The organism is Legionella qingyii, assembly GCF_003990155.1.
Classification (GTDB): domain Bacteria; phylum Pseudomonadota; class Gammaproteobacteria; order Legionellales; family Legionellaceae; genus Legionella; species Legionella qingyii.
In genome coordinates this window covers 115,344-161,986 of record NZ_RZGX01000009.1, presented here as the reverse complement: position 1 = coordinate 161,986, position 46,643 = coordinate 115,344, and the positions used below count along the sequence as shown (strand labels likewise).

Below are 46,643 nucleotides of genomic sequence, written 5' to 3'. Positions count from 1 at the left end.
CACGAGCTAACGTTTGGTGGCTGGGAATTCCTTGACTTAAATCAATAAATTGACTTAACCAGCGTCTTCGAGTTTTGGCAAAAAGTGCCATCGCTTTCCAACCATCACAACCGCATATTAACCCACATAGTACAATGACTAAAATCGTTAATAGCGAGTAAGTGCAGCGGCCACCAACACGTCGATCATCAATTGATAGAAAACAATGAAACAAATATTGATTTTTTCCAAATTTACGCGTACTTTCTAACACAATCAGGCTCCTTCTTAAGATTTTTATAATCTACGTCGGGAAACGTAGGTGCCTGATTTTTATCACTTCTTATTTAAAGTGTCTATTTAAAATTCAATAAACATCTGGGAATTCTCATATCAATCTGTTCTATTCTTAAACTTTGATGAAATCGCCCTGCCTAAATACTCACTCATGCCCGTGCCAATGAATTAAATTGCATCTCCTCGATGTCACTCTGATGTGAACAGGAGTTAATTTCGGTTTGCTTTACTAATCATCGCGACCATCCCATCTTGAACCAACCACATTCCAGCACAACGCACCCTACGTCCATTAAAAAGTGACGAGTGATGGTACATTCCAGCCTTATGAAGATGGACATGGAATAAATTGTCATTATATTTATCCCATACAAAAGCCGCACCCTCAAACGCCATGCCTCGTTTATAAGATAGGTTTTTTAAGCGGATTGTATTTAGGGGTAGAAGTTCCGCTAAAGAGTCTTTGGGAATAATTTTTAATTTCTCATCATCGATCTTAAAAAAACTCTAGTTTTGTTTTTGGAATTGAATGATATTTTTGCAATGCATGGGTAATAGCAACAAGAAAGGTATTAATCTCAGTTGTAGTTAACCCACTTTTTCCACATAATTTTTCCCAATCTTTGAGACTCGGCACATCGCGCCACATAAGAAAAACCAGAGAAAGTCTTATTATTACGATGACAGTTCATTTTTTGACCATTTAACAAATTTTTTATTGTCTCCTGATCAAACAGAATTAATACTCTAATCGATACATATCGAAGGAATTTGACCATTTTGAGGTAATATAAGATTGATCATGATGAATGAATTCTTCAATAACTGATGTTTCCGCACAGGCATCTCAATCTTTAATGTTGGGACAATGAACAAAAAAGTGTATAATTCCTCTTTTTGTTATGCAAATATTGATCAGTCATGAATCTTGAAAAAATATATGATGTTATTGTTGTAGGTGGTGGACATGCCGGTACAGAAGCCGCTCTAGCAGCAGCACGTATGGGGGCGCAGACCTTATTACTTACTCATAACATGGATTTGCTCGGTCAAATGTCATGTAATCCTGCCATTGGTGGGATAGGAAAAGGCCATTTGGTGAAAGAAATTGATGCCCTAGATGGCGCTATGGCTAAAGCTGCAGATAAGGCGGGGATTCAATTTCGTACTCTTAATGCATCGAAAGGGCCTGCGGTCCGTGCTACACGTGCGCAAGCAGATCGGGTCCTCTATCGCCAAGCAATTAGAGAGCAATTGCAAACGCAAAAAAACCTGACCCTGTTTCAGCAAGCTGTTGATGATTTATTAATTGAAGGAGACCGAGTAACTGCTGTTGTTACTCAAATGGGCCTGGTCTTACGAGCGCGCGCAGTAGTACTGACTGTTGGTACCTTTTTGGGAGGAAAAATTCATGTAGGGATGAATCAATATGCAGGAGGTCGCGCAGGAGATCCACCTTCGGTAGCCCTGGCAAAAAGCTTACGAGATCTTGATTTGCCCGTTGGCCGTTTAAAGACGGGTACACCGCCACGGATCGATCGTCGATCCTTAGATTACAGCCAAATGACCGTACAGCCGGGTGATACACCGATACCGGTGTTTTCTTATTTAGGTCATGCCAGCGATCATCCGCAACAAGTACCTTGTCATATTACTCATACAACTGAAGCAACGCACGAAATTATTCGTAATAATCTGCATCAATCACCGATGTACGCGGGTGTTATTGAAGGCGTGGGACCGCGTTATTGTCCCTCTATAGAAGATAAAATTGTTCGTTTTGCTGATAAATTATCCCATCAAATCTTTGTTGAACCCGAAGGATTAACTACAGAAGAAATCTATCCTAATGGCATTTCGACAAGCCTTCCTTTTGAGGTACAAGTGCAGTTCGTACGTACGATTAAAGGTTTTGAGAATGCCCATATTACCCGACCAGGCTACGCCATTGAATATGATTACTTTGACCCACGTGGCTTAACTTCATTTTTGCAAACCAAGCCAATCCCCAACTTGTTTTTTGCAGGCCAAATCAATGGCACAACAGGTTATGAAGAAGCGGCTGCTCAAGGAATCATCGCCGGAATGAATGCGGCTTTACAAGTACAAGATAAAGAACTTTGGTGTCCACGACGTGATGAAGCTTATATTGGTGTATTGATTGATGATCTGATTACTTGCGGCACTCAAGAACCTTATAGAATGTTCACTTCTCGTGCTGAGTATCGCCTGCTTCTGCGAGAAGATAACGCAGATTTACGCTTAACTGCTAAAGGTAGAGAATTAGGCTTGGTAGGCGATGAGCGTTGGCAACACTTCGCTACAAAAAGTGAAGCAATAGAATCCACGCAAGCACTGCTGCACCAGACTTGGGTTCGTGTAGGACATAATGAGATCTTAAAAGATATTCTGCTCAATCCGATGCAGCATGATAATAGAGCATCAGAGTTCCTGAAACGTCCAGAGATTAATTATCAGCATTTATTAATGCTCGAGGATTTAAATTTACCTGAACTGTTACCAGAAGTTAGCGAACAAATAGAAATTCAGAATAAATATGCAGGCTATATCGATAGACAACAACAAGACATAGAAAAAATGCGTAAACAAGAAAACACTGTGCTTCCCGAATCACTCGATTATAGCGAGGTCACAGGATTATCTAATGAAGTGATTCAAAAGTTGACGAAGATAAGACCGTCTACTTTAGCACAAGCTGGCCGTATTTCAGGTGTCACTCCTGCTGCCTTGTCCCTGCTTTTGGTGCATTTAAAAAAACAGCGAATTGAGGTATGAAGCAACAAATAACGCGAATACAATCGCAGCTTAAAGAAGGTTTGCAACAATTTGATCTGGATGCACTTAGTGCATCTTTGATGGATTATTTATTCTTACTGAACAAGTGGAATTTAGCATATAATCTCACTGCAATCCGAGATCTTGAGTCTATGGTTGGTAAACATATATTAGATAGCCTGGCAATTTTACCTTGGCTTAAAGGCAAGCACATTATAGATGTAGGAACGGGCGCCGGCTTGCCGGGTATCCCTCTTGCTATAGCCAGGCCTGATTTTAACTTTATTTTATTGGACTCTAATGGTAAAAAAACTCGTTTCTTAAACGAAGTGAAGCGGCAACTCAACTTAAAAAATGTGGAGATTGTACAATTTAGGGTCGAAAACTACCACCCAACTCAAGGTTTTGATACAGTAGTAAGTCGCGCTTTTAGTAGCCTGGAACAAATGATCCAATGGACACAACATCTTATTGCCGATGATGGAATTTGGTTGGCAATGAAGGGACGTTATCCTGATTCTGAATTGAATGAGATAAAACAAAACTGCTCGGTAGAGCGTTATACTGTTGCAGGTATTGAAGGCGAGCGTTGTTGCGTCATTATTAAAAATCAACCGAGAAAAAGTAGTTAACACCCTAAGAGCTGTTAACATTTCGCTTGCTTGAGCCAAAATCAGAATAGTGTGGCCAGGATGGTTAAAATGTGAACAGATACTGAATGCTCGCTACTTATTCGAGTTTAACCAAGGAATAAATCATGGCAAAAGTTATAGCCATTGCCAATCAAAAAGGTGGAGTAGGCAAAACCACTACAGCGATTAATTTAGCTGCGTCTTTGGCAGCAAATCGACAACAGGTTTTACTGATTGACTTGGATCCTCAAGGCAATGCCACTATGGGTAGTGGTGTCGATAAAAGCCAATTGGTTCATACAACCAATGATGTATTACTGCATGATTGTCTTGCAGAACAAGCATGCCTTGCCACAACCAGTGGTTATGATTTAATTCCGGGCAATGATGATTTAACGGTAGCTGAAGTTAGCCTAATGGAACGCAATCACCGTGAAACCTTTTTATATAAAGCACTACAGCCCATTCAAAATAACTATGATTTTATCCTGATTGATTGCCCACCCGCTTTGAATACACTGACTATTAATGCTTTTGTTGCTGCTGATTCTGTGCTTATTCCTATGCAATGTGAATACTATGCACTGGAAGGGTTAGCTGCTCTGCTTTCAACTATTGAGCAAGTTAAAGCATCAGTAAATCCTCGTTTACATCTTGAGGGACTGTTACGAACCATGTACGATGCTCGTAACCGATTGTGTTCAGAGGTATCAAAACAACTCATAGAACACTTTCCAAGTAAGGTCTACAGAACCGTAATACCGCGTAATGTCAGACTTGCTGAAGCACCAAGCCATGGACTGCCAGCTTTACACTATGATAAAACGTCACCAGGTGCAGCAGCCTATATGGTACTCGCTTCCGAGTTGATTAATAAACAGACTGTAGCAGGATAAATGGGGTAATTTATGACAGTAAAGCGTAGTAGTTTAGGGCGTAACTTATCCGCGTTATTAAGCCAATCGAGTAGCTCTATTTTAAATGAGAAACCGCAAGCTGAAAGTCTCAAACTCGCAGTAGACTCTCTGCAACCTGGAAAATATCAACCCCGTGGTGAAATGGAAGAGGCTCCTTTAATGGAGCTTGCCCAATCAATCAAAAAACAGGGGCTGCTACAACCGCTATTGGTTCGCGAACTAAGTGATGGTCGTTATGAAATTATTGCAGGTGAGCGTCGTTGGCGAGCTAGCCAATTAGCAGGCCTGACAGAAGTCCCCGTTATTTTGAAGCAAGTTGATGATGAAACTGCAATGGCTATGGCCTTAGTTGAAAATTTACAGCGTGAAGACCTGAATGCTATGGACCAAGCACGTGCCATGCATAGACTCACTCATGAGTTTTCCTTAACACATCAACAAGTGGCTGATCTTTTATGTAAATCAAGAGCGGCTGTAAGCAATTTCTTGCGATTATTGGCTCTATCAGCCGGAGTCAAAAAACTTTTAGAACATGGTGATCTGGATATGGGACATGCCCGTGCATTGCTCATGTTAGAAGAAGAACAACAAAATCAGGTGGCTCAACTTATCATTGCCAAAAACTTATCTGTACGTGAAACAGAAAAATTGGTTGAGCGAATTAAATTAGGTAAAACAAATGAGCAACAACCGCAGAGCGATCTTTCTCATGTATACCACGATCAATTAAAAAATCTCTCTCAACATTTACAAGCTTCAATTAAACTTAAACCTGGAAAAGCAGGTAAAGGTTCATTAGTTATTCATTATAACGATGAACACAGTCTGCAGAGTATTATTGATCAGTTAACCAGTGCCTGTTAGTAAGCTCCTGTCTGTTATTCACGAGTTGAAATCTTGAAGAAAAGTCAAATTTGAGTACTCAACCTGGGTTTAGCTAGTGAAACCCAGGTTGAACCGGATAGGTTCATCAACTTAGTATCAACCTAGAAAGCTAGAGGAATAAAAGCATTAAGTACGGTCTTTTTTTAGCGTACCATACATCAAGAAACTTACTTGAAAATTAAAGATGCATTTGCATTTGCTTCAGTATCTTCCATCTTCAAACTTTTATCCGACTGTTGGAGCTCTATTAAAATAAGACCATCAGTGTCTAAGCCTTTTAATACCATCGAACTAAATTGAACTTTCCCTTTTTGAATGTCAGCTAATCTATTCAAAAGCTCTTTGTACTTCGCTGGTCCCAAATTATAGAGCATATTAGTTTGAGAATTTTTTTCTAGCAATTTAATAAACACTTCTTCTACTGCCCATAAAGGTTTCTTTTGTTCTAAGGCTTTATTTGCTGCATGCAGACACCACGAGAGGTAATCGAGTCTATCCCCATCTTGATCGGGTTGAGCATATTCCTTGTTCGTCTGACCTTTTAAACTTATTTGTATTTTCATGGTAGTTCCTACTTATCATAAATCGGATGGCATCTATTGTTTTTGAAGAGACGGGCTATACATTAATAAACATTAAAAACTGCTTATTTATTAATTAATTAGACCGATTAATTTACTTGGGTTTAAAAAAAATATTAATATGATCAATATATTATCTTAATAAATAAAAAATGGAAGGGACTGTCGTATTGTCGACATATAAAATTGTTTCAAAGATACTTAATAATAGCTGGGATAACAGTATTAGTACTAATATAAATCTGCTATCAATCCAGCTATTAATGTTTCCTTATTTCAAAACATAAAATGAGTTCAATATTTATACTACAATTAAACTATAAGCTGGTTATATTGCTTGGAGACTGCAATGTTAATTCAGCCTGTCCAGCCTGTTAATGTACTTATTAAGATTGGCGAGAATGAATATATTGGCCAGTTACTTAGTTTGTCCGAAGAAAAACTGGAATTAAAATGTGAAGCATATATTGAAAAGAACATTGAGATTGCCTTTTTTGCCAAACATTTTCGTGGCCAGGCTATTATCGAGGAAATTCAATTCACTCACTCATTTTTTACCTATCAATTATCAATTCAAGAAATTCAATTTCAACCTGGTTTGTTGATTAATACGCGCTTATGAAGTTGCCATAGAAACAATACGAAGTACTGTAAAGAAGGATATGGGTTAGTGTGATGAAATCCCGGGTCTCGCTTTGCCGCACCCGGGCTCTCGCTATCGTATTACTTATAACCAATAGACAAAAACAAACAAGAACAACCAGACTACGTCGACAAAGTGCCAATACCACGCTACACCTTCAAAAGCAAAATGTCGTTCTGGAGTAAAATGACCCAATTTACAACGAACTGCGATAACAATTAACATAATTGTACCCAAAGTTACGTGTAACCCGTGAAATCCAGTTAACATAAAAAATGTCGTTCCATAAATACCAGCAGACAACGTTAAATTCATCTCTGTATATGCTTCATGATACTCATAGCCTTGTAAGGCCAAGAACAACAATCCTAATAAAATGGTTAAAACCATACCGGTAATTAGCTGTTTTTGCTTTCTTAACTTTAAAGCCCAGTGTGCCCAGGTAATGGTGACTCCAGAGGTCAATAAAATCAGAGTGTTTATTGCAGCTAACCCCCATGCCCCCATTCCTTCATGAGCTGCGGCAAAAACTTTATTATCGGGGTTAACTAATATAGGCCACGTTGAATTGAAATCAGGCCATAATGTAAAGTGTGTAATTGGATGTACTTCACCGCCCAAAAGAGGGACAGACCAGAGTCGGCTGTAGAATAGGGCACCAAAAAATGCGCCGAAAAAACAGACCTCAGAAAAAATAAACCAGCACATTCCCCAACGAAATGATCTATCAACCTGTTCGTCATAGACTCCTTTCGAGTTTTCATAAATCACTTGGCCAAACCAACCAAATAACATAAAAATCATGAGTCCTAGACCAATAGCGAATATGTAGGGTCCATACCAATCATGGTGAAGCCAAGATGCAGCTCCCACAAGAGTAGTAGTCAACCCACATGATGCAACCAAAGGCCAATGGCTTGGCTTAGGGACATAATAAGTACCATGTGCTCCCATTATATTTTTATCTCCTGTATTAATAGGGCCTATTTAGAATTGTCTAGATTGAGCCGTAGGGCTTTGTTCTTGAGCATCAAAGCAAAAAAATCAAAGTCTTAAGACCAAGATAGTATAATTATAAACAGGCATTAATCTGTTTTAGACACTCTCCCTATAATCGGGAGAATGTAACCTACTAAAATTGCCAAACCTGCATGATTACCCTGCGATTATCGCGCGTCTGCGTACAATCAGGATTGCCAGGTTTATACTAACCCTTATCTGTTACATCAAATAAAGTATAAGACAAAGTAACTGTATGCACCTTTTCGGGTAAATCAGCATCCAAATGAAATAATAAAGGCATATTCATTGCCTCATGTCCATTTAATGTTTGCCGGGTAAAGCAAAAACACTCAGTCTTTTTCAGATACTTAGCAGCAATACCTGGTGTGACACTAGGTATTGCCTGTACTGTCATCGGATGATCCGTTTTATTTTCAGCATAAAAAGCAAGTTTTGCTATTTCGCCGGGATGTACCGTTATTTTTCGAGTTTTGGGATAAAATGCCCAAGGTACTCCACTGTTATTTGTCGCAACAAACTCAACAGTTATTTCTCTGTTTTTGTCAACTTTCGCTTTGGCTGCATCATAGGCTACCGCCTCAGGATTTGTTTTTCCATTAATACCCAGTGATTTACATAAACTATTGTAAATAGGTACTAAAGCAAATCCGAAGGCAAACATCCCCAGCACAAGACCAGATAGGATAACAATTAGCCTGTGATGCCCTTTTTGTTTTTTCATACAACAAACCTATAAATCAAGTTTGGGCGGAGTTGTAAAAGTATGGTATGGAGGTGGCGAAGGTAACGTCCACTCTAAACCATATGCTCCTTCCCATGCTCTTCCAGCAGCAATATCTTTTTTAGTCCCTTTTTTCCTTACAGTAGCAATCACGTTATATAAAAATAGAAGTTGCGTAAACCCAAAGATAAAGGCACCAATTGAAGAGATCATATTAAAATTAGTAAATTGCAATGCATAATCCGGAATCCTTCTGGGCATTCCAGCCAGCCCTAAGAAGTGCATAGGGAAGAATGCAATATTTACCGAAATCACGGATAACCAAAAATGCCATTTACCCAGTAATTCACTATACATGTGCCCAGTCCACTTTGGCAGCCAATAATACGTAGCAGAAAACAGAGCAAAAACGACACCAGGAACCAGAACATAATGGAAATGACCTACCACAAAGTAACTATCTTGGTACTGGAAATCTGCAGGTACCAATGCCAGCATAAGACCGGTAAACCCACCTATGGTAAATAGAAATACAAAAGCTAACGCAAATAACATGGGGGTTTCAAAAGTCATGGAACCTCGAAACATAGTGCTTACCCAGTTAAATACTTTAATACCTGTTGGAACGGCAATAAGCATTGTGGTGTACATAAAGAATAATTCAGCACCCAATGGTATGCCTGATGTAAACATATGGTGCGCCCAGACAATAAATGACAGGATTGCAATACTGACTGTTGCGTACACCATAAAATAATAACCGAACAATGGCTTACGGCTAAAAGTGGGAATAACTTCCGATATCACACCAAAAGCTGGTAATACAAGAACATATACTTCAGGATGACCAAAAAACCAGAATACGTGCTGGAAAAGTATAGGATCTCCACCACCTGCTGCTTCGAAGAAGCTGGTGCCAAAATGACGGTCAGCCAACATCATGGTTACTGCTCCAGCCAATACAGGCATAATCGCGATCAGCAAAAAGGCGGTAATTAACCAGGTCCATACGAACATCGGCATTTTCATCAATGTCATACCAGGTGCACGTAAATTTAAGATCGTCGCAATAATATTGATCGAGCCCATAATGGATGAAACACCCATCATATGGATCGAAAAAATCATAAAATCTGTACTGGGAGGTGCATATTTGGTAGATAAAGGAGCATACATGGTCCAACCAAAGTTAGGTCCACCACCTGCATGAAATGTTGTTGAAAGCAATAATGCAAACGCAAAAGGTAAAATCCAAAAGCTCCAGTTGTTTAATCGCGGTAAAGCCATATCTGGAGCACCAATCATCATTGGAATTTGCCAGTTTGCCATTCCAGTAAAAGCAGGCATTACCACACCAAACAGCATGATTAAGCCATGCATTGTTGTCATTTGGTTAAAGAAATTGGGATCAACAAAACGATGACCTGGTTGAAATAACTCAGCTCGAATAACTAAAGCCATGCCACCAGCCAAAAAGAAGCTGATCATTGCAAGCCACAAATATAGGGAACCGATATCTTTATGGTTTGTAGTAAACAACCAACGTTTTATAAATCCCAAGATACCTTTACCCTGTTCTGGACCATGATCATCATGTTTTTCATCGTGCGCTAATGTATAACTACTCATTGCAAACCTCCAGCTTGAACTTTATTAACCATGGTTGGTTGTTGATTAGCTTTCTGACGTTGTGCAGCAACTTCCGCGGCTTGGACTTCATCATTAGTGTTGTTATTCCAGGCATTACGTTCATAAGTCGCAATCGCAGCAATTTCTTCATCAGTAAGTTGATCTTTATACGGCTGCATTGCAGAACCAGCAATACCGTTAAGAATTATATCCAGGTGCCGTGAAATAGGATGACCTGTTGCCACAGAACTACCCTTGAGCGCAGGATACATTGGTGGGATACCCTTTCCATCGGGTTGATGGCATGCAGAACAAAATTGGTCATATTTTTGCTTTCCAAGTGCGAGTAACTCATCTCGGGTCATCGTTTTCTGAGCAGCAACATTTACCTCTTCTGTAGCAGACTGATCTTCTGCTTTTGTTTGTGCTGCAACCCATTTATCAAAATCATCCTGACTGACCGCTTCAACAACTATGGGCATAAATCCATGATTAACCCCGCAGAGCTCCGCACATTGACCTCGATATGTTCCTGGTTTCTCTATCGTCGCCCATGCTTCATACATAAATCCGGGTATCGCATCGCGTTTAATACCTAATTCTGGAACCCACCATGAGTGCACGACGTCATTTGAAGTCACAAGAAAGCGAATTTTCTTATTAACAGGAACAACCATTGGTTTATCTACTTCCAGTAAATACCACTCACTCTTTTTCTGTTTATTCTGAATTTGTTCAAACGGTGTAGATAAATTACTGAAAAAGCTAATTCCCTGATCAAGATATTCATACTGCCATCGCCATTGGTAGCCCACTATTTTTATAGTTACTTCGGATTGCTTTGTATCATCCATGCGGATTAAAACTCGCGTAGCAGGTACTGCCAGTCCAACAAGAATCAAAAAAGGGATGATCGACCAGACAACTTCTAATCGAGGATTATCATGAAACTTCGCGGCCTTATATCCTTTGGATTTTCTGTGATGAATCATGGAATAGATCATCACACCGAATACAACGACCCCAATAACGGCACAAATAGCCATACAAACCATATGCAGGTAGTATACGTCTTTGCTGACGGGGGTCACCCCTTTGTACATATTTAACTGCCAATGATCCGCAGCCGCGAATAGTGGTCGGCTCGCAACCCAGGCACCTAGCATCGTTAATAATCTACAGATCTTTAACCTGTTTAACATCACCATTCCTCGTCTTGTCAAGAAAGCCAGTTTAAGCTGGCTCCAATTTTGTTTTATATATTTTTAATTTGGTCTCCCCTACGATTATGTAGGGGTTCTTGTTCAGCAATACGACACTACCACAATGAGTAATTTCCTTCAGTTTTAGACTTATTGACTATGTATTTAACTGCTTCGATTACTTCATTCGTGGTGCATTGATTACAGCCTCCGTTTTTAGGATGATCTTTCCCATGAACGGTGTTTTCAATCAATACATCCATATTTTTTGCAATCAAGGATTTCCATGCCTCTTGATCACCAATTTTAGGCGCACCTTGTTTTCCATCATTATGGCAAGCAGCGCAATGTTCGTTATAAACAGTTTCCCCACTTGCAGGGAATTTTGCTGCGCCTCCTGATTTGAGATTTATCAATTGTGTGCGAGTTAATGACTCATTTAATATGTAATCAACAGCCGAAATGATGTCGTTATCAGAGCAGGTCACACAAGCACCTTTTATAGGCATCGAGTTATATCCATCAATGGCATGGCTATATAATCCTGTTAAACCGCTACTCTTTAATCGCTCATACCAGCTCGCTGAACTTCCCAACAAAGGAGCACTCATTGCCCCGTCTTGATGACAAATCACACAAGCAGTAAAATAAACTTGCTTTCCACGATCCAGTGATGGTGGTTCATTTGAAGCAGGTAGCCCTAAGGGTTCTTCACTTACTACTGTTTTAATGTATGTAGCGATAGCCATTCTATCTGCATCAGTTAAATACATCAGGCTGTTATGGTTTACTTCCGCCATTGGACCGGCTACGGGGCCTGCATTATTGAGAAGTTTATTCAATTTGAATACATCAGCGACTTCCTGATGGGTTCCTGATTCCAATCCATACTTAGTGATGTTTGGAGCCCAATAACCATCAACGAATCCACCGGTCAGATAATATTTATTCTTTGGTGCACCGAAAGGATTTAATGGAGTATGACACATACTACAATGACCTAAACCATCAACAATATATTTCCCTCGATTCCATTCAGGAGATCTGCCTTTTTCATATTGAAATCCATGCCCTTCAGGGAAAAAGAATAATAGATTCCAGCCCCAAAGCGTAAAACGTGAACCTGGAACATTAAATGGGAAAGGTAATGATTTGTTGGGTAAATTAACAGGAGGCAAGCTCATAAAATAAGCATATAGAGCACGTGCATCTTCATCCGTTATTTTAGAAAAATAGATATAAGGGAATACTGGGAAATAGTTTCTACCCTGAGGATCGCGGCCTTCTTTAAGCGCACGAATAAAATCTTTTTCAGTCCAGTTACCAATTCCAGTTTCTTTATCCGGAGTAATATTAGGACTATAAAATGTTCCAAAAGGAGTTTCTAAGGGTAATCCGCCTGCATAGGCAGGAGTGCCTGCTTTAACATTTGTATGACAGGAAATACAATCTCCCATCTTTGCCAAATACTCTCCACGCTGAATTAAATTCTGTTGCTCACCGGTAGCTGGGGCAGTCGGTGGATAAGCAGGATAATATCCATCAATAATTGATAATTTTTCTTGTGCAGGTTCATTTTCTGCATGTAATAATTGACCTGCCAGGCCAAGCACCGCCACAGTTGCAGTGACGATTAGCTTTCTTAGTAACAAAGAGCCCACGCTCCCTCCTATTTGTTCTTATTTTGTACGCTTCTCTTGCGGAGACAGAATAATCGACGCATTTTATACTCCACAATGCATAAGTTGCAATGTTATAATCGCTATCTTTGATTATTTTTATATCGTGATTATGTTTGTTTATCTTAACGGCTTACTTTTAGGCTTGTCACTAATTATTGCATTAGGGCCGCAAAACATTTTTTTGATTAAACAAGGTGCACAAAAAAATCACGCAATGCTCTCCGCAGTTATCTGTTTTATCTGTGATTTTATTCTAATTTGTTCCAGTATTACAGGCTTACATGAGTTGCTTTTGCTACGTCCTGTTCTACAAATCTGGATGATGCTCTTAGGCACCGCTTTTTTACTTTTTTATTCTGCAAAAACACTATCCAGTGCGTTTTCCAAATCAACAGAAGCCGAAGAAAATACCCAACTTCAACCACGTACCAGGACTCAAATCATTCTCCTGGCTTTAGGTTTTAGCATACTTAATCCACATGCCATTATTGATTCTTTAGTTATCATTGGTGGCGGCAGCAGCGGATATCCCGAACAAGAACATATTTTTCTATTGGGTGTACTTACTTCAAGCTTGATTTGGTTTAGCTCATTAACCTTCACTGCACGATATTTTTCTGATGTTCTGACAAAAGCAAACGTATGGAAAGGAATCGAATTACTCAGTGGTTTATTGATGGCTTTTATAGGTATTAAACTCGGCACAGATTGTTTAAGCCTAGTTTCAGAATTAATTGGAAAATCGATTTAATAGAAAGGGTCAATCAGTGTGTCGCCAATTGACCCAGTGGAATGACACATAGCAAGTCCAACCTCGCAAGGTGAATATCTCATAACCACTTATCCATGTCAACCAGGTACTAGACATCAAAAACCTTCCCCATTGTTGTTCGAACCCACTTCAGTTAAACTCAGCCTTTTACAAATACTGAGCAGTACATGTTTTACGGCGACACCATCCAAGAAACAAGACAGATGTTTTTTTCAAGTTGGGAAAAATACCAACAGAAACAACTGTTATCCCCTTTAGAAAATCAGATCGTTCAAGTGATATTGGCTCATCCTGAATACCATAAGATACTTGAGAATCAAAATAAATTTCAGCAGCAATCTTATTTTCCCGAGTCAGGACAACCTAATCCATTCCTGCACATGGGACTCCATCTTGCAATAAGAGAACAAATCACAACCGATCGTCCTGCGGGCATTAATGCAATCTATAAAAATTTAATTAAGAAATACAATGACTCATTGGCAGTAGAGCATTTAATGATGGAGCAATTGGCTGAGTGCTTGTGGCTCTCACAAAAAAATAATATCCCCCCTGATGAACATCAATATCTGCAAACATTAACAAACCTTTGAAATATTTTTTCAGTGAATCAGAGGTAAAAATGCGATCACGTGAAGCAATGAACTTTATCCCCACATACCGGTCATCACAATTTCATATTGACCAAATAAGCGACTGACAGTACAATTTTTGTTTTTCATATTGAGGTTACTTTATGCCTGATATTGTCTTGTTTGATATGGGCGACACGCTAAGCTCAGACAATCAATTGGGAAATCCCAACAGAGTTTTGTTTTTTCCAGATACAACCAAAAAGGTTTTCGAAGATCTGCAGAATCGCGGTGATCAAATCATTATTTTCTCTAAATATGCTCGGGTGCGGGAAATTGAAGCTGCTTTAACAAAGGCAAAGATTGATTATAAAGATATTAAAATTGTACAGACAATTAAAAAGACAAAATTAGAAACTGCTATTGAATATAAAACATCACATAAGGCTAAAAACGTTATTATTGTTGATGATAGTACCTCTATTGACGACAGTTCGGATGGCGTTGTGCATATTCAAGTACCCCGTCAAATTGATCACTCAGCCCCTCCATCAGACGCTTATTTAAAAGTAGCCTTACTCCCTGAGAGGCAGCTATTTGCAATAAAGCCTATTGTACAAGCATTTAAGCAAAATCCAGATCATTGTGATAAAGTAAAGAATGACGCTCTTAGTAATTACTATGAGGCAATAGTAAAGTTAATGGAATATAGAGATAAACGGCAAAATGATAAACGCGAGTACTATACTTGCTGGGCCTCATGGTTTGGAAGTGAAACTCGCTCAAGAACAGCAAAACTTAATGCCGTTGATAGCATTGTTAATTCGTTAAACGATAGAACCTTCGACATCAAAAATATTCCCGAGGCAGCAAAAAATGGAGAGCTAGCTTCTATTGTAAACTCCCTTAATGTTGTTGAAATTGCCAAGACTACACAGGAAATACAGATAGAACTTTAGTAAGTAATTGATTAGGGATGGGACAGTTAGACGAGTGTTTGAGGCTCTTACAAAAAAATACGATCCCTCTGATCAACATCAGTATCTACAAACATTAACGATGTCTTTAAAAGTACAGGACGTCTATATAACTTCAACCTAACCCATTGATTTTTGGTAGTTGAAGTTATTTTCTGATGTAGAGGATCTTGTCCTTGAGTTGCTTACGAAAAATGCCAAGGTCGAGGCAAAAAATGTTTTTAACATAGAGATTGGTTTTTTTGTAAGTCCTGAAGTACTTTCTAGCTATCTACAGTCTTACATGAATACTCCGCTTGATATTCAAGGATATCTCCAGGCTGACACTTTAGATAAGAACAGATTGCTTCTAATGTCGCAAAACGTATCGCCTTAGCCTTACCATTTTTTAAAATAGACAAATTCGCTTCAGTAATCCCTATTGCCTCTGCCAACTCCTTAAGCCTGCATTTGCGTTTTGCCATCATCACATCCAAATTAACAATAATCGACACGAGAATATTCCTTAAATTGTTAATTGTGTTTCTGATTTCAGTTGATTTGCTTCTTGAACAATCCAGGAAGCAACCAAGATAATAAACGCCGTAATTAAAGTAGATAAGTTTGCTGAATTCAAGGTAATACTGGCTATACGCTCGCCTTTAGGATTATTAAAAGTAAGCGCGGCGGTCATTAAAGGTTGATAAAATAACTGCACCAGCTCACCCAAAATCATATAAATACTTACCTGTTTAATTAATTTGATGTTTTCTTCTTCAAATAAATACCCATTTTCAAAAAGCCTGAATAGTTTGGCTAATTTATGGCAGATCAAAATAGTAATGGTCATGGGCATCCATTCAATCGCCAACAAGATACCTCGATGCAGCCAAGAAAATTGAGAAGGATTATGGATTTGTTCGGTAGAAATCAAAGAAGACCAAGCTCCGATAGAACACATCCAATCGAGTTTAAATAAAATCAAAAGGGTTGTTGTTAATGGAATAAGCCAACAAAGGCCACGAAATAGTAAATAAAGTATATGGCTTGTATTTTTTATTTTTTGCATGATAAATACCCTTTAGTGAGAATTCGCCAAGATTACACCGATAATTATTGTTTTGCAATAAATTTATATTAATAAATAGCTATTATTTGTTGATAATTAGATCGTAGAAATTAATAAACCAAACGCAATCAAACACCATAACATCAAGTTGATATATTTTTATTGTGACTGAGCCTAAATTGAAAAGTATCGATGCAGGGCTGGGTATCTTGGCAAAGATCAGTTAATATGGGGCATTAAATAACAACTCCGTGTTCCCTGATGACTGAGCAAGAAAAAAAAACCCATTTTGGTTACTCTACTGTTGGCTGGGATGAGAAAGAAAAGAAAGTAGCTGAAGTTTTTCATTCTGTGGCAAAAAATTATGATTTGATGAATGATTTAATGTCTTTGGGCATCCATCACCTCTGGAAGCGCTACACGGTAGCTCATAGCCAAGTACGTGCCGGACAATTTGTCTTAGATTTAGCCGGCGGCAGTGGCGACTTAACACGTTTACTCTGTAAAAAAGTCGGCGATACAGGCCGAGTTGTTCTCGCTGATATTAATTCAGCCATGCTTAATGTAGGACGTGATCGTTTATTAGATGAAGGCTTATATAAAAATATTGATTACGTACAAGGTAACGCTCAATGCCTTCCTTTTGCTGATAATAGTTTTCATTGTATTACTATGGGGTTTGGCTTAAGAAATGTAACCGACAAAGAAGAGGCACTTCGTTCGATGTATCGTGTGTGCAAACCCGGCGGAAAAGTGATGATTCTTGAATTTTCAACCCCCACATTCCCTGGCTTAAAACCTATTTATGACTGGTATTCGTTTAATATTTTACCTAAAATAGGGGGGCTTATTGCGCAAGACAAAGCCAGTTACCAATACCTTGCTGAATCCATTCGCATGCATCCCAATCAAACTAAACTAAAAGAAATGATTGAGCGAGCGGGATTTGAAGACTGTCACTATGATAATCTCAGTGGTGGTATCGTTGCCTTGCACATTGCCTATAAATATTGAGTGCATTATGTTAAAAAAATACTCCTTAAAGGCCCTTCAAATTGCCATTAACAAAGCTGCCAAACTGGATGAACTGATGCCAGCCAGGCTGAAAGCGCTTGATAATAAAACCATTGAAATAATTATAAGCCCATTGAACGTTAATTTTTTCATTCATTTTAAAGATGGAGAAATTATCTTACTGGATTGCTACGACAGAGAAGCAGATACGGTAATTCACAGTAACCCTTTAGGCTTAATCCGCTTAAGTTTATTACCAGCATCCAAGGCCCGCTCTTTGTTTAATGATAAAATTCGCATGACCGGGGATACTGAATTAGGACAACAAGTAAAAAAACTGTTTGACGAAATGGATATTGATTGGGAGGGGCATCTGGCCCATTTTACTGGTGATGTAGTTGCCCATCAAATTGGTTCTTTTGTACGCAAAGGAATGGCATTCAAAAAGAAATTGAATGAATCCTTGCAGCAAAATGTATCGGAATATCTGCAAGAAGAATTACGAGTCATGCCGACAAAATACGAATTAGAAGATTTTTTTGTTGCGGTCGACGAGTTATCTTTGAGCGTTGAACGTTTGCAAGCTCATGTTAATCAACTAATAAGCCGCTATGAAACCAATTAAAAAGCTCATTCGTCTTATTCATATTAATTATATTCTTGCCAAAAACGGGCTAGACAATGTAGTCGTGTCATTGAGATTATTTGCCCCGTTACGCTTCATTGTCTATTTAAATCCATGGAATTGGTTTCGTAAGGAGCCGATATCGCATGGCGAGGCACTTCGTAAGTCATTGGAAGAATTAGGGCCTATTTTTATTAAATTCGGTCAAGCACTTTCTACTCGCCCTGATATTCTGCCTATGGATATAGCGATTGAACTCAGCAAATTACAAGATAAAGTCCCGCCATTCCCTAGCGAGAAGGCAATGGCTATTATTGAAAAAGCCTATGGCTTGTCTCCATATGAAGTTTTTGCTGAATTTGATTCCATTCCCTTGGCATCGGCCTCTATGGCGCAAGTGCATGCTGCGACTTTGAAAACGGGCGAAGAAGTGATTGTCAAAGTGCTTAGACCCAACATGCGCCGCATCATTGAGCAAGACTTGAGCATTATGCATACTATTGCAAAATGGGCTGATCGCTATTGGCCGGAGATTAGACGTTTAAAACCAAAAGAAATTGTAACAGAATTTGAACATACCTTACTTGATGAGCTCGATCTATTAAGAGAAGCAGCTAACGCGGCTCAATTAAGACGTAATTTTGAGCATTCTCCTATCTTGTATATTCCAGAGATATATTGGGATTACTCACGCTCCAATGTGATGGTGCTCGAACGAATTCATGGCATCCCGGTGTCCGATCTCAAAAGCCTGCAAGCACATGGGGTTGATATAAAGAAACTGGCTGAGCGCGGGGTAGAAATTTTCTTTACCCAAGTATTTCGTGATTGTTTTTTTCATGCAGACATGCATCCAGGAAATATTTTTGTTTCTTATAATAATCCCAAGGACCCACAATATATCTGCATTGACTTTGGCATTATGGGTACTTTAAATGATAATGACAAACGTTATTTAGCAGAAAATCTCTTGGCCTTTTTTAATCGGGATTACCGGCGGGTAGCCGAGCTGCATGTTGAATCCGGTTGGGTTGCACGTAATACCCGCGTTGATGAATTTGAAAGTGCTATTCGTACTGTATGTGAGCCTATTTTTGAAAGACCTTTAAAAGACATCTCCTTTGCACAAGTGGTATTGCGCCTTTTTCAAGTTGCTCGCCGTTTTCATATGGAGGTACAACCACAACTGATTTTATTGCAAAAAACTCTGCTTGCTGTAGAAGGCTTAGGACGCCAACTCTATCCAGACCTGGACTTATGGGCTACTGCCAAACCTTTTCTTGAAAAATGGGTCAAAGATCAAATAGGCCCTAAAGCTTTTTTCACCCAATTAAAACGAAATCTGCCTTTTCTTGCGGAACAATTGCCGCATATGCCAAAACTGCTCTTTGATTTTCTAGAGCTTAAAAAAGAAGAATTAATAATAAATAAAGAACGTGCTAATGCTCAGCCTGAAAATGAAAAACCAGCAGTCCATTGGAACAGTATTGCAATCGGGGCGGGACTTTCTTTTCTTTTAGTCAGCCTGCTCGACTATTTGCATCTTATCCATCACAAACAGCTCACCCCTCTTGCCCTTACGGGAGCTATTTTGACGGGGCTATTTGTGCTTATTAACCATAACACGAGGAACTAAACATGGGACTAAGTGGAATCAGCCCTCTTTCTTTATTGTTAATTCTAGTCATTATTATTGCTCTTTTTGGTACTTCCAAATTAAAAACCATAGGCACAGATCTGGGCGAAGCGATTAGAAATTTCCGCAATGCCTTAAATGATAATCAAGCAAACGAGCCCTCCAAAGAGGATAACAAACCCTCATGAGCAGCGGTGAACTTCTGGTCATTTTTATTGTTGCCCTCATTGTATTTGGTCCCAAAAAACTCCCTATGCTGGCGGCTCATTTAGGATTATTGGTAAGAAAGTTTAACCAGCTTAAAACACAGGCCGCTATGCTCTGGCAACAACAACTTAATTCGCTGCAATTACAAGAAAATCAGCGCAAAGCAAAAGAAGCCGACGAGCATTATAAGAAAGAACCGTTGCCTTAAGCCTTATTGTTGAAGCCTAGCCCCCATTTCCTCTTGGGGCTCACCTTTTGCAGGCATTGTAAACCCATCGAAATCTGGAAGGTCTTTCATCGCTTCTTTGTTGGGTGCCAAAGGACCTCCTGTATATTCTTTGGGGCCATCTTTGCTTGTTTGATAGAGCTTCCCGTCACCATTTGAATAGGCAATCACTTTATTGGTTTCTGCATCGATCATAATAAAACTTTGCCCTGATTTTGCCTGCTTTTCAAAAAACGATGCCATGTCTTCTTCTGATTTAAAAGATAAAGTCAATCGACCGTTCTCATCTTTCTCGGGCGGATGATCTTTAAGCCATTTCGCCCCACAATGTTCTTTATAGGCCGCCAGGAGCGCTTCAGCCTGTTCGCTTTGAATACGAACGCTCTTCTTTTTGCTCTCCAGCTCTTCTTCATCTTCTGGTAAATTGTCCATTCGAGTTGTACTTTGCACGGTTTGTTGCGGGGGAACTAATGGAATATCTTCTTCCTCATCTTTTGATTGAGCCATAATACATATCCTCTAAAAATATAGTTATTTTGACCAAAAGCTCATATTGTTTAAGTATAATTCAACTTTTAAGCTTTGACTGTTTCCATACAAAAAAGGATCCAAATATTATGAAACCCTATACTTTAATGCAGTTAAAGCAAACGACTACTTCAGCAATCATCTACGAGAAATGGGTGCGTTGTTTTGGTGGAAACCCGGTAAGTTCTTCGTGATTACTTCCTATAAATTAGCCAAGCAGATTCTCACACGCGAGGATTCTACTTGCGACCGCACACCCTTTTTTATTTCACGCATGCCCGAGATGAATTTGTCGCTAATTACTGATTTTTTTAAAGTGGTCAACCAGATGATGGTGATGAGTGATCTCCCGAACATACCAATCGAAGACGAATTTGTTATCATCGATTTAGCAACAATTGTCTGGTGTGACGGGATGAAAGTTGCCTAACTGGATTGTAGGCATACATTTGATCTCATCAAATATATGTGTTAAAAGGCAAACAACTTAACTTATAGAAGCACGAAGATGTGGCAACGTTATATTAAAGAAGAAGATTTACCCCTCCATGTAAAAATAATGAGTTTTTTTCTTCAAGGCAAAGATAAAATCTATCGAACTCAGTTAGCAGAAGTTGTTCAAAATTATGAACAACACCGCTCTCGTTACGAGGAAACTGCGAAAAAAAATCTCCATGCTTGGAAAAAATCCTTCAACCGTGGCCATTCAGCTTGCAAAATTTTTGTGTCCTCAAATGATTCTTTAACCGAAGCACGTATTCAGACAAAAAAAACAGGTGAAATTCAAACCGTTGTTAATTTTGCAAATGCTTATGATGTAGGAGGTGTTTTTCAATACCGGAAAGGAAGCCAGGAAGAGGATATCGCTCGAAGAACAAATTGGTCTTTTACAATTAAAGAAGAAGATTTACAAGATTCCCGCCATTATTCGGCTCGCATGTCTTCTTTAATTAATGCCGAAAAAGGCAGGGTTTATTTTAACTTAACACCCCTTATATTGATTCGAGATAGTAATAGTACGCTTCTTGATCCCCAAAAAGATCAAGAAAAAATTTTTCCTTTTTATGAATTGCGTGTTGCTGCAGATGATTTACGCCGCAGAATTTTTGGAATTCCTATTCCTTTTTTTCCACGTCCGTTTAATGAGGAAAGTATGAGGAAAAAAATACATGCCCAGCTGGATACGCTTATTGAAAACAACCAACAAAATATCATATTAGGCGCCTTCGGCTGCGGTGCTTTTTGCAATCCCCCTGATAAAGTAGCAAGTTTATATCATGAAATCTTAAACCAGGAAAAATATAAATACTTTTTCAAAAATATTGTTTTTGCGATCAAAGGAAATGGTACTGATGCTAATTTTTCTGCGTTTCAAAAAGAATTAGGTAAATGGAATAATACCGCTGCTTCATATAATCCCATGATGCAACTCATGCCAGGTTCCCAAGGGACTCTAACAGGAGACATTAGCCAGCCTTTGCAGCATGATGTATTTAAACAACAAGGAAAATCAAATAGCGACGCCTTGAAACATCAGCCATCCACATTAACCTATTAATAAACGGTCATTATCTAAGAGTGCTATTCAAGAGATGGCCTTGCTAAGCCAACTCAGATTTTCCTTAGAACTTTGATTTACGATACCTTGGATGAACGTTCACATGTCCTGATTGGCGTCATCATAAAAATGGATTAAACAGAAAATAACCACCCGATGAAAGACCTGTGTCATCTCCGCGAAGGCGGAGATCCACTTTTAGTGTGCATAGTGCTGATAGTACTTCCTGTCTTCGAGAAATGGTAAAAAATCATTAATTTAATGGCAGCAAGCTATATCTTCGTATGGGCTATAAAAGCGATGCGATTTGCTTTCTTAGGTACAGTCCTGAAAAACTGAACTAAGTTTGTGCGGCTAATTTCTGCAATTGCTCGCCCGATAAGCGAAATTGCAACAAATCCGTACGTGGATGAGCCCCGATAAATTCGTAGAATTCAATGGCTTTTTTATTCCAGGTAAATGCATGCCCCTCCATGCGACAACATTCCTTCTCAAGTGCCAACTGTGCAAGGTTAGATAACAATGACGTACCCAGGCCATAATTACGATAAAGCTCATCAACAAAAAGCTCCTCAACATAAAGAACAGGTGCTCCTGCTGGGACGGAATAAGAAAAAAAATATAAAGCAAAACCCGCTGGATTTTTCTTATATTCAGCTAATAAAACATAAAAATATTTATTTCGGCCAAAAGCATGTGCTTCAATTTTGTCCAGGGTTAAATGAATCTCTTCCGGTTTCTTTTTTTCATATTCAGCGAGTTTCTTGACTAAGCCAAAAATTTCTTCTTTATCTTTTTTCTTAGCAATTCGAAAAGTAAATTCCATATTCGTACCCCTCACACCCCAAGATCCTAACCAAAACGATTTACTGGTTGATGACAATAAGGTGCTTTATGATGTTTGGCATAATAATCCTGATGGTATTCTTCTGCCGGCCAAAATATTTGTACTGGAAAAAGGCGAGTCACAATGTTATAGCCTCTTTTTTGCAACATTTGGATTAAAGTTTCTGCTTCAGCTAATTGCTCCTGATCATAATAAAATATGGCACTTTGGTACTGCTGGCCTATATCAGGGCCTTGTCCCGATTTCTGGGTAGGATCATGGATTTCAAAAAAACGCTTTAATACATGATGATAATCGGTCTTGGTTTTATCATAAATAACACGTACTGCCTCATAATGCCCAGTATTGCTCTGACAGACTTGGTCATAACTTGGTTCTAAAGTAACACCGCCTGTATAGCCTACTTCAACACGCAGCACACCGGGTATTTGTTTTAAAAAATGATCTACGCCCCAAAAACATCCGCCAGCCATTATCGCTTCTTCGGTATCCAATACCTGACTGTCTGCAACAAAATCAATTGAGGCGGAATTCACACAATGGCGTAAATTCTTTTGGGTAAAGTACTCTCCGGTAAAGACATGCCCCAAATGAGCATCGCAGCGCGCACAAAGGATTTCCATTCGTTGCCCATCACGGTCAGGGATCTGTTTTACTGCATGAACAATATTATCATCAAAACTTGGCCAGCCACACCCGGAACTGAATTGACTTGAGCCGCGAAATAAGGCTAAACCACAACGTTTGCATAAATAAGTGCCATTGGTCATGACAAAATTATATGCTCCGGTGTGAGGATACTCTGTGGCTTTATCACAGATTATCCTTTTGGCTAAAGGGGTTAAACTGGCTGTTTTATCAAGATAATCGTCCATACTGCTACCTTTGTTGCCCTTGGCAAATTTTATCCGCTAAATAACCTATAGCTCCTGCATAATATATTGAATTATTATAGTGCAAAATCATCTTATAGTTAGGGAAGGTTAAGAAGGTAGGGCCGCCTAATGGTTGAACAATACTGCCTTGCAGATTCTGATAAGGCAATGGCTCACCATTTTCTGTACGCACACCCAGCGCATTCCATTCACTCACAGGCTTCACGATGTTTTTGCCTTCCATAGCCATATCGAATTTACGAGGTAGCTTGACCTGGATAGCCCAAGGCTCACCTGTTTGCCACCCATTTTGCTTCATGTAATTTGCAATTGAAGCAAAGACATCCGGTTTGCTTCTCCAGATATCTTTTCGTCCATCACCATCATAATCAACAGCATATTTCACCCAGCTTGAAGGTAAAAATTGGGGCTGACCTGAGGCACCTGCCCACTCACCTTTGAAATCAGCTAAATCTACATGTCCCTCATCCAATATATGCAAAGCAATGAATAATTCTTTACGGAAAAACTCTTTACGATTGGAATCATACGCTAAGGTGGCTAAAGCTTTCACTACAGGGAAATTACCCATATAAGTACCGTAACTGGTTTCCATTCCCCAAAATGAAACGATAAAGCAGGGATTTACCCCATATTTTTTGGCCACAGCCTCCAAGACCTCTTGGTTCTTTTTAAATTCTTTACGCCCTATAGCAATTCTGTAATTATCAACGCGTGTGTTACGGTATTTAATGAACGTGAGTCGATGTTCTGGTTGGGAGCGTAAAAAACCCTTAATTTGATGGCTTGGCTCATGGATACCTGCAAACGCCTTATCAAAAACTTCTGGCGAAATTCCTTGTTGCAAAGCTTCCTCTCGAACACCAGCGACCCAATCATTCCAATTCTGTTGTGCGAAGGCAACATGATGTACCAGAACGTATGCGATTATCGCAAGTCCCCATTTTTTCATAGCCTTTCCCCCTGATTTTTTGTTACTTAATTGCCATCCCAATATTTAAGATAGACCATTTATCATATAAACAAGCAGCCTGGTCGAACAGCAAAAGACTGAAAACCCAAGTTGCCACTGTACCTCACCACCATTGACGCATGAATTATTGTCATTCCCGCAAAGGCAGAAATTTTTTCTTGCACGCGTTGAACTTGATTAGAAATAGGTTCCCGCCTTGGCGGGAATGCAAAAAATCTAAGTTGTAGCGGCTCCTCTGGCCTTTGTCCAGGCTACCAATGTAAAGAATTATACAGTGAGTATTAAAGCGCTTCCATAAATGCTGTCAAATCAGCCTTTTCTTCGTGCGTTAACTGTAATTGCAATACCAGGTTAAAAAATTCTACCGTATCTGCCAAAGTTAACAAACGACCATCATGTAAATAGGGTGGAGAATCTTTAATTCCTCTCAAAGGAAATGTTTTTATAGGTCCATCACCAACTGCTTTCATACCGTTAATCATTTGTGGCTGATAGAATCGCTCGGTCTGTAAATTATGCATGGTGTTGTCAGTATAGTAAGGAGGAGTATGACAACTAGAGCATTTTCCTTTGCCAAAAAATAATTCCTGTCCGCGTAGCTCTGCTGGACTTGCCTTGGCAGGATCTAGCGTTCCTTCCCAAGTCAATTTGGGAGCGGGAGGGAAATCCAAAATTTCTTGGAATTCAGCCATGAAATGAACTTGGCTACCACGTTCCAAAATATTGACGCCCTTTTTAGTTGCAATTACAGGATCCCCATCAAAATAAGCTGCTCTTTGTTCAAACTCAGTAAAGTCCTCGACTGATTTTAATGCACGCTGAGATCCAAATAACCTTTGGATATTTAAGCCTCGTAATGTTGGAGTATTGATGCGATGACGAAACTCTTGGGGTCTTATATCGCCAACCAAATGCGTTGCTTTATTAGTATGCCCGTTCGCATGACAATCAAAGCAAGCGACTCCCCGACTGGGTTTTACAGTACGTCGATCTTCAGTTTGGTTAAATTGTTGTTGCGGAAATGGGGTAACTAACAGGCGTAACCCTTCCAGCTGTTTTGGATTCAATAAACCATTGAACAATTCATAATAATTCTCGATGGTAACCAATTTACCTTGAGAAATGTCCCCGAGATCAGGCCGGGTAGTCAAATAAATAGGAGCAGGATAAGGAGGTAAAAAATGATCTGGAATATCAAAATCCAAATCAAAACGGGTCAAATCCCTGTCTTCTTGTTTTTTAATTTCATCAATAGCAAATTTAGGAAATAACATTCCACCTTCTGGATGATTGGGATGAGGTAACGGCAAGAAGCCCTGTGGAAAAAGGCCTTGTTTCTTAACATCCTCAGGACTCATTTTGGCCAATTGCTCCCAGGTCACCCCCGCAGGAAGTTTCACACGAACACCTTCTTGTATGGGTTTTCCATTGGACATTTTTGCCGTTTTAGAAGGGTTATTGCTTAAATCATAACGCTTCTTTAACAGTTCGTGTTGCCGCTCATTAATTGCCTGCTTTTCACTGCTCATGCGTTGCAAAATACTTTGAAACGTTTCGTGAATCACCACTGGCATATAACTTGAAGGCACTGAGGTAGTTGCAGGAGCAAGTTGTGGCTGAGGTGTATCAGCAAAAGCCAAAGAAACTATACTTGCCGTGAGGACTATTACTCCTAAAGATTTTTTTACCATACATAAATCCGTTTAGATGAAAAGATTTTTTTTCATCATAAAGTACTTATAAATTCAGCGCAATAGAGACTAAATTTTGGACATCTAACGTTTAGCCTGGGTGCTGCGAAACGAAACTCGAGCTACATTGCTACACATTATTGTTACCGTTCAAGGAGCATGCTTGAATCTCTGGGGGATTTGAGCGCAAGATGAGTCAAATACGGCCGAGTCGTTCAATGAATAGGGCGTGAACGCTTACATATTACTCACTACGCAAAGATACTACAGGTTCCAATTTTGCAGCACGCCGCGCAGGATAAAAACCAAAGAAAATCCCAGTGGCAGCTGATACCAAAAAGCCTGCGACAGGCGGCAAAAGATAGATTGAAAAATTCCAATCACTAAAATAAGCCAAAATACGGGTACAGATTAATCCTAAAATAACCCCAAGTACGCCTCCTACCAAAGAAAGCATGACTGATTCGACTAAAAATAAAGCTTGAATTTCACTATTTTTGGCTCCAACCGCTTTACGAATACCAATTTCCTTTCTCCGCTCACTTACAGAAACCAACATCACATTCATCACCCCAATTCCACCTACCAACAGCGAAATTCCTCCGATTACAGCCAGTAATAAAGTAAAAATCTGCCCCTGATTTTCCATGCTGGCAATAATTTGCTTTGCGCTACGTGTAAAAACACTTAATTTGGGAGCGATTGAACCAACAATTTGCTTTATTTCCTCAATTACCTCATCTATGGGACTATCGGGTTTCAACTCCAGAACCACATTATTTACCTTGGCTTCTTTGCTAATCAGACCAATACCAGCCAATGGAACAATCGCAGCCTGATTGATGTCTTCATTGAAAAACCCATTTTCCTTCCAGGGTTTAGCCACACCAATGATTGTGTACAAAGATTGGCCTATTCGTAATTGCTTTCCTATGGGATCATCAAAACTGATCTCTTTGATTTGCCGTGCTAAACCTGCACCTATGACGCAGTAGTGCTCATACGATTCAACAAAAGAAACAAAATGTCCCGCGGCTAATTTGATATGAACAATTTTTAGCAAATGTTCATTGGCCCCAATGACTGCTCCTTGCATTAATTTTCCTTGGAAACTTAAGGGTTGATATGCAGTGCTATAGGGTGCCATGTCGATAATATAAGGTATACGCTCAGACATCTGCTCCCATTGCGCAGCAGAGATTGATTCCATACTGCCGGAAGATTTATCTGTGGTTTTGGGATAAACGGCTATTGCTAATAAATCCGTACCTAAGGCCTTAAATTGAGCTAATGCTTTTTCTGTAGCCAACTGACCACAGCTAATTAAAGCAACAACCGCGGCAGTTCCCACTAAAATGCCCAAAACTGCCAAAAACGAACGTAACTTGGCGGCAGTCAAATTCACTAAAGCTTGCTGGCAATGTCCGGAAAAATTCATGCGCCAGTCTCCGCCATGACAACACCATCCACAAGAGTAATTTTTCGCTGACACAATGCAGCGATCTGTTCATCATGGGTAATCATAATGATGCTGCGCCCTTGCGCGTGTAAACTTAAAAATAAATTCATTACTTCATTACCGGTACGTGAATCAAGCGCACCTGTTGGTTCATCAGCCAAAATTACTTGTGGCTCGGTTACCAATGCACGAGCAATGGCAACACGTTGCTGTTGCCCCCCGGATAATTGGGTGGGCCGATGCTGTGCATATTGATGCATTCCTACTCGTTCAAGGGCAGCAAACACCCTTTCCTTAATTTCAGCAGCCCCTACACTGCGATAAATTAACGGCAAAGCCACATTTTGCATGGCACTAAATCTTGGTAATAAATTGAATTGCTGAAAAACAAAGCCAATATTTTGATTGCGTAATTCAGCTGCTTCATCATCTGTCAAAGCGGCAACATTACGATTTTTCAATAGATAAGTTCCTTTATCTGCTTTATCCAGGAGTCCCAGAATATTCATCAAAGTAGATTTACCTGAACCAGAAGCGCCGACAATCGCAAGTAAATCGCCCTCATAAACCGTCAGGGATACTTCTTTTAATATTGTGGTGCTAATTCCTTCGAGATGATAAGTCTTTACAATATCCGTAAGCATCATAAGCGGTTGCTGAGTCTTTTTCGCATGACTAAGGTTCGATGTCATTGTGGGGCTTAATAACCGCTCAAGAATATTTGAATCCTCTGACACATCATGAGATGAGGCATTACTTTTACTGGAATTAATAACAAGATCACTCATAAACCACCACGTCACCAGCTTTTAAACCGGTCTCGACAACCACTGAGTCTGCCTGTGCCGCCCCTGTTGTAATTACTCGTTTCTCTAAAGCACCTGACTTGGTTTGTATGCTAACTATACTTTGCCCTTTTTCTCGCTTTATCGCAGCAATGGGGATAATGAGCTGCTTACCATTATCCACACTTAATTCGATGGATGCACTCATACCTACTTTGATCCATTGTTGCTCTTGAGGGGTTAATTTCTTAACTTCTACAACTGCGGTAAAAAAGGGTAACCCATTATTATTTGATGCTTGTGCATTCACAGCGACCAATTGTCCTTTTAATTGATATTTACCAAAGGCAACTCCACTCACTATGGCATCCATTCCCGTTTGGATTTGGGTTATATCGATTTCTGGGACGTCAATTTCAATACTGATTCCGGATAAATCACCGATCAAGCCAATGACTTGTCCTGACTTAACTGTCGAGCCCACGGTAACACGCACACTCTTATCCTCACCTGCTTTAGGTGGGTATAGCAGGATTCCATCTCGCGGTGATTTTAAACGAATCACATTATGATTTGAGGCTAAAATTTTTTTTATCTTATCGAAATCAGCCAAACTTAATGCAGATAAATTTTTAGGGCTATTTTCATCAAGTTTTTCCAACATTTCCGTCAGTTTACGCGTGGATTGCATTAAAGTAACCCGCCCCGTATCCACATTTGATTTCTCGCTCATATAATTATTTTTGGACAATAAACCCGCGTCCCATAAATCCTGAGTACCAACAAATTTGGCTTTAGCTATGGTGTAACTGTCTTTGGCTTTTAAGTATTCTGTTAGGGTATCATTAAACTGTCTCTGCAACTCGGTTGAGTTTAAAGTTAAAATCACATCGCCTTTTTTGATCAATTGTCCATAATGAAAATTCATTGTTTCGACCACCGCCTCCATTGGACTGGCTATGGTATTTTCATGTAAAGGTTGCACTGTTCCAGTAAAATGCAGCGTTTTATGCAAAGTCTGTTCTTCAACTTTATACTGATGTAACGCCACTTTTTTTTGCTTCTCATGATGACCGCATGAAGACAAAAGAAACCCGATTATTAATAAAATGATGATTTTTGACGTGTTTAAATACCTATTCATCCACCATACCTTAATTTAATTTGCCAATGATTCAGCGTTGTTCCCAAAATTCTTTGCAGGTTTGATATCTGATTTAGATAGGCAATTTTTGCATTGATTAATCCAGATTGAGCTTGAATCAGTTGATTTTGAGTGTTATTTACATCCAACGCACTGGATATACCCGCTTGTTGTTTTTTCTTCTCCAATGCATAAGATTGCTCCGCTAGTTTCACTTGCTTTAGAGCTAACTGATAACGTTTTGCTAAACTTCTTATGTTATTAATGGTATTGGTTACATTGGTTATTAATGCGCGTTTTGTAGCAAGTAAGTTTAATCGGTCTTTTTCCAAGCGGACTTTAGCATTAATTAATTGACTGCGGCGGCTGATGTCATGCAAAGGGACCGTTAATGTCACACGGGCGGCCTCCGTTATGTTATTTCCATTATAAATGCCATTAAATCCCCCATTCACACCACTCACATCATTTACAACCCCACTTTGTATATTACCCGACACATCCAACTGCCATAATTGCTGATTCTTAGCCACTTTATAAGCTCGCTCATCAGCACGTAATGTCATCTTTTGTGCTAAATACACGGTATTATGACTCAATGCTTGTTCGATAGATTGTTGCAAATCAGGAACGGCAAGCTTATCTAGCGCGACATCACTAGGAACAGATATATGCATTTCCGGATCTAGGCCAATAGTCTGCAAGAGATCCTGAGCGGAAGTTAAAAAATCATTTTCTGCCTGCTCTACCATCAAACTTAAAGATTCAATTTGGTACGATTGCTGGATATTACCCGTCGGTTCTAATTGACCTGCCTTTATTTTTTTCTCATTAATTTCATACGATTTTTTTGCCTCTTTTAATTGCAAACGCTGATTCTGTAAATTATTCCCACTTAAAATAAGCATCCGATAAGCCACAATCACTTGGGTGACTTGATCCGCAACAGATTGCTGCAAGTTCAATTTGTTCAGCCATTCATTGTCCTCAGCATCTAAAAGAGCCGCTTCATTCACTGCTTTTCCAAAACCACGCAATAAAGGCTGGGTCAAAGAAAAATTCAACACAGGATTGTAATTGTTATTTTCGTTGACGTTATTATTTATCGATAAATTAGCTTCTGTGCCTAGCTTTGTCTTCAAATTAAATTCAGGACTACCTAAGAGCGTACGTGTTGTATCGCTACCCACACCATTAAACTTACTTTTTTGAATTACTCCAGAAGCACCCAAAGCGTATTGCAATTCAAACTGATTGTGTGCCAAACGCAATTGATAACGCTGTACAATGCGATCCAATTCAGCATTTTGAATATTGGGGTTATATCGCAAAGCCAATAAAATTGCTTCTCTTAAGCTCAACTGATGGATGGTTTTATTCCGAGATGCAGGAGATGTTGGCAACTCTATCCAGTTGTGCAGCATAAACTCTGGATTCTCTATCGCTTTTTGTAAGCGTTCTTCTGCTTGTTTTACGTTTACATCTTCTGCTGTAGGGAGTGACCAGGCATTAGCTCCAAAAAGCCAACAGAGTGAAAACAACATAACTGCCCTTCTTTGCCTGCGTCCTGCGACTTGTACACGGGATCTAAATTCGTTGTAAGATTCCTGGATCTCGCGGACAAGCCGCGGGACGTCGTATGGAATATCGTTCAGGCTCCCCGAAACTAGCCATGGGATGTAGAATGAACATATGGAGTTAAGTTTTTTTAGTAACATCATTTTTTGTTCCACACTGCAAATCGTTGCATATCCTGCAAGCGCAATGCAGTTAATTGGCCACCCCACAAACATCCAGTATCTATTGCATGAATTTTAGGATGAGAACATTTCCCCATTAAAGCAGCCCAATGCCCAAAAACAATATCCACATCAATTTCTTTACGATGAGGTACTTCGTACCAAGGATAAAGATTTGCAGGCGCTTGAGCAATAGTGCCTTTATAACTCAACTCGAGTTTTCCTTGTGCATCACAAAAACGCATGCGTGTATAATAGTTAGTAATTACCCGAAGTCTGTCTATCCCTTTTAAATCATCAGACCATATATCCGGCTGATTACCATATAAATGCGATAAAAAATCGCGGTAACTATCACCTGCAAGCACTTCTTCAAGCTCTTTAGCGAATCGGATTGCGTGTGACAGATCCCATAAAGGACAAATTCCAGCATGACACATCACCACATTAAGTTCTGGTGAGTAATACAAAATAGATTGCTTTCTCAACCAATGACCTAGATCTTCACCATCGCCCGCCTGCATTACTTCGTGTAATGTGTCATCATGACCTTTCCACGGCTTATCACCAAATAATGAGGCTAAGAGATGTAAATCATGATTGCCTAAAGTCACTCTTGGCGTAACCGGTAAGGAACTGACAAAACGCAATACCGCTAAAGAATCAGGTCCACGATTCACCAAATCGCCAACGAACCATAAACGATCCGTTTTTTCATCAAAATCGATTAATTCCAACAGTCGTTGTAACGGCTCGTAACAACCCTGCACATCACCAATTGCATAATCAGGCACTGTTTTTTGCTCCTGGCCTTAATGCACTTCCTACGTTTTCAATCGCATGCCATTTTCCAGCGGCATCCAGTTTTTGCAACGAGTTTGTTAAACCAATATTTTGTTGCTGGATAAACTGACTGCTAAATTGTGCTTTATGAATCAATTCGGTTGCAGACATGGACTCTACTTTTCCTGTATTTGGATTAACCACTTTTACTGATTCAGGCAGAGCGAGTGCATACTTGGAAAATACAACTCCAGTCTCCATTTGATTTTTAGTCTCAAATCGACTTAATACTCCACCATCAGCTGCACGATTATGTAAACCCAAAGATAAAAACCCATTTTGTGCCGCTTGCCAATTTTTATACTCCGGATGTTCGCGTACGAATAATTGAAACATTTCCGCACACATCAACATACCTCCAGGTACCATGAATAATGGGGCTTTATTGATCATAATCCGGCCTGCGTCTAAAGCCTTAATCATCCATTGAATAAATTCCATGCCAACTGCCTGTTCCTTTTCTAACAAAGTTTCTGGCTGGCCATCAGAAAAAGTACCGGTACGATAACGCCCGCCACCAGCAGTTGCGGCAATACCTCGTGTCATAAATTCAAGTAAATAACGCTGAATCGCTATTGCTTCCGCTCGAATTAATATGGCCCCCAAGGTGCCAGCAGAGCGTTCATCCTCATTCAATAATGCAAGCCATACTGCGAGAACTTCAGGATTAGAAGCGAGCCAGGCAAAGCCACTCCCTGGCATTATTGCTCTTGCCAACAATAAATTCAGACGGCGTCGAAATTCGATTTCAGGTTCTTTTTGAAACTCGTAAAAGTAATAAATCCCTATACTGGTCATACTTTCAAGCAAAGGATTCCATTCTTTTAAAAACTGGCCGTTCGCATCATAAAAACTAACGCGGTAATCAACAAATAACTTGCCTATACCTTGAAGAAGAGCTGCTGAAAAAAGAGCATATTGCCAAAGCTTTTGTTCTTCGGATAATAATTCAGGCTGCTCCTGCACCATGAATTCCTGAAAAAGACTCAATGCCGCTTCTGTACGGTTCAGAGCATAATCGATCAAACCACCTTGCTGCGAGTAATAACTGTTCGCTGTCTCGGGCAAATTTTGACAATAATGAACTAAATTATCGATAAGAATGCCACATAAACTATCATATCGTGCTGTTTCCAAACCAGATAACATTCGCATCCTTTTCAATAATGTCTGTCTCTTGTCTTCCGACAAGAGGAGGTTCGTATTGACGATACGAGTTAAATCTTTAAAAGATTTACCTTGTGAGGACAGAGAACCTTTACGCTGACGTTGACGATGAAACAAAGCCATCTCCATAATAATTTAATAACTCCAAGTTGGAAAATTTATATCCATGATGATTAATTTTACACTAATTAGAAATAAATTTCGCTAGTTGAACATATTCCGTAACAGAAATCTGTTCTGGTCTTTTACTTCCATCAACACCCAAAGTGCTTAATTGCTCAGCCGTTAGGATTCCTTTTAAGTTGTTATTCAACGTTTTGCGACGCATGGAAAATGCACTAGCCACCAAACGCTCTAACTGCGTAACAGAAACTTTTTCAAAGGGAGAAACGCCATGGGGCACAAGACGAACTACCGCTGAGTCTACTTTAGGTTGTGGCTCAAAAGACTCAGGAGGAACATCAAACAAATGCTCTACAGCACAATGATATTGCAACATTACCGTTAATCGTCCATAAGCTTTGCTACCCGGTTGTGCCGCCATTCGCTCTACTACTTCTTTTTGCAACATAAAATGCATGTCTTCGATATATGACACGTACTGCAATAAATGAATAAGTAACGGTGTGGAGATATTATAAGGTAAATTACCTACCACACGTAATCGAGAACCAAATTGGCTATAATCAAGAGTTAACGCATCGGCAGCAATCAAATGCAATTTACCTTGTGCAATAGGCAACGCTGCGAGATATTTTTGTAAATCGGTATCAATCTCAACTGCTGTCAAATGATTTAAATGACGTAACAATGGCTCAGTTAAAGCGCCCAGGCCAGGCCCAATTTCCAGCATATTATCGTCTGCGTGTGGATTAATGGCGCGTACAATGCCATCAATAATATGTCGATTTTGTAAAAAATTCTGGCCAAAACGCTTGCGCGGGCTATGCCTCACCATTTATCCCCATAAAACTAAAAGCCAATTATAACGTGCATCCTCAATAAAAAGTAGCCTGAATAAAGAGAAGAACGCTTCCGGTTTTCCCCAACCAGTGCGCAATATGCTTTGAATCCAAGTGACAAATTTATATAGCATAAACTTCAAAATTTGGTGTAAAATTCGCCCACTATGAACAAGGCTGGAATCACTATGGCTTATCGAAAAATGTTAAAATCCAAAATCCATCGTGCGTGTGTCACTGAAGCTGATTTGGATTATGAAGGAAGCATTACTATTTCTCCAGAGCTGCTTAAGGCAGCAAACATATTACCTTATGAAGCAGTCAATGTCTGGAATATCACTGCAGGTACACGCTTTGAGACTTATGCAATTACCGGCAGACCAGGATCTACTGAAATTTGTGTAAATGGAGCTGCAGCACATTTGGTAACCCCCGGAGATTTAATCATTATTGCCTCCTTTACTCAGGTATTAGAAGAAGAGTGCGCAAGCCTGGTTCCCACCGTAGTTTTTGTCGATCAATTCAATCGGTTAAGGGAAATTCGCCCCGAGAAGATTGGAATTAAAAACACAGGAATTCAAGAAGCTGCCGAAGCTTAGGAACGTCCCTCTCTCAGTACTAGAGAGGGTGAAAGAAAGTTTCCATTTATATTCATACAGATCCCATGTTAAATCACCTTTTAGAACTACGACGGCGTGGATTACAAACCCTCATTTGGTTTGGCTGCTTATTTTTCATTTTCTTTTTCCTCGCGAATGATTTGTACCAAGCGCTGGTTAATCCACTACTTCATACACTTTCAGCTCAAGAAGGTTTAATTGCTACCCATGTGACATCTCCCATATTTACCCCACTTAAACTTGCTGCTGATGCGGCCATGTTACTGAGCGCTCCCTTTACTTTGTTTCAAATTTGGCGTTTTATCAGTCCCGGCCTTTATCAAAGAGAACAAACTACGCTACGTATTGCCCTAATTTTTAGTCTTCTACTGTTTCTTGCAGGAGCTTTGTTTTGCTTTTATCTGGTTTTGCCATTCATGTTTCATTTTTTTGCACATGCCTTACCTAAGGGAGTGCGTTATATGCCTGACATGGCATATGCTCTGGATTTTATCACCAGAATGCTGATGATCTTCGGATTTTGCTTCCAGATACCCTTACTTTGTTTTGTCCTGGTGCGCTTAAAAATTATTGAGGTAATCACCTTAAAAAAAATCAGACCTTATGTCATTGTTGGCGCTTTTATCGTTGGCATGCTCCTGACTCCACCCGATGTTTTTTCGCAAATCATGCTCGCGCTACCCCTCTGCATTCTTTATGAAATAGGAATTATTTTAGCCATTTATTTTGTTTAAATCTTTATGGCTTTATTTTAAACATATTAAGATTTTCTTAATAATCAGTTAATAAATACGCCCTATAATGCACCCGATTTAATCATTTAGATGTGAGATGTAAGAATGAACAGTAAAGAAGAACTAAGCCGTCAACATGAAGATACGCAAAAGCAAATTGACGAACAAAAAGAAAAAAGTTTGCAATTACAGCAACTAAAAACTGAAATGCAAAAAGCTGTAGAAACAATTAATCAAGAAAATAAGGCAATCATAGAACATAAAGTACCTGCTGCTTTCAATGAAGCTAAAGTTAAATTTCAACCAGTAGAAAATTTAAATACGGAAAAAAAACAAGACGTATTAGATTATATTCAAAAACTACTAACCGACCTAAGCGAGAAAAAGCAACACAGTGAAAAACTCCATGAGAATACAAAGAAGAGAAATGAGTTATTGGAACAAGTGCACGAGCATCTAAAGAAGGGTTATAACAAAAAGACACTTACAGATCTTACTAATAAATCAGGTATTGTAAGTATCAAAAATACTGACAACACTGGATTTGCCTTATTACTGGAACTACTTGGAGAGCCTCCTAGCAAATACACTTGGACCTTGGACTCAACAGATAGAGATAACTTACTAAAAGTTGTTCCCCAAAAAATTGAAGCATTAGCTTTTACTCTTGCAGTAGACGAACAAACTAAAAAAGAAATGGCCAGTGGTTTAAAAGCATTGGAACAAATTCAAACAAAATTGGTTAACAACTATGATGAACACGATAAACTTTCTGTGGAAATTGTGCAACTGGAGGAACAGATAAGTCAGATAGAAACGGTTACAGTTAAAGAACTGACAGCTCAAGCAGAAGATCTGGAGCGACAAATTAAAGAGCTTGAACAGCAAGAGCAAGAAAAACGAGAACGAGAACGACGCGAAGAAGAGAAACGAGAACAAGAGAAAGAACAACGGGAACGAGAACGACGCGAAGAAGAGAAACGAGAACAAGAGAAAGAACAACGAGAACGAGAAAGACGAGAACTAGAGAAACGAGAACAAGAAAAAGAACAACGGGAACGAGAACGACGCGAAGAAGAGAAACGAGAACAAGAGAAAGAACATCGGAAACAAGAAAGACGAGAACAAAAAATGAAGGAACGGGGCGCACTCGCCGCCGAACTTAAGAAGGTGCTGATCGAGTATATCGATGGTCGAAAACAACATTATTCTATTAAAGATGTATTTCTTCCCGGAGATAAAAGGGCGCGCGAACAATTCATTGGCCAAATTGTCAATGCAAAAGACGGGTTATTAAAAGAATATGTAGATTCCGGCAATATTGATAAAATGCTTAATACCATTACCGCTGAAATAAGCAGTTTTAACGGCATCAAAATGCAAGCCACCCTTAACCGAATGGTAGTTAAGCTCATAGAAGCTGAAGCCAAACCGGTAGAAATAGAAAATCTCCCTGCAAAGGCCAAGCAAGTACTGTCGTTATTTGAAGGAAAAAAGGGCAAGTCTCTAGAATATGCTCTAAAAATGAAAAACATATATACCCAAATTGAGGGAATCAACGCTTATGCAAACACGCTACCTGAGCGTGAAAAAAAAGTAATTAAACAACTTGTTACTGCTCTTAAAAGAGATGTCGATCAATTTGTCTGCCAAAATTCGAAACATTTTCCAAGCAAGGAATCATATCAAAAATTTAAATTGACAATTAAAGCAAGATTGCATAGTCACGATGACCTTATGAGTGGACACACCTCATGGCCAGACATCATTATCAATCTGCTGCTTAGCGTCATTACACTAGGTAAATTGATTTGTTCAAAAGCAAGAACCGGCAGAGCTTCTTTATTCTTTGATAAAACTGAAGATCAGAAAGAAATAGAAGCCCCTGTTGATCTAGCCCTAGAGAATCTGGGTACATTTTTAGCCGGCTAATATAATACAAGGAAATATATAACCTTTAGTGCTATTACCCTAGCCCGGGACTTCATTATTCCATATGGAGTTACCCGGGTTAGTTATGCTTCACTTCAAATCAGGCTACGATTTTTACTTTCAATAAAATTCAATTTGATATATGAACAGGACTTACGAAAAACCCCAAGGTCGAGGCAAAAAATGTTTTTAATGATGGAGTTAAGATAGACTAAATGATCGAATTAAAAACATTTTTTAACGAAGAGATTGGTTTTTTTCGTAAGTCCTGATGCACTATGGTTTTCCCTTTCTATACACTGTTAAGCTTCTTTAACTTCTACCGATATATTATTCAAGACGCCCAACAAAGAGGCTTATATGAATAAAATTGCACAATTCAACATTGGGGATTTAGTGATTCACAAAAACAGCCGCTACAGAGCAATTGTAGTGGATGTTGACCCCTTATTTCAGGCTTCGGGACGCTATAATCCACAAGCTCCTAAACGCGAATTTGCCACTCGAAACCCTTGGTATCGGTTATTAGTTGATGACAGCAGTCAAATTACATATGTTGAAGAGTGTATGCTGATTGCAGACACAAGCAAAATGCCAATTAATAATCCACATATTGGATCTTATTTAAAAGAAATGGAAGGACGTTATAGGAATACAAATCCCTCACATTAACACTGATTTTTAGGCTAGATGCAGCAAAGCAAAACCCGGGTTATCAATGATTGAGTGCTCCCGAGCTCCACTTTAGCTGCATGTTTCTAAGTATTTTTTAAAATTAAAACCAAAAGCGCTATAAAACCAATTAAGACAAGCGCCAAAACCCCCATCGTATAAAAACTTTTATTTAGATTTTCCTTACTAAATTGTTCAGGACTACCTTTTACCGTACGGTACAAAATAAAAATGATCATTCCAGCGCCAATAAGACCTAGAATTTGATATAAAGTCTCCATAAAACTCTTCCTTATTTTGCTTCAAAACTAAATGCATCTGAAAATAAGCGGGTGGGTGAAATACCACTATTTACTAATGCATCACGTGTACTATATACCATATCAAAAGGACCACTAATGACTATTTGCCATTCACCAAGATCCTGAGGATGTTTCGCGAGTACAAGAGAAACAAGAGGCACTGCATTGTCCTCTGAGACAGAAGAAACATAAGTAAAATGGCTAACATGTTCCTGCCAGCTCGTTACTTTCTCATCCATATATAAATCATTTTGCAAGCGAGCCCCCCAAAATAACTCAAAAGGCCGAGTATCGGAAGTAGATAATAACTGCTCGATCATCGCTTTTACTGGGGCAAACCCGGTACCGCCAGCAATAAACAATATCGGACGTTGTGGGTGCAAATGTTCAATAGAACACTCGCCAAAAGGTAAGCGGATGTTTACAGAACCATGCTGCTTTATATGCGCAAATAATCGCTGGTTGTAAGGATTTTCCAAACTATGGCGAATGTGAAGCTCATATTTATGAGATCCTAACGGAGCATTAGCAATGGAATAACTAAACGCTTCTTCACCAAAGAGTATCTGCAGATATTGTCCCGCCTGATAGGCTACATATTTTTCAGGAGTTAAAATCAAACGCATAATGCTGTCTGTCAACGGGGAAATATCCTCTACAAGAGCTTTAATTGTTTTTTCCTTCATTCATCTAACCCCAGAGAAGACCAGTACCCACTGACCTTTTTTAAAATCTCTTCATCCATCACAATTGGCTCACCCCATTCTCTTTGAGTCTCACCTGGCCATTTATTGGTCGCATCCATTCCTATTTTTGAACCCAAACCCGAAACAGGAGACGCAAAATCCAGATAATCAATCGGCGTATTTTCCATCATAACGGTATCTCGTGCAGGATCCATACGCGTAGTCATTGCCCAAATCACATCCTGCCAATTGCGCGCATCAATATCATCATCACAGACGATTACAAATTTGGTATACATAAATTGTCTTAAAAACGACCACACCGCCATCATAATCCGCTTAGCATGCCCAGGATACTGCTTCTTTATTGTGACTACAGCCAAACGATAAGAACATCCCTCTGGTGGCAAATAGAAATCAACAATTTCCGGGAATTGCTTTTGCAGCAAGGGAATAAATACTTCATTTAATGCAACCCCTAAAATAGCAGGTTCATCAGGTGGTCGGCCAGTATACGTACTATGATAAATAGGATTATCTCGGTGAGTAATGCGTTCCACAGTAAACACGGGAAAAGATTGTACTTCATTATAATAACCTGTGTGATCTCCGTAGGGACCTTCGGGGGCCTCTACTCCAGGTTCTAAATAACCTTCTAAAACAATTTCTGCACTCGCCGGGACATGCAGCTCATTCCCAATGCACCGCGTTAATCGAGTACGCTGGCCTCGTAATAATCCAGCAAATGCGTACTCAGACAAGGTATCAGGTACAGGCGTTACTGCTGCAAGTATCGTTGCAGGATCTGCACCCAAAGTCACGGAAACTGGAAAACGTTCTCCCGGATAAGCCTGTTGCCAGGCCTGGTAGTCCAATGCCCCTCCTCGATGGGATAACCAACGCATGATTAATTGATTCTTATTCAACAATTGCTGTCGATAAATCCCCATATTTTCACGTGTTTGATGAGGTCCTTTGGTGGTTACGAGCCCCCAAGTTATTAGTGGTGCCGCATCTTTAGGCCAGCACGTTTGAATGGGTAAGGAAGTTAGATCCACTTCATCTTTTTCCCAGACATGAGTTTGGCATTCTGCACCGCTTACATATTTGGGTGCCATATTTAATGCCTGTTTTAATAATGGAAGTTTATTAAATGCATCTTTAAATCCTTTGGGGGGATCGGGTTCTTTTAGAGCAGCCAATAATTTGCCTACCTCCCTCAATGCACTGATATTTTCTTCCCCCATTCCCATTGCTACCCGCTCAACCGTACCAAACAAATTGGTTAAAACAGGCATTTGATGGTGTGGGAGGTTAGTAAAGAGAAGCGCTGGGCCACCAGAACGTAGCACCCGATCACTAACGGTGGTCATTTCAAGATACGGCGAAACAGGGTAAGTAATGCGTTTTAATAAATTACGTGATTCCAATTGTGCAATAAAATCTCTTAGATCAGAGTATTTCATTAATTATCCCCTAGAGTAGCCTGGGTAAAGGCGCAACTGTTCTGTCATTGGCTTGTCCTGGTGGGCAAGCCACAGGACGAAGAACATTTAGTTTATTAACTATAATGGCAGTAAAGACAGCTGTAACCCGGAGAAAGTTTATAGCAAAACTAAAAATAAACCTTCGTTTAAAGCTCAAAACTGCTTTGTGAACTCAGTTTTTATCTGGTTTATTGTTACAAATGACAGTTTTGAAAAGAATTAAACCTTCCCGGGTTTGGGCTCAGCCTTCACCCAGGCTACAATTTTTATAACAGATGCTACTCTTGACGTTTCATTGCATCGAAGAATTCAGCATTGGTTTTATGATTTTTCATGCGCTCAAGCAAGAACTCAATCGCATCGCACTCATCCATAGATTGTAGTATTTTCCGCAATATCCAGGTTCGTTGTAGATCTTCCGGACTTAATAATAGATCCTCACGACGTGTACCTGAGCGATTAATATTAATCGCAGGGAAAACACGACGTTCCGCAATATTACGACTCAAGTGAATTTCCATGTTACCGGTTCCCTTGAATTCTTCATAAATCACTTCATCCATTTTAGAACCTGTATCCACCAACGCCGTAGCAATAATAGTCAGGCTACCACCTTCTTCAATATTACGTGCAGCACCATATAAACGCTTGGGTCTTTGCAATGCATTCGCATCAACACCACCAGTCAACACCTTACCGGAAGAAGGAATCACGGTGTTGTATGCACGGGCTAGACGAGTAATTGAGTCAAGTAAAATAACTACGTCACGTTTGTGTTCAACTAAGCGCTTGGCTTTTTCAATCACCATTTCAGCAACTTGAACATGGCGGTTAGCGGGTTCATCAAAGGTACTGGCAACTACCTCACCTTTTACAGAACGTTGCATTTCAGTTACTTCCTCAGGACGCTCATCAATCAGCAATACAATGAGGTAACATTCTGGATAATTTTTTTCTATAGAACGCGCAATGTTTTGCAACATTAATGTTTTACCTGCTTTGGGAGGAGAAACAATCAGACCACGTTGTCCTCGACCAAAGGGAGCACATAAATCAACTACCCGCGCGGTCAAGTCTTCAGTACTGCCATTTCCTTGCTCCATAACCAGGCGTTCTGAAGCAAACAAAGGAGTAAGGTTTTCAAATAAAATTTTTCTTTTGGCACTATCAGGTGAATCATAATTGATTTCATCAACTTTCAACAAAGCAAAGTAACGCTCGCTGTCTTTGGGAGGACGAATTTTACCTGAAATAGTATCGCCAGAACGCAAACCAAAACGTCTGATTTGGCTGGGTGATACATAAATGTCATCAGGGCCTGCCAAATAAGAACCATCGGCAGAACGCAAGAAACCAAATCCATCTGTCAGGACTTCTAAAACACCGTCACCGTGGATGTCTTCACCCTTTAAGGCATGAGCCTTAAGAATGGCAAAAATAATTTCTTGTTTGCGCATACGGGAAGGGTTCTCGACACCAATCTCTTGTGCGATGTTAAAAAGATCGGCAATAGGCAATTGCTTAAGTTCACTAAGATTCATACTTCTCACTTGATTTGTTGATTAATCGAATTGGGTATCCGGGAAAAATATTATTAAGAATAGCAGCTAAGGATTCTGCTGCCTATGTGATATATTTATATTATATCACATATTGCAGACAGGCTATCACAGCTTTAGTAAAAGATACAACATTTTTTATATAGAAAAATTAAAATTAAACGTGACTCTCAACAAAAGCACTTAATTGAGATTTTGAAAGCAAGCCCATTTTAACTGCTTCAACTTGGCCATTTTTAAATAAAATCAATGTGGGAATACTCATCACACCAAACTTTGCTGGTGTTTGTGGATGTTCATCAATATTAATTTTGGCAAAAGTCACTTGCTCACCATGAGTAGCAGCTACTTCTTCCAATATAGGTGTCAATGCACGACATGGACCACACCACTCCGCCCAAAAGTCAACTAATACAGGCTTATTTGCATGGATTACATCTTGTTCGAAGCTTGCATCTGTTATCGTTTTAATAAGATCACTCATGTTCAACCTCTGTTGTTTAAAATTCGTTAATTGCCAAATCGCCCTGTGCGTCAACTATATTTGGCATAGCTTGAATGAGAAATCTTCTGAATCGACTCAAATCATCTTGATACGGTCAAAAGATTTTTCATTCAACCCACACTCAAACACTCAGTTCTTCGCGATTTTTGCTACAAGAGAAACTCGCCACAAGTTCTATTATAGATCACCACCTACGGCTTGCAACACACTTAGCGCAGTAATCGCAGCGGTTTCCGTACGTAAAATTCTTGGGCCTAAGGATAAAGGCTGAAACCCGTGCTCACAAGCAAATTGCACTTCATGATCGCTTAACCCGCCTTCGGGGCCAATAAGCAAATCAATCGCAGGCGAGCCAATTGCATAATCGCTCCAGTTTTTATCTTCACCTGGATGCAGGATAAATCTTAATTCAGCTTGAGCCCTATGCATATAGTCCTCTAGAGACATTGGTGCATGTACTATGGGAACCGCATTACGCCCGGATTGTTCACACGCAGCAATGACAATCGCCTGCCACTGGTGCAGTTTTTTGGCCATTCGTTCTTTATCCAGCTTGACAACACAACGCTCAGTAATAATAGGAGTAATGCTCGCTACGCCCAGTTCGACCGCCTTTTGCATTACAAATTCCATACGCTCGCCCTTGGAAATAGCTTGTGCTAAATGGATAGCTAAAGGCGACTCTCGGCTTACATGTTTGCTCGACTCAATAAGGACAGTAACTTGCTTTTTTTTCACTGATTCTATGGTGGCTGCAAACTCGCGATCATCACCACAGAATAAAGTAAGATGCTCACCAACCTGCATGCGCAAAACAACACCAACATGCTGACTGGCTTCAGGAGATAATTCTAAAAGCTGGCCTGGATGGTAGTTTCCAGATTGATAAATGCGTACGGCTCTCATGTGTTTATTGGTTCTCTTACGTAGCCTGGGTTCCACTTCGTTACATCTGAATCTTCTACACATCGCTGAAGAACCAGCCCAAATCTATTCCAACGTCGCGGACAAGTCGCGGAGCGTAGGTGCAGATGAGATCAAGAGGCAGGTCGTTGCATCCGGGCTGCGTATCTATAATTGCCAATACTATAACAAAAATTACTTATTTTTGCCCCATGTGATAGAATTTTTTATTTCACTAAACGCATTAAGGAAATTAAAAACCATGAGCACAACACGCATAGAATCTGACAGCATGGGTGAAATTGCTGTCCCTGCAGATAAGTATTGGGGAGCACAAACTGAACGCTCATTACATCATTTTAATATAGGCAAGGACATTATGCCACGCGAAGTCACTCATGCCTTTGGTATCTTAAAAAAGGCTGCCGCATTAACCAACCTGGATTTGGATAAATTACCTAAAGATAAAGCGGATTTAATTATTCAAGCTGCCGATGAAGTCAGCAAAGGGATGTTAGACGATCATTTTCCTTTGCATGTATGGCAAACAGGAAGCGGTACCCAATCCAACATGAATGCCAATGAAGTTATCTCCAATCGTGCGATTGAATTGGCTGGCGGAACCATGGGGAGTAAATCACCAGTTCACCCTAACGATCATGTGAATATGTCTCAGTCTTCAAATGATACATTTCCAACCGCCATGCATATTGCGGCTGCTATTGCCTTCAATAAGAAACTTATCCCTGCAGTAAAAAACTTACGTGATGCCTTCGCTATCAAAATGGCTGCATTCAAGGATATAGTCAAAATAGGTCGCACTCATTTACAAGATGCGGTTCCCATTACTTTAGGGCAGGAATTTTCTGGTTATGTTGCCCAACTTGATGCCTGCCTCCATCGACTTGAAGGTGTATTGCCCGAATTATATGAATTGGCTGCCGGCGGCACTGCGGTAGGAACGGGGTTAAACACCCATCCTCAATTTGCTACCAAAGTAGCACAACATATCGCGCAAATTACCCAATTACCATTTATTAGTGCAGATAATAAATTTGCTGCTCTGGCATCCCATGAACCGTTAGTTAATGCTCACGGTGCGATGAAAACACTGGCTTGCGCCTTAATGAAAATTGCAAATGACATTCGCTGGTTAGCTTCCGGCCCACGTTGTGGTATTGGTGAGTTAGTTATTCCAGAAAATGAGCCTGGATCGTCCATTATGCCCGGGAAAGTCAATCCCACTCAATGTGAAGCCATGACCATGGTTTGTGCGCAAGTTCTGGGAAATGATGCCACTGTGGGCATAGCCGACAGTCAGGGTAATTTTGAACTGAATGTATTTAAACCCGTGATCATTTTTAATGTACTTCATTCACTTAACTTGCTGGCTGATACGTGTCATTCATTCCAAGAGTTTTGTGCCGAAGGGATCGAAGCCAATCACAAGGTTATTGACTATTACCTGCATCATTCCTTAATGCTCGTCACAGCCCTCAATCAACACATAGGCTATGACAAAGCAGCTAAAATTGCTAAAACTGCGCATCAAGACAATTCTTCCTTACAAGAAGCAGCGGTCAAACTTGGGATTTTAACAGCAGAACGTTTTGCGGAATTAGTCAGACCAGAAAAAATGATTGCACCCGAGTGATTCTTTTCGCCTGATAAACCCAGGTGAATCGATTGCATAGTTGCTCTGTTAATTTGGGGTATGTCTCTTTTATTTATATAATCATGCCCCATTAAAAGCATTAAATTATTTGAAGCAAAAATGGATTTTGCTTCTGAAAATTCAAGGACGACTTATTAAAAATTTATAGGAAAATAAGGTTTAAGTATGAAAGAAAAAAGAATTATTCGTCCGGCTCAAACAATAACGCCGGATCACAAAAATGCAAGAACATCTCATCGAGGCATTGAAAAAGCTGATAAGAAAAAAATGAGTTTCTTTGGGGAGTATGCTTCTCGACAATTTGTACGAGATGAAATGATTAAAGATGGACTGGATTTAATGGAAATTCAAGAGAGAGCTGGAACAGGACCGTATAGCCAGAGATGATGAAGCTGTACGTTTTAAAATATGGAACACTGCTTTCCCGCTTTTACAGCGGGAAAGTTGACTTAGATGCACAACATTATTGTATTACAGGAATTTGTGGTGCGGCATTGCGTTTGGGCCCAGGAGTTGCTTTTTGAGTAGGATCTTTTGAAGCGTAGGTCTTTTGCGCTTTAGGTTTATTTACTGTTTGTGGCTTGTTCTGGGTATTCATTTGTTCATATCCTTGGGCATTCATTTGCTCTGAACGCTGCATATCCATGCATGCACATAATCCCAAAGTTAAAGCAATACCCAAACACCACTTAAGTGACTTTAAATTTATCATATTTAGCTCCCTGCTTTGTTAGTTCGAAAAATAAATATAAATTAAAAAAGTCAAAATCACCACCCAAATCTACCAAGAATTTTTTTTTTCACTTAAAAACCATATAATCAAAATCAAACCACTCTTAATAAAGGACTTAATATGATTTATCCCAATATACTTGCCACCATTGGACAGACCCCTGTGGTAAAAATTAATCG

The 46,643-nt window shown here is 39.6% G+C and carries 50 protein-coding genes (1 of these 50 only partly in view); 21 read left to right on the top strand and 29 right to left on the bottom strand.

Translation table 11 applies throughout. The features are described from left to right. Together ELY20_RS08470 and ELY20_RS08465 are read right to left on the bottom strand one after the other, a co-directional pair. Positions 1–253 (bottom strand): transposase family protein (locus ELY20_RS08470; protein WP_148112578.1); only part of this gene is annotated, 253 nt, incomplete at its 3' end. Positions 254–486: 233 nt separating this feature from the next. After that, a complete protein-coding gene (locus ELY20_RS08465) occupies positions 487–672 on the bottom strand; it encodes a hypothetical protein (protein ID WP_110142217.1) in 186 nt (61 codons plus the stop codon). Between the two features lie 525 nt (positions 673–1,197). Between ELY20_RS08465 and mnmG the strand changes: the two genes are divergently transcribed. The 4 genes from mnmG to ELY20_RS08445 all read left to right on the top strand — a co-directional run bounded on the left by mnmG (position 1,198) and on the right by ELY20_RS08445 (position 5,485). Next, entirely contained in the window at positions 1,198–3,072 is a 1,875-nt protein-coding gene (gene mnmG, locus ELY20_RS08460; protein WP_110142218.1) for a tRNA uridine-5-carboxymethylaminomethyl(34) synthesis enzyme MnmG, read from the top strand. Continuing rightward, a complete protein-coding gene (rsmG, locus tag ELY20_RS08455; RefSeq protein ID WP_110142219.1) occupies positions 3,069–3,704 on the top strand; it encodes a 16S rRNA (guanine(527)-N(7))-methyltransferase RsmG in 636 nt (211 codons plus the stop codon). The genes mnmG and rsmG overlap by 4 nt, the downstream gene beginning before the upstream one ends. A 125-nt stretch (positions 3,705–3,829) precedes the next feature. Further along, on the top strand, positions 3,830–4,600 hold the full coding sequence (locus ELY20_RS08450; RefSeq protein WP_058468562.1) for a ParA family protein: 771 nt from the start codon (positions 3,830–3,832) through the stop codon (positions 4,598–4,600). A 12-nt stretch (positions 4,601–4,612) separates the two neighbouring features. After that, a complete protein-coding gene (locus tag ELY20_RS08445) occupies positions 4,613–5,485 on the top strand; it encodes a ParB/RepB/Spo0J family partition protein (RefSeq protein ID WP_110142220.1) in 873 nt (290 codons plus the stop codon). Between the two features lie 188 nt (positions 5,486–5,673). Here ELY20_RS08445 and ELY20_RS08440 read toward each other — a convergent pair whose 3' ends face one another. Further along, a complete protein-coding gene (locus ELY20_RS08440) occupies positions 5,674–6,069 on the bottom strand; it encodes a hypothetical protein (protein ID WP_110142221.1) in 396 nt (131 codons plus the stop codon). A 367-nt stretch (positions 6,070–6,436) separates the two neighbouring features. On the opposite strand from ELY20_RS08440, the gene ELY20_RS08435 reads away from it, so the two are divergent. Further along, positions 6,437–6,709, top strand: coding sequence for a hypothetical protein (locus ELY20_RS08435; protein ID WP_110142222.1), 273 nt, complete (start codon positions 6,437–6,439; stop codon positions 6,707–6,709). 105 nt (positions 6,710–6,814) lie between these two features. Here the strand turns inward: ELY20_RS08435 and ELY20_RS08430 are convergent, their stop codons facing one another. From ELY20_RS08430 to ELY20_RS08410, 5 genes are all read right to left on the bottom strand, one after another. Further along, positions 6,815–7,684 carry a cytochrome c oxidase subunit 3 gene (locus ELY20_RS08430; RefSeq protein ID WP_110142223.1) on the bottom strand — a complete coding sequence of 290 codons (870 nt, stop codon included), beginning with the start codon at positions 7,682–7,684 and terminating at the stop codon, positions 6,815–6,817. Between the two features lie 253 nt (positions 7,685–7,937). Beyond that, positions 7,938–8,474: a cytochrome c oxidase assembly protein gene (locus tag ELY20_RS08425; protein WP_110142224.1), complete on the bottom strand. Its 537-nt coding sequence runs from the start codon at positions 8,472–8,474 to the stop codon at positions 7,938–7,940. 9 nt (positions 8,475–8,483) lie between these two features. Further along, complete coding sequence (ctaD, locus tag ELY20_RS08420; RefSeq protein WP_110142225.1) at positions 8,484–10,103, bottom strand: cytochrome c oxidase subunit I; 1,620 nt, start codon at positions 10,101–10,103, stop codon at positions 8,484–8,486. Then, positions 10,100–11,305 (bottom strand): cytochrome c oxidase subunit II, encoded by a 1,206-nt coding sequence (gene coxB / locus ELY20_RS08415; protein ID WP_110142226.1) that lies wholly within the window; start codon positions 11,303–11,305, stop codon positions 10,100–10,102. The genes ctaD and coxB overlap by 4 nt, the downstream gene beginning before the upstream one ends. A gap of 116 nt (positions 11,306–11,421) precedes the next feature. Continuing rightward, entirely contained in the window at positions 11,422–12,966 is a 1,545-nt protein-coding gene (locus ELY20_RS08410; RefSeq protein ID WP_110142227.1) for a c-type cytochrome, read from the bottom strand. Between the two features lie 130 nt (positions 12,967–13,096). Between ELY20_RS08410 and ELY20_RS08405 the strand changes: the two genes are divergently transcribed. From ELY20_RS08405 to ELY20_RS08395, 3 genes are all read left to right on the top strand, one after another. After that, the gene (locus tag ELY20_RS08405) at positions 13,097–13,738 is read left to right on the top strand and encodes a LysE/ArgO family amino acid transporter (RefSeq protein ID WP_110142228.1); all 642 of its coding nucleotides are present in this window, start codon (positions 13,097–13,099) and stop codon (positions 13,736–13,738) included. Positions 13,739–13,926: 188 nt separating this feature from the next. Further along, positions 13,927–14,352 carry a DUF1841 family protein gene (locus tag ELY20_RS08400; RefSeq protein WP_110142229.1) on the top strand — a complete coding sequence of 142 codons (426 nt, stop codon included), beginning with the start codon at positions 13,927–13,929 and terminating at the stop codon, positions 14,350–14,352. A gap of 143 nt (positions 14,353–14,495) precedes the next feature. Further along, positions 14,496–15,290 (top strand): hypothetical protein, encoded by a 795-nt coding sequence (locus tag ELY20_RS08395; RefSeq protein ID WP_110142230.1) that lies wholly within the window; start codon positions 14,496–14,498, stop codon positions 15,288–15,290. Between the two features lie 281 nt (positions 15,291–15,571). On the opposite strand, the gene ELY20_RS08390 is transcribed toward ELY20_RS08395, so the two are convergent. Both ELY20_RS08390 and ELY20_RS08385 read right to left on the bottom strand, forming a co-directional pair. Further along, the gene (locus ELY20_RS08390) at positions 15,572–15,802 is read right to left on the bottom strand and encodes a helix-turn-helix domain-containing protein (protein WP_110142231.1); all 231 of its coding nucleotides are present in this window, start codon (positions 15,800–15,802) and stop codon (positions 15,572–15,574) included. Between the two features lie 11 nt (positions 15,803–15,813). Continuing rightward, on the bottom strand, positions 15,814–16,356 hold the full coding sequence (locus tag ELY20_RS08385) for a DUF2975 domain-containing protein (RefSeq protein ID WP_110142232.1): 543 nt from the start codon (positions 16,354–16,356) through the stop codon (positions 15,814–15,816). A gap of 261 nt (positions 16,357–16,617) precedes the next feature. Here ELY20_RS08385 and ubiE point away from each other — a divergent pair, with 261 nt between their 5' ends. The 5 genes from ubiE to ELY20_RS08360 are packed head-to-tail and all read left to right on the top strand — an operon-like array spanning position 16,618 to position 20,046. Continuing rightward, the gene (ubiE, locus tag ELY20_RS08380; RefSeq protein ID WP_110142233.1) at positions 16,618–17,370 is read left to right on the top strand and encodes a bifunctional demethylmenaquinone methyltransferase/2-methoxy-6-polyprenyl-1,4-benzoquinol methylase UbiE; all 753 of its coding nucleotides are present in this window, start codon (positions 16,618–16,620) and stop codon (positions 17,368–17,370) included. Positions 17,371–17,377: 7 nt separating this feature from the next. Continuing rightward, positions 17,378–17,995, top strand: a complete 618-nt coding sequence (locus ELY20_RS08375; RefSeq protein ID WP_110142234.1) for a ubiquinone biosynthesis accessory factor UbiJ — start codon at positions 17,378–17,380, stop codon at positions 17,993–17,995. After that, a complete protein-coding gene (gene ubiB, locus ELY20_RS08370) occupies positions 17,982–19,631 on the top strand; it encodes a ubiquinone biosynthesis regulatory protein kinase UbiB (protein WP_110142235.1) in 1,650 nt (549 codons plus the stop codon). Before ELY20_RS08375 ends, ubiB begins: the two co-directional genes overlap by 14 nt. A 2-nt stretch (positions 19,632–19,633) precedes the next feature. Then, on the top strand, positions 19,634–19,819 hold the full coding sequence (gene tatA / locus ELY20_RS08365; RefSeq protein WP_110142236.1) for a twin-arginine translocase TatA/TatE family subunit: 186 nt from the start codon (positions 19,634–19,636) through the stop codon (positions 19,817–19,819). Next, on the top strand, positions 19,816–20,046 hold the full coding sequence (locus ELY20_RS08360) for a Sec-independent protein translocase subunit TatA/TatB (RefSeq protein ID WP_110142237.1): 231 nt from the start codon (positions 19,816–19,818) through the stop codon (positions 20,044–20,046). Before tatA ends, ELY20_RS08360 begins: the two co-directional genes overlap by 4 nt. A gap of 3 nt (positions 20,047–20,049) precedes the next feature. Here ELY20_RS08360 and ELY20_RS08355 read toward each other — a convergent pair whose 3' ends face one another. Then, the gene (locus ELY20_RS08355) at positions 20,050–20,571 is read right to left on the bottom strand and encodes a hypothetical protein (protein ID WP_199742189.1); all 522 of its coding nucleotides are present in this window, start codon (positions 20,569–20,571) and stop codon (positions 20,050–20,052) included. Positions 20,572–21,100: 529 nt separating this feature from the next. On the opposite strand from ELY20_RS08355, the gene ELY20_RS08345 reads away from it, so the two are divergent. After that, entirely contained in the window at positions 21,101–22,150 is a 1,050-nt protein-coding gene (locus ELY20_RS08345; RefSeq protein ID WP_110142238.1) for a poly(ADP-ribose) glycohydrolase domain-containing protein, read from the top strand. Positions 22,151–22,490: 340 nt separating this feature from the next. On the opposite strand, the gene ELY20_RS08340 is transcribed toward ELY20_RS08345, so the two are convergent. The 11 genes from ELY20_RS08340 to rsmA form a co-directional block, all read right to left on the bottom strand. Then, a complete protein-coding gene (locus ELY20_RS08340; protein ID WP_110142239.1) occupies positions 22,491–22,976 on the bottom strand; it encodes a GNAT family N-acetyltransferase in 486 nt (161 codons plus the stop codon). A gap of 26 nt (positions 22,977–23,002) precedes the next feature. Beyond that, entirely contained in the window at positions 23,003–23,872 is an 870-nt protein-coding gene (locus ELY20_RS08335; RefSeq protein ID WP_110142240.1) for a bifunctional methionine sulfoxide reductase B/A protein, read from the bottom strand. A 4-nt stretch (positions 23,873–23,876) separates the two neighbouring features. Then, complete coding sequence (locus ELY20_RS08330) at positions 23,877–24,845, bottom strand: lytic murein transglycosylase (RefSeq protein ID WP_110142241.1); 969 nt, start codon at positions 24,843–24,845, stop codon at positions 23,877–23,879. A 302-nt stretch (positions 24,846–25,147) separates the two neighbouring features. Next, positions 25,148–26,557 carry a cytochrome B6 gene (locus ELY20_RS08325; protein ID WP_110142242.1) on the bottom strand — a complete coding sequence of 470 codons (1,410 nt, stop codon included), beginning with the start codon at positions 26,555–26,557 and terminating at the stop codon, positions 25,148–25,150. A 244-nt stretch (positions 26,558–26,801) separates the two neighbouring features. Next, on the bottom strand, positions 26,802–27,995 hold the full coding sequence (locus ELY20_RS08320) for an ABC transporter permease (RefSeq protein WP_110142243.1): 1,194 nt from the start codon (positions 27,993–27,995) through the stop codon (positions 26,802–26,804). Continuing rightward, complete coding sequence (locus ELY20_RS08315) at positions 27,992–28,663, bottom strand: ABC transporter ATP-binding protein (protein WP_110142293.1); 672 nt, start codon at positions 28,661–28,663, stop codon at positions 27,992–27,994. The genes ELY20_RS08320 and ELY20_RS08315 overlap by 4 nt, the downstream gene beginning before the upstream one ends. Before the next feature lie 133 nt (positions 28,664–28,796). Continuing rightward, on the bottom strand, positions 28,797–29,945 hold the full coding sequence (locus tag ELY20_RS08310) for an efflux RND transporter periplasmic adaptor subunit (RefSeq protein ID WP_110142244.1): 1,149 nt from the start codon (positions 29,943–29,945) through the stop codon (positions 28,797–28,799). Further along, a complete protein-coding gene (locus ELY20_RS08305; protein ID WP_233590528.1) occupies positions 29,942–31,489 on the bottom strand; it encodes a TolC family protein in 1,548 nt (515 codons plus the stop codon). Before ELY20_RS08305 ends, ELY20_RS08310 begins: the two co-directional genes overlap by 4 nt. Positions 31,490–31,662: 173 nt before the next feature. Continuing rightward, positions 31,663–32,478 carry a symmetrical bis(5'-nucleosyl)-tetraphosphatase gene (locus ELY20_RS08300; RefSeq protein ID WP_110142246.1) on the bottom strand — a complete coding sequence of 272 codons (816 nt, stop codon included), beginning with the start codon at positions 32,476–32,478 and terminating at the stop codon, positions 31,663–31,665. Continuing rightward, positions 32,471–33,823 carry a conjugal transfer nickase/helicase domain-containing protein gene (locus ELY20_RS08295; RefSeq protein WP_110142247.1) on the bottom strand — a complete coding sequence of 451 codons (1,353 nt, stop codon included), beginning with the start codon at positions 33,821–33,823 and terminating at the stop codon, positions 32,471–32,473. The genes ELY20_RS08300 and ELY20_RS08295 overlap by 8 nt, the downstream gene beginning before the upstream one ends. A gap of 55 nt (positions 33,824–33,878) precedes the next feature. Then, positions 33,879–34,649: a 16S rRNA (adenine(1518)-N(6)/adenine(1519)-N(6))-dimethyltransferase RsmA gene (gene rsmA, locus ELY20_RS08290; RefSeq protein ID WP_110142294.1), complete on the bottom strand. Its 771-nt coding sequence runs from the start codon at positions 34,647–34,649 to the stop codon at positions 33,879–33,881. Between the two features lie 195 nt (positions 34,650–34,844). Between rsmA and panD the strand changes: the two genes are divergently transcribed. The 4 genes from panD to hspQ all read left to right on the top strand — a co-directional run bounded on the left by panD (position 34,845) and on the right by hspQ (position 38,614). Continuing rightward, positions 34,845–35,255, top strand: a complete 411-nt coding sequence (gene panD / locus ELY20_RS08285; RefSeq protein ID WP_110142248.1) for an aspartate 1-decarboxylase — start codon at positions 34,845–34,847, stop codon at positions 35,253–35,255. Positions 35,256–35,320: 65 nt separating this feature from the next. Continuing rightward, complete coding sequence (gene tatC, locus ELY20_RS08280) at positions 35,321–36,010, top strand: twin-arginine translocase subunit TatC (protein WP_110142249.1); 690 nt, start codon at positions 35,321–35,323, stop codon at positions 36,008–36,010. A gap of 105 nt (positions 36,011–36,115) precedes the next feature. Then, the gene (locus ELY20_RS16770; RefSeq protein ID WP_110142494.1) at positions 36,116–37,942 is read left to right on the top strand and encodes a coiled-coil domain-containing protein; all 1,827 of its coding nucleotides are present in this window, start codon (positions 36,116–36,118) and stop codon (positions 37,940–37,942) included. Between the two features lie 360 nt (positions 37,943–38,302). Next, a complete protein-coding gene (gene hspQ, locus ELY20_RS08265) occupies positions 38,303–38,614 on the top strand; it encodes a heat shock protein HspQ (RefSeq protein WP_110142251.1) in 312 nt (103 codons plus the stop codon). Positions 38,615–38,700: 86 nt separating this feature from the next. On the opposite strand, the gene ELY20_RS08260 is transcribed toward hspQ, so the two are convergent. From ELY20_RS08260 to ELY20_RS08235, 6 genes are all read right to left on the bottom strand, one after another. Next, the gene (locus ELY20_RS08260; RefSeq protein WP_110142252.1) at positions 38,701–38,895 is read right to left on the bottom strand and encodes a hypothetical protein; all 195 of its coding nucleotides are present in this window, start codon (positions 38,893–38,895) and stop codon (positions 38,701–38,703) included. An 11-nt stretch (positions 38,896–38,906) separates the two neighbouring features. Beyond that, positions 38,907–39,602, bottom strand: coding sequence for an NAD(P)H-flavin reductase (locus ELY20_RS08255; RefSeq protein WP_110142253.1), 696 nt, complete (start codon positions 39,600–39,602; stop codon positions 38,907–38,909). Then, the gene (gene ubiD, locus ELY20_RS08250; protein WP_110142254.1) at positions 39,599–41,068 is read right to left on the bottom strand and encodes a 4-hydroxy-3-polyprenylbenzoate decarboxylase; all 1,470 of its coding nucleotides are present in this window, start codon (positions 41,066–41,068) and stop codon (positions 39,599–39,601) included. The genes ELY20_RS08255 and ubiD overlap by 4 nt, the downstream gene beginning before the upstream one ends. Before the next feature lie 299 nt (positions 41,069–41,367). After that, positions 41,368–42,630: a transcription termination factor Rho gene (gene rho / locus ELY20_RS08245; RefSeq protein WP_110142255.1), complete on the bottom strand. Its 1,263-nt coding sequence runs from the start codon at positions 42,628–42,630 to the stop codon at positions 41,368–41,370. Between the two features lie 175 nt (positions 42,631–42,805). Further along, entirely contained in the window at positions 42,806–43,132 is a 327-nt protein-coding gene (gene trxA, locus ELY20_RS08240; protein ID WP_110142256.1) for a thioredoxin, read from the bottom strand. Between the two features lie 198 nt (positions 43,133–43,330). Further along, positions 43,331–44,059 (bottom strand): 16S rRNA (uracil(1498)-N(3))-methyltransferase, encoded by a 729-nt coding sequence (locus ELY20_RS08235; RefSeq protein WP_110142257.1) that lies wholly within the window; start codon positions 44,057–44,059, stop codon positions 43,331–43,333. 259 nt (positions 44,060–44,318) lie between these two features. Between ELY20_RS08235 and fumC the strand changes: the two genes are divergently transcribed. Both fumC and ELY20_RS08225 read left to right on the top strand, forming a co-directional pair. Beyond that, on the top strand, positions 44,319–45,710 hold the full coding sequence (fumC, locus tag ELY20_RS08230; RefSeq protein ID WP_110142295.1) for a class II fumarate hydratase: 1,392 nt from the start codon (positions 44,319–44,321) through the stop codon (positions 45,708–45,710). A gap of 186 nt (positions 45,711–45,896) precedes the next feature. Further along, positions 45,897–46,118 (top strand): hypothetical protein, encoded by a 222-nt coding sequence (locus tag ELY20_RS08225; RefSeq protein WP_110142258.1) that lies wholly within the window; start codon positions 45,897–45,899, stop codon positions 46,116–46,118. 76 nt (positions 46,119–46,194) lie between these two features. Here the strand turns inward: ELY20_RS08225 and ELY20_RS08220 are convergent, their stop codons facing one another. Beyond that, on the bottom strand, positions 46,195–46,443 hold the full coding sequence (locus ELY20_RS08220) for a hypothetical protein (RefSeq protein ID WP_110142259.1): 249 nt from the start codon (positions 46,441–46,443) through the stop codon (positions 46,195–46,197). Positions 46,444–46,584: 141 nt separating this feature from the next. Between ELY20_RS08220 and ELY20_RS08215 the strand changes: the two genes are divergently transcribed. Next, a protein-coding gene (locus tag ELY20_RS08215) for a pyridoxal-phosphate dependent enzyme (RefSeq protein ID WP_110142260.1) crosses the window boundary here: on the top strand, positions 46,585–46,643 show its 5' portion. The gene runs 892 nt beyond the window's last position; the window shows 59 of its 951 coding nt (coding positions 1–59); the start codon lies at positions 46,585–46,587; its stop codon lies beyond the right edge, outside the window.

Coding starts and splice junctions, on each gene's coding strand:
- ELY20_RS08315 (WP_110142293.1), bottom strand. CDS start 28,663: ATGATGCTTACGGATATTGTAAAGACTTATCATCTCGAAGGAATTAGC.
- ELY20_RS08310 (WP_110142244.1), bottom strand. CDS start 29,945: ATGAATAGGTATTTAAACACGTCAAAAATCATCATTTTATTAATAATC.
- panD (WP_110142248.1), top strand. CDS start 34,845: ATGGCTTATCGAAAAATGTTAAAATCCAAAATCCATCGTGCGTGTGTC.
- mnmG (WP_110142218.1), top strand. CDS start 1,198: ATGAATCTTGAAAAAATATATGATGTTATTGTTGTAGGTGGTGGACAT.
- ELY20_RS08330 (WP_110142241.1), bottom strand. CDS start 24,845: ATGAAAAAATGGGGACTTGCGATAATCGCATACGTTCTGGTACATCAT.
- ELY20_RS08430 (WP_110142223.1), bottom strand. CDS start 7,684: ATGGGAGCACATGGTACTTATTATGTCCCTAAGCCAAGCCATTGGCCT.
- tatC (WP_110142249.1), top strand. CDS start 35,321: ATGTTAAATCACCTTTTAGAACTACGACGGCGTGGATTACAAACCCTC.
- ELY20_RS08385 (WP_110142232.1), bottom strand. CDS start 16,356: ATGCAAAAAATAAAAAATACAAGCCATATACTTTATTTACTATTTCGT.
- ubiE (WP_110142233.1), top strand. CDS start 16,618: ATGACTGAGCAAGAAAAAAAAACCCATTTTGGTTACTCTACTGTTGGC.
- ELY20_RS08305 (WP_233590528.1), bottom strand. CDS start 31,489: ATGTTGTTTTCACTCTGTTGGCTTTTTGGAGCTAATGCCTGGTCACTC.
- ubiB (WP_110142235.1), top strand. CDS start 17,982: ATGAAACCAATTAAAAAGCTCATTCGTCTTATTCATATTAATTATATT.
- ELY20_RS08395 (WP_110142230.1), top strand. CDS start 14,496: ATGCCTGATATTGTCTTGTTTGATATGGGCGACACGCTAAGCTCAGAC.
- ubiD (WP_110142254.1), bottom strand. CDS start 41,068: ATGAAATACTCTGATCTAAGAGATTTTATTGCACAATTGGAATCACGT.
- ctaD (WP_110142225.1), bottom strand. CDS start 10,103: ATGAGTAGTTATACATTAGCGCACGATGAAAAACATGATGATCATGGT.
- ELY20_RS08355 (WP_199742189.1), bottom strand. CDS start 20,571: ATGGCTCAATCAAAAGATGAGGAAGAAGATATTCCATTAGTTCCCCCG.
- ELY20_RS08220 (WP_110142259.1), bottom strand. CDS start 46,443: ATGATAAATTTAAAGTCACTTAAGTGGTGTTTGGGTATTGCTTTAACT.
- ELY20_RS08450 (WP_058468562.1), top strand. CDS start 3,830: ATGGCAAAAGTTATAGCCATTGCCAATCAAAAAGGTGGAGTAGGCAAA.
- ELY20_RS08235 (WP_110142257.1), bottom strand. CDS start 44,059: ATGAGAGCCGTACGCATTTATCAATCTGGAAACTACCATCCAGGCCAG.
- ELY20_RS16770 (WP_110142494.1), top strand. CDS start 36,116: ATGAACAGTAAAGAAGAACTAAGCCGTCAACATGAAGATACGCAAAAG.
- trxA (WP_110142256.1), bottom strand. CDS start 43,132: ATGAGTGATCTTATTAAAACGATAACAGATGCAAGCTTCGAACAAGAT.
- rsmG (WP_110142219.1), top strand. CDS start 3,069: ATGAAGCAACAAATAACGCGAATACAATCGCAGCTTAAAGAAGGTTTG.
- ELY20_RS08260 (WP_110142252.1), bottom strand. CDS start 38,895: ATGGAGACTTTATATCAAATTCTAGGTCTTATTGGCGCTGGAATGATC.
- ELY20_RS08435 (WP_110142222.1), top strand. CDS start 6,437: ATGTTAATTCAGCCTGTCCAGCCTGTTAATGTACTTATTAAGATTGGC.
- ELY20_RS08405 (WP_110142228.1), top strand. CDS start 13,097: ATGTTTGTTTATCTTAACGGCTTACTTTTAGGCTTGTCACTAATTATT.
- ELY20_RS08335 (WP_110142240.1), bottom strand. CDS start 23,872: ATGGACGATTATCTTGATAAAACAGCCAGTTTAACCCCTTTAGCCAAA.
- ELY20_RS08375 (WP_110142234.1), top strand. CDS start 17,378: ATGTTAAAAAAATACTCCTTAAAGGCCCTTCAAATTGCCATTAACAAA.
- ELY20_RS08325 (WP_110142242.1), bottom strand. CDS start 26,557: ATGGTAAAAAAATCTTTAGGAGTAATAGTCCTCACGGCAAGTATAGTT.
- ELY20_RS08440 (WP_110142221.1), bottom strand. CDS start 6,069: ATGAAAATACAAATAAGTTTAAAAGGTCAGACGAACAAGGAATATGCT.
- ELY20_RS08360 (WP_110142237.1), top strand. CDS start 19,816: ATGAGCAGCGGTGAACTTCTGGTCATTTTTATTGTTGCCCTCATTGTA.
- fumC (WP_110142295.1), top strand. CDS start 44,319: ATGAGCACAACACGCATAGAATCTGACAGCATGGGTGAAATTGCTGTC.
- ELY20_RS08345 (WP_110142238.1), top strand. CDS start 21,101: ATGTGGCAACGTTATATTAAAGAAGAAGATTTACCCCTCCATGTAAAA.
- hspQ (WP_110142251.1), top strand. CDS start 38,303: ATGAATAAAATTGCACAATTCAACATTGGGGATTTAGTGATTCACAAA.
- ELY20_RS08320 (WP_110142243.1), bottom strand. CDS start 27,995: ATGAATTTTTCCGGACATTGCCAGCAAGCTTTAGTGAATTTGACTGCC.
- ELY20_RS08445 (WP_110142220.1), top strand. CDS start 4,613: ATGACAGTAAAGCGTAGTAGTTTAGGGCGTAACTTATCCGCGTTATTA.
- ELY20_RS08425 (WP_110142224.1), bottom strand. CDS start 8,474: ATGAAAAAACAAAAAGGGCATCACAGGCTAATTGTTATCCTATCTGGT.
- ELY20_RS08255 (WP_110142253.1), bottom strand. CDS start 39,602: ATGAAGGAAAAAACAATTAAAGCTCTTGTAGAGGATATTTCCCCGTTG.
- ELY20_RS08295 (WP_110142247.1), bottom strand. CDS start 33,823: ATGGAGATGGCTTTGTTTCATCGTCAACGTCAGCGTAAAGGTTCTCTG.
- ELY20_RS08340 (WP_110142239.1), bottom strand. CDS start 22,976: ATGGAATTTACTTTTCGAATTGCTAAGAAAAAAGATAAAGAAGAAATT.
- coxB (WP_110142226.1), bottom strand. CDS start 11,305: ATGTTAAACAGGTTAAAGATCTGTAGATTATTAACGATGCTAGGTGCC.
- tatA (WP_110142236.1), top strand. CDS start 19,634: ATGGGACTAAGTGGAATCAGCCCTCTTTCTTTATTGTTAATTCTAGTC.
- ELY20_RS08400 (WP_110142229.1), top strand. CDS start 13,927: ATGTTTTACGGCGACACCATCCAAGAAACAAGACAGATGTTTTTTTCA.
- rho (WP_110142255.1), bottom strand. CDS start 42,630: ATGAATCTTAGTGAACTTAAGCAATTGCCTATTGCCGATCTTTTTAAC.
- ELY20_RS08465 (WP_110142217.1), bottom strand. CDS start 672: ATGGCGTTTGAGGGTGCGGCTTTTGTATGGGATAAATATAATGACAAT.
- ELY20_RS08225 (WP_110142258.1), top strand. CDS start 45,897: ATGAAAGAAAAAAGAATTATTCGTCCGGCTCAAACAATAACGCCGGAT.